Here is a 41,735-nt window from a genome sequence, read left to right as displayed (position 1 = left end):
AATTCATCCGACTTCGCAACCTCTCTCAAAATATAGCCGATCGCCTCACCCGCCGCCTTAATCAAATCGTGATTATCGAGAATCCTCGGATTTTTGCTCAACCCTTCCGTCATCCGATTTGCCAGTTCATCAGCGGCCATAGTCTCAGCGAGACTACCAGCAATCGCTGCTAAAATAGAAATGCCTCCAAGTGCGATCGGGCCACCGATCATCCCCGCTGCTGCTTGAGTTCCCGGATTGGCGATCGCACTTGAAATAAGTTGCCCGACAGCCATCACCGCACTGCATCCAATTACCCTAACTTTAGTATTAGCTAAATCTACTAATGACATAATTTAAATACTTCTCATACTTTGCAATAGTTTAGCGCGATCGGATAATTAGTACAACGTTAATTAATCCGATTAACAAGGGAGACTTTGAATGCTCTTGTCCCCCCCTTCTTAAGGGGGGCTAGGGGGGATCTCCGGGTTTTTAACTGAAGACTGAAACCTCTATATCTCTCGTTTATATCGAAGTCTAGATCCCCCTAAATCCCCCTTAAGAAGGGGGACTTTGAGAATGCTTCCAGTCCACCCTTGTAGGGGCAGTGCCCCCGTCCCCGCCCTCTTGATTTGGACGATCTCCGGGTTCTCTTTCTCCCGCCACCCCACAAGAGCGGATTTGTAAACTTTTTTATCAACCCGATCGCACAGTTGTCATTTGATAGATAATATGAGGTTATTTATTTTTCCCTCCCCACAGTTCACACTATAAACAACTTTACTTTTCTTTACAAACCAGCAACCAAAACACAGCGCGGGAAACAATAATTTCGTTACAGACTTTAAATGCGACGCGCGATCGACTAAAGTAAAAAAAATGGCTTTATCCGTTTATTCATCGCCAAGGAAACAAAGCTCATGGTTCAACGCGGTTCAACAGTCCGGATTCTCCGCAAAGAATCCTTCTGGTATCAAGAAGTGGGCACCGTTGCTACGGTAGACCAAAGCGGCATTAAATACCCAGTAATCGTTCGCTTTAACACCGTCAATTATGCAGGCGTCAACACCAACAACTTCGCCCAAGGCGAATTAGTGGAAGTGGCAGCACCCAAAGCAAAAGCCAAAACAGGGACTCCAGTCGCTTCCGGCGGCAAGCAAACCACGCTCGACGAGAAAACCCGCAAAACCGGCAGCGGAGGAGCCCCCCAGCAGCCGAAAACTTCGACAGACAGCAAACCAGGCGCGGAAGTTCCCGGCAGCGTCGAAGGTTCGCCCAATCAAGGAACAGAACAGCGCTAATTGTGCCAGAACTGCCAGAAGTTGAAACTATTTGCCGGGGTTTGAATCAACTTACCCTCGACCGCGAAATTTTGGGCGGAGACGTGCTCTTACATAGCTCGATCGCCCGCTCAATCTCTGCGATCGATTTTTTGACAAAACTCAAAGGAAAGTCGATCGCATCTTGGTACAGGCGCGGCAAATACCTCCTGGCAGAACTATCGCAATCGAGAGGGGGAGAGGGGGAGAGGGGGAGAGGGGGAGAGTGGGAGAGTGGGGGAGGGACAGAATTCCTAACTCAAACTCCTAGTTCTTCCCTTGTCCCTTCTTCCTTCTCCCTTCTGCCTTCAAAAGCCGGCTGGTTGGGCGTTCACCTGCGGATGACAGGCCAATTGCTATGGGTAAACGGCGACGAACCCCTGCCAAAACACGCGCGAGTGCGGCTATATTTTGAAGGAAACCAAGAATTACGCTTTGTAGACCAACGCACCTTCGGTCAAATGTGGTACGTGCCCGCAGAAACCGAGGTTTCGAGCACAGTTACCGGCCTGAAAGTCCTAGGCCCCGAACCATTTTCCGACGAATTTACAACAGAATATTTGACCCGCAAGCTGCACCGGCGGGCGCGACCCATTAAAACAGCTTTGCTAGACCAGGCACTGGTAGCGGGTTTGGGCAATATTTACGCTGACGAAACTTTGTTTTTGTCGGGAGTGATGCCCACAACTCTGTGTGCGGATTTGACCGCAGAGCAAATAGGGCGTATCCATACAGCTATTATTCAAGTTTTACAGAAGGCGATCGAATCCGGTGGCACCACTTTTAGCAATTTTCTCAACGTCCAAGGTGTCAACGGCAACTACGGCGGCGTCGCTTGGGTGTATAATCGCGCTGGTCAACCCTGCCGCACTTGCTCCACAACCATCGAACGTATAAAATTAGCAGGGCGATCAACTCATTACTGCCCCGCCTGTCAGAAATAGGAAGTAGTCAGTAGTCAGTAGTCAGTAGTCAGTAGTCAACCGTCAACCGTCAACAGAAAGAAGTGCTGTCATGGCAAATCTAGATTAAAATTTGTATACTTTTATAAATTAAGAAGAGCAACTTATGGCAATCAAAAAAGGTAGCATAGTCCGCGCAATTCGCGAAAAATTGGAAAACAGTCTAGAAGCCCAAGCCAGCGATCCGCGCTTTTCCTCCTATATATTTGAAACAAAAGGCGAAGTGATGGATGTTCGCGGCGACTATGCCTTCGTCAAATTTGGCAAAGTACCCACCCCCAATATTTGGCTGCGGGTAGACCAACTCGAAGATTTTAAGTAACTCACCAAAACTAAACATCACTGTTCTTAATGTAGCGAAGGGTGCACACCACGCACCTTTCCCCAATTAAGCTGATTGCTAAAATCTAAAATCTAAAATCTAAAATTTAAAATCCAATGAATTCTCCATCAAACCGCGTATCAATTATTGGTGCAGGCAAAGTCGGCAGTACGTTAGCCCAGCGAATTGCTGAGAAAAATCTGGCAGATGTAGTATTGCTAGATATTGTGGAGGGTTGGCCGCAGGGCGTTGCTTTGGATTTGATGGAAGCTAGGGGAGTGGAACGCCACGATCGCCAAATTGTCGGTACAAACAATTATACAGATACAGCCAACTCAAATATCATTGTCATTGCCGCCGGCATCCCGCGCAAACCCGGTATCAATCGCGAAGATTTAATTAAAATTAATGCTGCAATTGTTACTGAAGCTGCAAAAAGCGCGATCGCCCATTCCCCCGAAGCAATCTTAATCACAGTAACAAATCCCCTAGATATTATGACTTATCTAGCGTGGGAAGCTACGGGTTTACCAAAACACCGAGTCATGGGTATGGCGGGAATTCTCGACTCCGCCCGCTTTCAAACTTTTATTGCTATGGAATTGGGCGTTTCAATCGCCGAAGTCAATGCAACTGTGCTCGGTTCCCACGGCGATTTGATGGTTCCTTTGCCGCGATATTCCACTGTCAACGGTATTCCCATCAATCAACTTATGGATGCTGGGGCGATCGATCGAATCGTACAGCGAACTCGCCACGGCGGCGCAGAAATTGTCACATTGATGAAGACTGGTAGTGCTTATTTTGCACCCGCATCTGCTGCCTGTTTGATGGTAGAATCTATTTTATTAAATCAGTCGCGACTCTTGCCTTGCTGCGTTTATTTGCACGGCGAATACGGCGTGCAAGATATCTTTTTAGGAGTCCCATCTCGCTTGGGATATCAGGGAGTCGAACAAATAGTCGAACTCGAACTCAGCGATACTGAAAGAGCTGCGTTTATCGAATCTGGCAAATTAGTTGCCCAAAATATTGAGGAAGCGAAGGCAATACTGAAAACGGCTTCTTAAGTTTGTAGCAATTCATTGATCATAGCAGCCTGCTCGCCACTTCAATATAATAATTTATATTGTACGACAGTGCGATCGCTCTGTCGGAAGTTTGCTTATCGGATTTCAACCGCGCTTTTATAAAAAATATCATTGTTCATGCTTGTTAGGCTGTATTTGAAACGCAAAAAAATGAACTGCAATGAACCGATTGATAAACATAAAATTTACTCTAAAAAATTTGGTAAAAACGCAAAAACTGACAAAAGCAGTTCAACTTAGTCTGCGCGACAATACCATCAGAGTTTCTCTAGAAATTAAAGCAAAAATCTGCCATCTTTTCTTTACTACTAAACCAAAAGCAGAAGCAGTCGGTTTTGGCCGATCTCTCACTCGTGCTCGCATTGCCCAACAACACCGTGGCACTTTAAAGGTAGAAAGTGAAATGCGAGTTTATACGAAATTTATCATTACTTTGCCCAAACTTTAATCCTCGCGATCGCCCTTTCTATTGATCAAGCTTGAAAGACCTTTAGTTTCGTCAAAAATGTGATACCGTAAATATTGGTATTATCTAAAATTTTTACACTTGTCAAAAATGGCAAAAATCGGGCAAAAAGTCTCCGCGCGTGCGAAGCTAGCTATCCCGAACGCGCTTGCGGGCCCGTTGCGGTATGGAATAGTCCTTGAGTTGAGCCAATTTAACCATAGCCTGCAACTACCTCAACTGTTTGACCGAAAACTAACCTCTGATTCGGTGAATTTTAATCAGTTTAAAAAATCTAATCCCTTGCATAAAAAAATGAGAAGGCAAGGAAAAATATCTCAAATTTTGGCTTACCCCAAAGGCTGTAAAAAATTTAATTTGGGAGAGATAAATCGAGCATTACTTAAAACTCTAGAAAAGGCGATCGCCTAAATTTAAACAAATTTTAATAGAGGCGAACCCAACAGGATATTCGATCGCCAAAACAAGGAAACCATTGATCGAGTTTGCGGTAATAATAAAAATGTGACAATTGCAACCGAAGGCGAGCCAAAAAAATGTCAAAATTAGTCAGAGACGCTCCTCCAGATCGCGCAATGGTACCGGGTTTCTTGTTTCCACTTTCGGAGATTTCCTGACTTAATTACGTTAATAAACCGGGTTTATGTGTACGTTTTGTTAGCATTATTCTCAATTATTGAGAATTAATGAAGTAGCATATTGTGCCACTTTTTCAGTAAATATACGGGAGCTAAGATGGCCGATCGACCTCCTAATCTCGAAAAAATACGGAAATGCAGCGTGAGTAGCTGCTAAGTGCTAGCAGAAGGAGGAGAATATGTTCTTTGCCTTTTTGAGTTACCAGGCTCAACTTGCAGATCGCTATTGAGATGCCATCAACCTCGATACCAAACCGCAAAATAACTAAAAAAACAGCATTATGTTTCATGCATACCTCTATCAAGAAGTAATCAACCTGCAGCAAAAGCTAATTCATCTAGAAAGACAAATGCAGTCTCAAACCTGGTTCAAAAAGCTGCAAGCGCTGATGGGAGTGATTAGCAAAATTCGCGAATCCCTAGACCTAGAAACAATATTCAAAATCACAGCCACCGAAGTCCGGCAACTCCTAAATGCCGATCGAGTCGCCGTCTACCGCTTCATTCCCGAATCCGACTGGAACGACGGCGAAGTAGTCTCCGAAGACGTGCTGCCCCAATACAGCCCATCCCTGGGCGCAAAAGTTCATGACCACTGCTTCGGCGAACAATTTGCCGCCAACTACGCCAAAGGATACGTTCAAGCAGTCAGCGACATCTACACAGCCCGGTTGAGTCCCTGTCACCTCAAAATCCTCAAGCGATTTCAAATCAGAGCAAACTTAGTCGTACCCCTACTGCAAGGGCAACATTTGTGGGGATTGCTTTGCATTCACCAGTGCGGCGAACCCCGCGATTGGCAGGAAGACGAAATCGAATTTGCCAGACAAGTAGGCGACCATTTAGCAGTCGCAATTTCTCAGGCCGAATTGCACTGGCAAACCCAGAGGCAATTAGCAGAAATCAAATCGGCGCAGCAGAAACTCCGCGACAGCGAGCGAAAATATCACCAAATTCTCGATTCGATCGCCGATATGGTATTAGTCAAAGGCCCCAAATCCCAAATCGTCTGGGCAAATCAAGCCTTCCGCGACTATTACGGCATGAGTCAAGAGGAACTGCAAGGGCTCGTAGACGCACCTTTCGCCGAACCTGACCACACTCTCCAGTACATTAAAGATGATGCTTTCGTATTTGAAACCGGACAAACCCTGGATATTGCCGAAGAACCGGTGACGCGCTACGACGGAAAAGTGCGGCTGTGGAGTACAGTCAAAACACCAATCCGCAATCAAGACGGCCAAATCACCATGACTGTCGGTGTCTCCCGCGACATGACGGAACGCAAAGCAGCAGAAGAAGCTGTCAAAGCCAGCGAAACCAAATACCGCAGCCTGGTAGAAACCTCTCAAGACATGATTTGGTCTGTCGATGCGACTGGACGCTACACCTTCGTCAACCCAGCAGTTAAGTATATCTACGGTTACGAACCAGCAGAAATGCTCGATCGGCCGTTCTCCGATTTTGTGACACCAGAACAAGCCCAGAAAGATTTAGCAGTTTTCGCCCGCCTGGTGGCCGGAGAATCAGTTTTCCAGTATGAAACCACCCACATCGCCAAAGACGGCAGCATCAAACATTTGATGTTCAATGCGATCGCCCTGTACGACGAAACCGGAAACTTCCTCGGCACAACAGGTACAGCTACCGACATTACCGATCGCAAACTAGCAGAAGCAGCCTTACAACACGCCAACGCCGAACTAGAACGCAGAGTTGAAGCCCGCACCGCCGAACTGCGCCAGACTTTTAGCGCTCTCACCGCCAGCGAAGCCAAGTTTCGGACGATCGCAGCTACCATCCCCGGAGCCCTGTTCCAATTTTGCAGCAGAGAGGGAGAGTGGAGAGTTGACTATATCAGCGATCGCATCGAAGATATCGCCGGCATCACCGCAGCAGAAATGATGCAAGACATCACCTCCTTCATTTCCCGCGTCCACCCCGAAGACTTGGAAACCTACATCGCTTCCGTCACCGAAGCCGTCGACAATCTCTCTCCCTGGCACTACGAAGGGCGGTTAGTCAAGCCCGACGGTGAGATTCGCTGGTGGCAGAGCGACTCCATCCCCACCCGCAGCGAGAACGGCGAAATCGTATTTTGTGGCGTCACGCTCGACATTACCGATCGCAAAGTTGCCGAAACCGCCATCCGCGACAGCCAGCGGCAACTACAAGAAGCCCAGAGACTCGCCCACGTCGGTAATTGGGAATTCAACCCAGCCACGGAAACCGTCACTTGGTCGGAAGAACTCTTCCGCATCTTTGGGTTCGAACCGGCTGCGGCTGCGCCCAGCGTAGAGCAGCAACTCTCTTGGTGTCATCCAGAAGATTTGGAATTGTGGCAAACGCAAGTACAGCAGAGCATTGAATTCGGCATTCCCTACGATTTTGATCACCGGTTTTATCGTCCCGATGGCACATTACGGTACATCAATGCTTTGGGTCAAGCTGAAACCGATGCCAATGGCAAGGTGGTAAAATTGTTCGGCACGGCGCTCGACATTACCGATCGCAAAGCCGCCGAAGCAGCCCTGCGGCAAGCAGCAACCGAGTTGGAAGACAGAGTGAGCGATCGCACCGCCGAACTTTCCCAAGCAGTCACTCAGTTAGAACAAGAAATTGGCGATCGCAAACAGGCAGAAGCAGCGGTGCAAGTTTCCGAGCAAAACCTGCGAACCATATTTAACAATGTCTACGATGCAATCTTCATTCAAGACTTAGAAGGTAACATTCTTGATGTCAACAATCGAATGTTAGAAATGTATGGAGTTAGTCGGGAACAAGCAATGAAATCATCAATTACGAAGGACTATTCAAGTGACGAAAATCCTATTCAACTAATGAGAGAACTTTGGGAAAAAGTATTGTCAGGCGAAAGCACCCGTATCGAATGGAAAGCTAAACGTCCCAACGATCGTTCCACCTTTGATGCAGAAATTGCTGTGTCAAGAATTCATCTCAACGGCAATCTCAGCGTCATTGCCAACGTGCGAGATATTAGCGATCGCAAAGCGGCGGAAGCAGAACTGAAACACACTCAAAACTTTATGGAATCAGTGCTCAACACCATACCCGTAGCAGTGCTTGCCAAGGAAGCCAAAGAACTGCGATTTGTACTGTGGAACCCAGCAGCCGAAGACTTGCTCGGTTTCAGCGCAGCAGAAGTTACGGGCAAAAATGATTTCGACCTTTTTCCCACAGAACAAGCTCATGTTTTCACCGCCAAAGATCGAGAAGTTCTCCACAACGGGCAAACTGTAGAAATCAGCGAAGAAGAGATTGAAACAGGTCAAGGAGAATTGCGTATATTTCATACTAAAAAAACATCAATACTTGATGCTGACGGCCAACCGCAATATCTATTAGCTGTCACCGAAGACATTACCGATCGCAAGCTAGCAGAAATTGCCTTGAAGCAATCAGCAGCCCAACTCAAGCAGCAAGCAGATAGAGAAAAATTGCTCAACATTCTCACAGCTCAAATCCGCAATTCCCTCGACTTCGACAGCATTGTTACAGTCGCAGTTGAGGAAATTCGCGCTTTCCTGAAGATCGAGCGCTGCAATTTTGCCTGGTACCGCGACGGCGGAGACCAGCCTTGCTGGGAGATAATTAAAGAATCTCGCCTCCCCGAACTTCCCGATTTAACAGGCTGCTATCAACCTTCCGATTTCGGTCTGATTGGACAACAAATCTTGCAGATGGAAATGCTGCGAGTGGATGATGTCGAAACAGTCGCCGATCCTGTGTGGAAACAAACCGTTGGAGCGATGGGCTACCAATCTGTATTAATCATCCCCATGCAGGCGCTTTCCGGGGTAATAAGTGCAGTTAGCTGCTGCAACAGCAGTTCTGTGCGGCCTTGGAGCGACAGCGAAGTTGAATTGTTGCAAGGGATTTCAGTTCAATTGGCGATCGCCCTCAACCAAGCCGATCTTTACACCCAAACTCGCAATAAAGCTCACGAATTAGAGCAAACATTACAGCAATTAACCAACACTCAATCGCAGTTAATTCAAAGCGAAAAAATGTCATCTCTCGGTCAACTCGTCGCAGGAGTTGCCCACGAAATCAACAACCCAGTTAACTTTATTTACGGCAATCTCACCCATGCCAACGACTATACTCAAGACTTGCTTAACTTGCTCGAACTTTACGAAAACCACTATCCTGTTCCTGTTGCAGAGATTCAAAATGAAATAGAAAATATTGAACTAGAATTTCTGAGAGAAGACTTGCCAAAGTTGCTTGTTTCGATGAAAGTCGGTGCCGATCGCATTCAACAAATCGTTGCTTCTCTCCGCACCTTCTCCCGCATGGATGAAGCGGAAATGAAAGCAGTAAATATTCATGACGGCATAGATAGCACTCTGATGATTTTGCAGCATCGCTTCAAAGCTAAACACAATCATCCAGAAATTGAAGTGATTAAAGAATATGCTCAACTACCCTTAGTAGAATGTTATGCCGGACAGTTAAATCAAGTATTTATGAATATCTTGAGCAATGCTTTGGATGCTTTGGAAGAACGGGATCTGCGCCGTTCTGCTGAGGAAATGCGGCAACAGCCCAGCAACATCCGCATCCGCACTGAAATATCGCCAGCCGGCAAGGTAATCATTCGGATTACTGACAACGGGCCGGGAATACCGGAGACTGTCGGCACTCGGCTTTTTGACCCGTTTTTTACCACTAAACCTGTGGGTAAAGGCACTGGGATGGGCTTGTCGATTAGCTATCAAATTGTTACAGACAGACACAACGGGTCGCTCAAATGCACTTCTTCGCCGGGACAGGGTGCAGAATTTGCGATCGAGATTCCGCTGAAAACTAATTGCTAATTGCTAATTGCTAATTGGGAATTGGGAATTGGGAATTGGAAATTGATGATTTTATCCCGATTCCTTCTGCCTTCTTCCTCTTTCCTTCTAGCCGTTAAATCCCGTACACTGTAACGGAATCCGAACTTCCTTTTTCCTTCAAAATCCATCCGTTAAATCCGTTAAATCCCGTACATTGCTCGTTGCCGAACTTCCTTCTGATTGCTCAATATTTCAGTCATCGTTAAACTGTCCAAAGGTTTAGAAAACCAATATCCCTGAGCTAATTCGCAGCCTAGTTCCCGAAGCTGTGCTAACTGTTCGGCTGTCTCAATGCCTTCGGCGATCGCATTTAATCCCAAATTATGAGCCAAAGTTACGATCGCCCCCACAATCTGCAAAGGCTGACCCCCGCCGTCACCGTTTTCGATGGCCCCCAACCGACTCACAAAAGATCGATCGATCTTCAGCGTATCCAGCGGAAAACGGTGCAAGTAACTCAAAGACGAATAGCCTGTACCAAAATCGTCGATCGACAATCGAATATTTCTATCTTTTAATTGGGCGAGCACAATATTGGCCTTCATCACATTTTCCACGATCGCGCTTTCAGTAATCTCCAATTTTAAACAGCTCGGATCGCAGCCAGTTTCTGCTAAAATTTTATCGATTTCCTCGATTAAATTCGGCATACCTAACTGTTTAGGAGAGAGATTGACGCTCATTGTTAATTGCGAAGGGTCAATAATTGGTAACTGGTAATTGGGAATTGGTGATTGATGATTTGTCACAGATAATTGATGATTTGTCACAGATAATTGATGATTTGTCACAGATAATTGATGATTTGTCACAGATAATTTTTTCCCTCTTCCCTCTTCCCTCTTCCCTCTTCCCTCTTCCCTCTTCCCTCTTCCTTCTTCCTTCTTCCTTCTTCCTTCTTCCATCAACATTTCTTGCCAAATCCGCAATTGCTGACAAGCTTCCCGCAACACCCAGGCTCCCAGAGGCACGATCAAACCGGTTTCTTCAGCTACAGGAATAAAACTAGAAGGCGGCACTAGACCCCGAACCGGGTGCTGCCAGCGCACCAAAGCCTCAAAACCCTCGATCGCGCCGCTGGCGATCGAAATAATCGGTTGGTAGTGCACAATAAAGTGCGAACATTGATCCTTGCTCTCTCCTAATTCCTGCTTGCCCAAAATAGCCATACGCAAGTCATTTTCTAACTGCAACAGCGACATAGTTTGGTCGTGCATCGCCAAATTAAACACCTCGTGGCGGGCCTTGCCCAAGGCTTTAGCGCGGTACATAGCAATGTCAGCATCGCGCAGGAATTCTTCCGGGTGAGTGTACAGATTCAATGCGTCGCTGTGGGCTGCTGCGACTTCGCCTTGACTGAAAACAATGCCAATGCTAGCGGTGGTAAATACTTCGTGCCCTTCGATATGAAACGGTAAAGTCAATTCAGTTTGTATTCTGTTAGCTGCTTCGGTGGCGTCGCTGAGACTCTGAATGTGGTCTAGCAGGATGGTGAATTCGTCTCCCCCCAGCCGGGCGACGGTATCAGAAGCCCGCACGCAGGTTAGCAGCCGATCCGCGAGGGCGACTAGCAGTTTGTCTCCTAGAATGTGTCCTAAAGAATCATTAACTACTTTGAAGCGGTCTAAATCTAGGAAAAGTAAACCAAATTTATAATCGGGGGACTGATTGGATCGGCGGATGGCTTGTCCTAGCCTGTCGATGAACAAAACGCGGTTCGGCAAACCCGTCAGCGCGTCGTGAAAAGCGCCGTGCAGCAGTTGCCGTTCTACTCGCTTGCGCTCGGTGACATCTCTGATAATAATTTGGGCGGCGGCTGAGCCTTGATAAGTAGCAGGGATGCCGGCAACTTCAACGTCGATTATTTGTCCGTCAAGCCGCATTAGTTTTTCTTCGGCAAGCTCGATCGGCTGATTTTCTTCCTCGACTTGCGTCATGCGCTCTCTGGCTTTTTCGACATAGTTTGGATGAACGAAATTCAATACCGGAAAGCCGATGAGCTCTGCCGGAGAGCTAGCGCCCAGGAGTTTAGCGCCGGCGGCATTGATGTAGGCAATTTTCCCTTGAATGTAAACGGCGATCGCTTCGGGAGATAGTTCTACTAAACGGCGATAGCGTTCTTCACTCTCTTTGAGAGATACTATCAACTCGCATCGCTCTTTTTCAGCCTGCTGGCGTTCGATTTCCATTTGGTGAACCGCCAGAATTTTACCGATGCTTTGAGCCATCAATTCTATGATTTCTATTTCTTGGTACTCAAATTGTTTTTTCTTGATTTCTCGCGAACTAAAACTTAATATACCGTAAGTTTTATTGTTAACAAATATCGGCGTTCCAATGTAAGATTCTGAGTGACATTGTTTATAAGCTGGATGTTCGCGCATCTCTATTTCTGCTCCCACATGAGAATAGAAAATAGTTTTATTGGATTTAATTACTGCAGCGCAGTAAGTATCGCTGAGGTTCAATTCTAGCCCTCGCACGAAGTATCCTATATCGGATTTTGCTGCCCGCACAATAAAAACTTCATCCTGAACTTCAGCCATGATTCCAATAGAAAGTCCAAAGATTAAACAGCCTGCTGTTAAATAATCTTCAACCAGCTCTTGAAAATTTTGATAATGATAAGTGGTAATCCGGTGCAGGTGTTTGAGATTAGCGGTGAAAGCTGCTAAAGCTTGAGAATTTAAAAATAATTCTGCTTCCGCTCGCTGGCGGTCGGTAATGTCTGTTTGCACTCCAATAAAGTGGGTTAAGTGTCGCCGCGAGTTGTGCACCGGAGCGATCGACAGTTCGTGCCAAAAAGGCGTGCCGTCTTTCCGAAAGTTACGCAGGATAACTTGGCATTCTCTGCCTTCTTCAATTGCCCTTCGCAATAGTTTAGCAGAGGCGGTGTCCGTGTCGTTGCCCTGCAAAAATCGGCAATTTTTCCCCATTAATTCGTCTCTGCGATAACCCGTAATCCGCTCAAAACTGGGATTGACATAAATAATCGGATTATCTGTAACCGTCGCGTCGGTGATGGCAATGCCGTTGCTGCAACTTTCGATCGCCCGTTCCATCATTTGCAAGCGCTCTTGCGATCGAATCCGCTCGATCGCCGCAGCTAACACGTTGGCGATCGCTTCTACAAAATAAACGTCATCTTGGCTGAAAACCCGCCTTTGGCTGGTGTGAACCCCCAAAATGCCCCAAGCCTGCGTCGCAGAAGTGTCCGCTGGTTCTGCTTGTCCCAAGAAACTCTCCAGTCCCCGATTGCCGGGAACGATGACAGTGACGCCGCTCACAGCCCGGTGGTTGTGCAGCAGCGGCAACTCGCTAAAACGGGTTTCCACCCGCAAATCTTCGACAATCGTGGCTTTGCCAACTAGCAACGTGTAACCAGCTTGCGATCGGGCAGAAGCCGCAACAGTGGCTTTGCCGACAAGGCCCGGCTGCCAGCCAACCCCCGCTCGCAACAAAAAAGCATGGCCCGAGGGCAACAGTTCCAACAACTGACAATAATCAACATCCAAGGTTTGAGCAATTAACACCGCAGCTTTGTCCATCAGTGCAGACAAATCTGTTTCCGCCAATGCCTGCTGCCCCAAGTAAGCGACGGCCGCTTGCTGGCGGGCGCGCAAATGGATTGAGGCGAGCAATTCCTGCTCCTTGGCGGCTGCTCGCTTGCGATCGCTAATGTCACAGAACACCGACAGCACGGATTTTTCCGACAGCAATGTCAAATACCGCATCGATACACTTGCCCAAAACAGCGTGCCGTCAGCTTTTTTGAGGCGAACTTCTATCTCGCGGACTTGTCCGTTGCGGGCGAGCACATCCAGCAGTTCGTGGCGCTGTGCGGGGTTGCTGTATAGTGTGGAGGCTTTTTTGCCGTCGATTTCAAATTCTTTGAACCCGAAAACCTGATGGCATAAATCGTTACTATAAAGAATTGTGCCCTCAACCAAACTGCTGATGATCGTAGGCATCGGCATCGAATTGGCGATCGTCAGCAATAATTCTTGAGTTCCTTGCAGCTCTTGGTACAAGTCTGCCTTGGCAGCCGAACCCTGACAATCTTCACAGTTTTCAGGGATAAAACTTTCCATTTTTTAATATATCCATTTCTGCGTAAAAAATTAAGCTTGTATTCAGTTGACAGTTGACAGTTGACAGTTGACAGTGGATAGTTGACAGTTGACAGTTGACAGTTGACAGTTGACAGTTGACAGTTGAAAGTTGACAGCCTTACCCCTCGCTTAGAGAAGGGTTGAGGGCTACCTCTACCTAAAAGGAAGAGGATAGTCGTAATGAATAATCTTCTTTTAATTTCTAGCTAAAAGGGAGAAGCTTTCAACCAATTCTTTCTGGTAGCTAACGATTTGAGATGATCCGGGGCGATCGACAGTACCCCCGCCACATTAATTTTAACCAGAATAATGTAATTCAACGCCCGAAAAATTCTCGGCTGGAGTTTAAGTGTCGCTCCAGATACAGATAAAATCTGTCTTTAGTATGAAAATCTACTGTTTTTAAAGTTGCGTTAAGTTTTTATAAGATCGGGTGCTTTGCCAAAAGTGCAGCGCCAGCTCCTAATCTAAAGAGTAAAGTCACTTGCTGGCAAACCATCGAATAATATCCGAAGAGAGAAGAGAAATGCTTGAATCTTACCGCCGTAACGCTGCCGAACGTGCCGCACAGGGAATTCCACCGCTGCCGCTAGATGCCCAGCAAACCTCAGAACTCTGCGAATTGCTCAAAAATCCGCCGCCTGGGGAAGAAGAAGCCTTGGTAGAATTATTGCGCGATCGCGTCCCCCCAGGCGTAGACAGCGCCGCCTACGTCAAAGCAGGTTTTCTGACCGGCATTGCCAAAGGCGAAATCCACAGCCCCCTAATTGCTCCCAAATGGGCAGTTTACCTGTTGGGGACAATGATGGGCGGTTACAACGTCCAATCTTTAATCGATTTACTCAATCCCACTGCCGAAATCGCGATTCCCGCCACCGCAGCCCGCGCATTGAGCAAAACGCTGTTAGTATTTGACGCTTTTCACGACATTCTCGCCCTGTCGGATACCAATCCCTACGCCAAGCAAGTCATAGATTCTTGGGCGGATGCCGAGTGGTTTACCGGCCGGCCCCAACTAGCCGAAGCCATTACCGTTACAGTCTTCAAAGTACCCGGAGAAACCAATACCGACGACTTGTCTCCGGCACCTCAAGCTACCACGCGGCCGGACATTCCCTTGCACGCTTTAGCGATGCTGGAAAGTAAGATGCCCCAAGCGCTGGAAACCATTGCCCAATTGAAGCAAAAAGGCCATCCCGTAGCCTACGTCGGCGATGTTGTCGGCACCGGTTCCTCGCGGAAATCGGCGATTAACTCCGTACTGTGGCACATTGGTAACGATATTCCGTTTGTGCCAAACAAGCGCAGCGGCGGATATATTTTGGGAAGTGCGATCGCCCCGATTTTCTTCAATACCGCTGAAGATTCCGGCGCATTGCCGATCGAATGCGATGTCAGCAAAATGGAAACCGGAATGGTAATCACCATCCATCCCTACAAAGGAGAAATCACCAACGAAGCCGGAGAAATCATCTCCACCTTCACCCTCAAACCCGACACAATTATAGACGAAGTTCGCGCCGGCGGTCGCATTCCCCTATTAATCGGACGCACCTTAACCGACAAAACCCGCGAAGCTTTAGGAGTAGGAATTAGCCCAATTTTCACCCGTCCAACAATTCCCGCCGACACAGGTAAAGGCTTCACCTTAGCCCAAAAAATGGTAGGGAAAGCCTGCGGTTTAACAGGCGTGCGTCCCGGTACATCTTGCGAACCGTTAATGACCACAGTCGGTTCCCAAGACACCACAGGCCCGATGACTCGCGACGAATTAAAAGAACTTGCTTGTTTGGGATTTAGCGCCGATTTGGTAATTCAAAGTTTCTGCCACACCGCCGCCTATCCGAAACCTGTTGATGTCAAAACTCACCACGAATTGCCCGATTTCATGGCACAGCGGGCGGGAATAGCTTTGCGTCCTGGAGACGGCATTATTCACTCCTGGCTAAACCGGATGTTATTGCCAGATACAGTAGGAACCGGCGGCGATTCTCACACACGTTTTCCTTTAGGAATTTCCTTTCCTGCGGGTTCGGGATTGGTGGCATTTGCTGCCGCCTTGGGCGTGATGCCTTTGGATATGCCGGAATCTGTTTTAGTGCGCTTCAAGGGTGAATTGCAGCCGGGAGTAACCCTGCGGGATGTTGTGAATGCAATTCCCTACGTAGCAATTCAAAAAGGTTTGCTGACAGTCTCGAAACAGAATAAGAAAAACGTCTTTTCGGGGCGGATTATGGAAATTGAAGGTTTGCCCGATTTGAAGGTCGAGCAGGCGTTTGAATTGACTGATGCCTCTGCCGAGCGTTCCTGCGCCGGATGCACGATTAAATTGAGCGTGGAGACTGTTTCTGAGTACATTCGCTCCAACGTCGCGCTGCTGAAAAACATGGTAGCGCGGGGCTATGAAGATGCGCGGACGATGATGCGCCGGGTGGCGAAGATGGAGGAATGGCTGGCTAATCCGGTGCTGCTAGAAGCTGATGCTGATGCGGAGTATGTTGAAATCATCGAGATCGATCTGAACGAGATTGTTGAACCTATTGTGGCTGCACCGAATGACCCGGATAATGTGAAGCTGTTGAGTGAGGTTGCGGGCGATCGGGTTGACGAAGTATTTGTCGGTTCCTGCATGACAAATATCGGCCACTACCGCGCCACTGCGAAGGTGTTGGAAGGTGCAGGGGAAGTTAAAACTCGCCTATGGATTTGTCCGCCAACTCGGATGGACGAACAACAACTAAAAGAAGAAGGTTATTACAGCATTTTTGGAGCGGCTGGAGCGCGCACGGAAATGCCGGGATGCAGTCTTTGTATGGGCAATCAAGCGCGGGTAAAAGATGCCACAACGGTTTTTTCAACTTCTACTCGCAACTTCAACAACCGGATGGGCAAAGATGCACAAGTTTATCTCGGTTCGGCGGAATTAGCTGCTGTTTGTTCGCTGTTGGGTCGAATTCCCACAGTTGAAGAATACCAGGAAATTGTGGCGAAGAGAATCGATCCTTTTGCTGGCGATTTGTATCGATATTTAAATTTCGATCAAATTGCTGGTTTTGAGGATGAAGGGCGAGTGATTGCTGTGGAAGATATGCCGCGCATTGAGGATATTTTGGGGATTCCTGAAGGTGTGTTGAGCAAGTAAATAAAAGGCGGGCAATTGCCCGCCTTTTGTTTATATAGCAATCCTTGCAGGAGTCAGAAATTTTTTACCCCACCCCCAGGGAGCATCTCATATTTGTAAAAACACTTCTTTTGACTCCTTGTTTCTGACTCTTTCCTCAAGCCGAACTGTCTCCTGTCTCCTGTCTCCTGCCTCCTGTCTCCAATTTCTAGCTTGGCTGCTTTCCGACAGAGATGCTGCCCTTTTGTTTATAATGAGTAATATCGTTTCCGGTTGCATCGGAATAATCAAATCGAGTCAACAGTTAACACTCAACCATTCAGTTTTTCAACCCGCCAGTCAACAGTCAACAGTCAACAGTCAACAGTCAACAGTCAACAGTCAACAATTCCGGAGGAGTGCAACCGGAATTGATATAATATCAGCTCCCGTCCATCGATCGTAATTCCTGTAGATACTATATTGAACTCTCAAGGGCTAGCTCACGAATAATTCGAGCATCCATTCAATTTCAAGATCGACTAAGCTACATCTTTGAGAGCCGATCGCGAATTGTTCGGAGATTTTTTGACAACGCTCATGCTGCCGTCGGTTTCCAGCACGACTGCTTCGATTTCTTCGATCGACGCGCTGCCCGTCCCCCGAATCGCCGCCCGAATTTCCGGTTCACTCACGCGCTGCTGCCGCATCGCCACAGGCAGAAATTGGCCTTGGCTGAGCAACATAGTAGGTTCGGCTTTGATGAGATTTTTAACCCAATTTAGTCGCACGGCAAGCCACGTGACGATGAATTGCAGCCCGATGAGCAAGCCGAGGGCGAAAACGCCCTCGACGAACGAAACGTCTTTTGACATGATGATAGTCGCCAGCGTCGAACCGAGCGCGATGGTAACGATGAAATCGAAGGCATTCCACTTCGACAGAGTTCGCTTGCCGGAGACTAGCAGAAAAAAAATCAGCACGACATAAGCGGAAACGCCGATCGTCAAAATCCGAATCAATTCAAACCAATTGTCAAAAAACATATTTTTATTTCGCCGTTATGATTTTGGACACTTTGCTGCTGCGCCAGTCCTAGATGCTTCGTCTGCTTGATGTCGCGGATTCTGTTAGTTTCCATTGTCAGTGTAGCAGAAGGGTCGAATGAAGTGCGGTGCGAGTTAATGCGTGCGGGTAAGGTGGCGGGAATCCGAAAGCTTGACTTGCTGAAAATTCTGATTCAATATATTCCAATCTCAACGGAAACGATGCTCAAAGCTGCCGAGTTGTGGGTGCACTCAAGAAGGGCGAGAAGATCTACAGCATACCCCAAGGAACTTGATGGAGAGGTGATTTTGGCGGCGCAAGCAATTTCGGTAGCAAATGAAGGGCATGAGGTGATAATTCGCCACAAAAAATGTGGCACATTTGTCTCAATTTATTGATGCTCGTTAATGGCAGCTAATTGAGTAACGTTTAAATCGATCGCACTTACAGACTTGCCCGCTCCCTGATATACTTTCAACTATAGATATTTTTACATACACCGTTAGCGAGATCGACAGCATGGTGGAAACAGCGGACACAATCGAAAAAACGGACGATCGCACGCAAACCCGGTTTTGGGGTAAAGTTACAGTCATAGATGCGGGCGATCGTTACAAGATCAATCGCATCGAAGTCAAGCCGGGACACCACATCAGGACGCAAATGCACTATCACCGCAGCGAGCACTGGGTTGTCGTCTCCGGTACCGCTAAAGTGATCTGCGATGACAAAGAGACGATTCTCATGCAGAAACAGTCAACCTACGTTCCCATGAATACTGCTCACCGCGTGGAAAACCCAGGCGTGATTCCTCTGGTGATGATTGAAATCCAAAATGGCGAGTACCTCGGCGATGATGACATTATCCGTTTCGCCCAAGATGCTGACGAAGAAGATTGATCCGACATCAAAATATGAAACAATCGCAGACGCCGGGGAAAAGCTTCGCACACCGAACAATGACCTACGCAGCGATCGGAAACAAGATAAATCCTACCATTAAAACTGTAGGGGCAATTCTGAAATTGCCCCTACCTTATTATATTAACTTTGTTCAGCACCAGCATTTGATATAGCAATTGGCGATCGTCCTACGGCAAAGAAGCGTTTTTCAAATCTACATTTGCCATATTGGCATTCTTTAAATTAGCACCTGTCAAGTCCGAACCGTTCAAATTTGCACCGTTCAAATTTGCATTGGTCAAATTTGCATCGCGCAAGTTGACTCCCTGTACGTCTATTCCCGACAAACTGCCACCTCTGAGGCTGACATTCGCTAAATTCGCTACAGACTGGCGAGCATTTCTCAGGTTTGCACCCGCCAAATTGGCGCTTTCTAAATTAGCGCCGATTAAATTAGCGCTGGTGAGGTTGGTATTTTTCAAAGTGGCAATCACTAAACCCGCCAGACTCAGATTAGCGCGGCTCAAATCAGCACCCTCCAAATTGGCGCCGTGCATTTTAGCCCCAATTAAACTCGCACCTTGCAATTTAGCTTGTTTCAGATTGGCTTCATTCAGTTTGGCTTCGTCCAAATTTGCACCGTTCAAATTTGCACCGCTCAAATTCGCACCGCTCAAATCTGCCCCGCTCAGATTCATACCAGCAAGTTGCGCTCCTGTCAAGTCACATTGGTTACATTTTTTAGTTTCTAATAATTGCTTGACTTGTGATACGTTTTCTGCCTTTACTGCGGAGGCACAACCCATCACAATTAGCAGCCCTGTTGTTAAAATCCCAAGTTTCATATACCCACCCTCAGCAATATCTCTCTTTTAATAATATCCCACATCATTAAAGAGGTTAGGGTGATCAGTCTCTTTGATAAACTGTGACAATCATCACCCTATTGTGCACAAAATATGCAATAATTATTGACGTTTCAACTCCAGGAAATTCTCGTAAAGAATTATTGCTTTTTCAGGAACCAAAAAGGAAAAGATTGCGTCGGTTCGAGACGGACCCCGGTGATGCTGTTCTGAGCAAATGTATAGTCCTTATCCTGCCAAAGAGGGATGAAAGGTACATCTTGACCCAGTATGTCTTGAATTTCGGCAAACAGGGCTTTGCGGGTTTGGGGGTTTGCTTCTTTTCGTTGCTTGTCGATCAATTGATTTACCCGATCGTTATAATAAAACGAACCCTGGCCTTGACTGGCACCCTTTTCACAGCCCCCAGCCGCCGAACCCGTGGCACAATCCAAAAACGGCTGAATGTAATTGTCGGCATCGAAAAAGTCGGCGTACCAATCCACTAAAACCGCAGGATAAATACCCTTCTCTATGTTTTGAAACAAAGTCGGAGATTCAACGCTGTTAATTTCCACCTGCATTATCCCGTCCATTTTGAGTTTAGCTTGCGCCTCGATCGTACTCGCCACTAAAGCTCGTTTTGTGGAAGCTGAAGGATACCAAAGTTGCAGAACAAAAGGATTTGCGGCCGAGTATCCCGCTTTCGTCAAAAGTTCCTTAGCCTTGGCACTGTTGCCATCGCCGTACAGTTCTTTAAAAACAGGTTTTTGAACGTCGAAGGTTGTAGGAATCAGACTGTAAAGCGGTTGTGCTTGTCCACGCAGTACGCGATCATTAATCAGGGGGCGATCCATCGCTGCTGCGATCGCCTGTCTCACTTCTAACTTGTCCAACGGTTTAGACTTAGTATTCAGCGTCATGTAACTAACCGTACTGCTTTCTCCCGCGATTTCCTGCCATTTACCTTGTTTTGCTCCCTCGTCCAAGCTTTGAACTTGGTCTGCATCCAGAGACAAATAAGCCACATCAACTGCCGCAGTCCGAAAACTATTGAACAAATTTGAGGAACTAGAAAGCAGCAAAAGGTCAATTCCTTGATTAACTGGTTTTTCGCCCCAATACTTGTCAAACACATCAAACTTGAGAGAATCGCTGCCGTACTTCGCCAACTTGTAGCGTCCGGTTCCCACAAACGTATCGGGTTTAAATTTACCCTCCCCAATCTCGTAAGCTTTTGGAGAAACTGCACAACTACCAGCAAATGTCAGCAGAGAAGGAAAAGCAGCAAAAGGCTTTTTGAGTTGAAAAGTTAATTCGTATTCGCCCGTCGCTTTCACAGATTCTACGGCATCGCTCAACAAGAAAGACGGACGGCCGCCATTTTTGATAAACCGCTGCAAGGAAAACTCCATTGCTGCGGCGTTAAACGGTGTGTCGTCGTGAAAAATAACTCCTTGACGCAAGGGGATTGTATATGTCAATCCGTCTTGGCTAACTTTAGGCATTGCTGTCGCTAAATGGGGGACTAACTCAGTAGTTCCCGACTTGTAAGTATAGAGAGTGTCGCCCAAATTTTGCAGCAATTGCCCTGATATAATTTCGTAAGCGTCCGCAGGGTCGATCGTCCGCAATTTCAAGGTTGTACCAATAGTAATGCGGTTATTAGCATTTTCGCCGCTCACAGTCACCGATCGACGTGATCCCTGTCCGCAACTTGCCGTTAACAAGCAGCACATAAAGAACAGAGCTATCGCTTTAATCACTGAAGGTTTTATAAATATTCTAGGCTGCTGCTTGTTAATTCCCATCGTCTTTTTTTGACACTCCAAATTATTGATTATATTATCAGGACTTACGCACTATTAGACTAGAAACCGGATTTATTGATAGATTCTCCTGTAATACAAATATCGCTGCCTAACCATAGCAACTTAAAAGCTTGGTGATGTTCGAGCGGTTTGAGATCCTTCGGCTCAATTTTTATAGCTTACTGGGTCATGAGTATTCTTGCTAAGAAGTGCGGCGATCGTCTTAATTAATTTATCCGGTTCGATCGGCTTTGCCAGATGTCGGTTAAATCCAGCTTGCAAAGCTTGCTGTTGATTAAACTCGCCGGCATAGGCAGTCAGGGCGATCGCCGGAATCAGCCCACCCCGTTCGGGCGGCAGAGCTCGCACTTGCTGCAACAGCATATAGCCATCCATCCCCGGCATTCCAATGTCGCTCAACAGGACATCTGGCTGGAAATTAGTCAGCGCTGTCACGGCTTCTTGAGGGACAGCAACAGTCACTACCTCTGCACCTGCATCTTCTAGCAAAAAGGAAATCAACTCTCGCATATCCGGCTCATCATCTACAACCACTATCCGCATCCCGGATAACGGTTCATCCGCAGTCGATCGTTCGGAAAGTCCTGCAAGAGAGTTTTCTTGTCCCTTTACCTTCCCTGATAGAGGCAGTCTTACGGTAAAGGTTGCCCCTAACCCTTCACCCTGGCTATCTGCCCCAACGGTGCCACCGTGCAGTTCGACTAGATGCCGCACGATCGCCAGCCCCAATCCCAAGCCACCAAAGTTGCGGGTTGTAGCGCCATCTTTTTGCCGGAAGTAGTCAAACACGTAGGGTAAAAACTCCTGTGCGATGCCAATCCCTGTATCCGCCACCGTAATTTGAGCGTGATTACCAACACGAGTCAAATTCACCTCAACGCGCCCCCCGGCTGAAGTGAATTTCACCGCATTGGAAACAAGATTCCAGACAATCTGCTGCAAACGGCCCGAATCCCCCAAAATTTGTCCGATCTGAGGATCTAACCCAGTCCGAATATCAATGGATTTGGCAACTGCAGCCAAATTGACAGTTTCGATCGCCGATTCCACAGTTAAAGCTAAATCGACTGGACGAATATTAAGACTGAGCTTGCCTTGGAGAATTTTCGAGACATCAAGTAAATCTTCAATCAATTCAGTTTGCAGCTTGGCATTGCGTTCGATCGTCGCTAACGCCTGTGCAGTTTTGGCCGCATCCAGCTTGCCAGTTTGCAAAAGTTGTGACCACCCCAAAATAGGATTGAGGGGCGATCGCAATTCATGGGATAGTACCGCTAAAAACTCATCCTTGATCCGATTTGCCTGTCTTAGCTGTTCCGCTTGCTGCTGGAGTGAATCGTTCAGGTTGGCCCGTTCCAGAGCGATCGCGATTTGGTCACAGGTTGATCGCAGCAGATCGATTTCTGCAGGCGTAAAGTGCGTCCGAGTGGTACTGGCAAATGAGAGCGTTCCTAATAACCGCCCTTGAGCGATTAACGGTTGACCCGCGTAAGCCGTGATGCCCATTTCACAGACGGCTTTAGCATTCGGATGAGTGGAAAGTTCGGCTTGATTCAAGACAACTTGCTGCTGCGTTTGGGCAACCAGTCCACAGAGATATTCACCTAATTCGATCCAGGCGATCGCCTGCGCCCTTTCTTCAGAGATGCCATCATAGTTTCTCAAATGCAGCATCGGGTGGTTGTCTTTTTCTTCCACCATGAAGTTGTAGTAACAGTGCAGATCGAGTTGCAGTGAAAGTTTGCTGAATAGCTTGTGGATCAACGCGAGAGGCTGTTCTGTCTTCAGGAGATCGCTGGTAGTTTCATACAGCAATTGCAGTCGCTCACTGGCTTGCCGTTGTACAGTCTTGTCCTGCATGATTTTGACAAATCCCTGCGGACAATCCGCTTCATTAAGCAGGGGCATCATCAATCCACTCGCCCAAAAGCGATTCCCATCTTTGCGGACGTGCCAGCGTTCGTCTTCTGCCCGTCCTTGCAGTAGAGCCGTTTGCCTCTGATACTCGGCTTGTCCTTGTTCGTTATCTTCGGGTGTGAAGATCATCCGACTGGGGCAACCAATTGCTTCTGTCTCGGTATAGCCCAACAGCCGTTCTGCCCCTGAGTTCCAACTGGCAATGATGCCGTTAAGGTCGAGGGTGAAGATGGCATAATCTTTGGCGCTTTCAAAGATCAGACGGAGGCGGGATTCACTCTCGCGCAGAGCTTCCTCAGCTTGTTTGTGGTCTTCAATATCAACACAGGAGCCGATGTAGCCCAAGAACTCACCTTCCAATCCGTAGCGAGGAACAGCTTCATCCATAATCCAACGGTATATGCCATCACAGCGTTTCAAGCGATAGTCCATCTTGAACGGTTGACGGGCATCAAAGGCAGTCACATAGGTGTCTAAACATTGATCGAAGTCGTCGGGGTGGACTCCTTCTGCCCAACCATTGCCCCTTTCTTGCTCGATCGTCCGTCCCGTAAAGTTTAGCCACGGGAGGTTGAAGTAATAACAGAGTTTATCGGTGCCCGACATCCAAATCAGCACAGGGGCGGCATCTGCCATCAGCCGGAACCGTGCCTCACTTTCCCGCAGTGTGGCTTCGGCTTGTTTGCGATCGGTGATATCGTTGACCAGCGCTACAAACCCTTCAACTTTTCCCTGGCTATTGAAGCGGGGAACATAGGTCGCATTGATATAACGGGTTCCACCATCTTTGTAGGGAATTTGGTTTTCAAAGGTCACTTCCTGTCCTGCCAAGACTTGCTCAACATAAGGACGAATCCCTTCATAGCCAGTTTCGCCTAAAACCTCTTGAAGGTGCTTGCCATAGATTTGCGCTGCCGGATGTCCAAACCATTCTTCATATGATCGATTGTTGAAGCGGTAGCGTTGGTCTGAGTCTACAAAGGAGATCAAGGCAGGCACGGCATTGGTAACTAAACGAAGTTCTGCTTCTCGTTGTTGCAATACCTCCTCGGCCTGTTTTCGATCGGTGACATTTCGGAAATAAATGGTAATCCCGTTCGCAGCAGGGTAGGTGCGAACGTCATACCACCGATCGTGATCGGGATAAAACGCCGTGACTGATAAAGCCACGCGCTCGTTGGCCACGCGCCGATAAACCCGCTCAAACTCGCTGCCATCGAATCCTGGAAATTCTTCCCACAAACTCTTCCCAATCAGATCGCCCGAAGTGCGGTCTAGCAGAAGTTCCGCTGACCGATTCAGGTAAGTGAAACGCCAATTCTCATCCAGGGAAAAGAATCCATCATCAATGCTTTCCAGAATGTTCCGACTCTGCTCTTCGCTTTGACGCAACGCTTCTTCGGCTTGTTTGCGATCGCTGATGTCGATGAATACGCCCCGCGTCGAAATTATGATGCCATCAGCGTTATAGGCGCAATCGCCCTTTGCCAAAATCCAACGAACGGTGCCATCTGCCCACAGCGTCCGATACTCAATTTCAGTATGCGGTTGGTTCGCTTTTAGCTCACTGAGGGCGGTGTGAAGCAATGGGCGATCGTCGTGATGCACGGCTTCTAAAAACACCTGTATCGACATTGCTGTATTGACGGGTAAACCAAACATCGCTTTGGCTATGTCCGTCAAACTCAGCGTGTCTGTTTCCATATCCCAATACCACAAACCCAAATTGCCGCCTTCGGAAGCCAATCGGAGTTGTTCTTGGCTCTCACGCAACGCCTGGAATGATCGATCGCGCTCGAAGACGATGCTGGCAACTTGGGTGCCGAACTCCGCGAGTTTATGTTCCCAATCAGTCGGCATCCGCGCCTCCCTAAAGCACAGCATCAGCGACCCCAGAGCTAGATTGTCATGCCTGATCACAGGCTGAGAATGACACGCTAGAATGCCATGAGCCACGCATAAATTTCGCCATTCTTGCGACCAGCGATCGTCGTTGGCAATGTCGGCGCAGGTCACGGGCTGACCGCTATACACTGCTTCGCCGCAGGTTCCAATGCACAAATCGTTAATCGGAGCACCTTGGAGTCCTTCACCAAAAGACGGTGGAAAGTCTGGAGTAATGGATCTGTTAAACGTCAGCCGCTGAGCATCCGCTAGCAGGAAGCCCGCGCGGGTACCCGGATTCAGCCTGGATACTGAGTCACACACCGCTGTAAGACAGTCGTCGAGTGGCTGTCCGAATGGGATCGACTCCAGCAGTCGTTTCTGCTCGATTAGGAGGAGTTCCGCCTGTTTGCGATCGGTAATGTCAGCAATCAAAACGGTCAGTCCACTGGGCGAAGGGTAAATTCGATAGTCGTGCCAACCATTCCAAGGGGAGTACAGATAATCAAACTGGAGCGGCGTTTGTTCGCGGATTGCCCGATGAAACTGCACGTAAGCATCGGTGTCAACGGTAGGGGGAAATAACTCCCAAACTTTCTGACCCAGAATCGCTGACCGCGACATTCCAACCATCTCACAGTAGCGATCGTTGGCATAGGTGTAGCGCCAATCGCGATCGAGGATGTAAAACCCATCGTTGATGCTAGAAAGTACCGTTTCTAGCTGTTCTTTTGCCTCAATCGCCGCAGTTTCTGCTACTTGGCCCCGAAGCTGGGCATTTTGTTCTAGGAACCTTGCCTGCTGTAAATTTTGCAAGGCTGCTTTCGCGTTTTTTAGAGCAGTGCGCCAGGATAGACTGAGTGAAGCGCTCAATCCTGCCGCGATCGAAAACATACCCAGCCGAACAATTGTCTCTACATTAAATATCTGTAAGGAATAGAACGGCTCAATAAAAAAATAGTTGATTGCCAGCGTGGATAAAATTGTTGCCAGCAACCCAGCCCCGAAACTGCCATACCAGGAACTCACCATCACCGCGATGAAAAACAGGGGCGTCGTGGTTGGATAGATCCACGGTAAAAGCGATCGGGTTAGCGCCAGTGCTAGAGCCACGGAGACGGTCGCCACACCATAGGGAAGTAGTCTAACTCTGAAAATGCTGTTGATTCCCTCTAAACTCACCCTTTGTACTCCTTATCCGAAAAATATCTTGCTCGCAGCGCCTGACTGCATTCGCGAAGCGTTGCATCTGGCAAATTACCTAACTCATCTTTCCCAACGATTAATCGGGGGAAAGGTCATCCCTAATTCATCCGCCAACTTTTTTTGAGACAGGTTCAGCGCTGGCCACCGTTCTCGCACCAAATTACCGATCGCTGGTTTTTGAGTCCTCAGCCGTTCTATTTTGAGAACCCTCAGAAGTAACAGGTATAAAGCTGTTTATATTTTACACCTTTGACAGATTCCAGAGGTCAGTCGTCTCTCTCAAGATATATAGCAATCCTTGCAGGAGTCGTAAATTTTTCACCCCACCCCAACCATCCCCGAACCCGCTCTGAGAAAGTAAGAAATTCACAAATGATGCGAGGATTGCTATATGGAGTCAATCTTAAATCTAAAATAGACTAAGTTGCTCTTTAAATTCCTTTGAGGAGCGATCGCCAATCCCGACAGCGTTTCAAGTAAATGCGAGCTACATGATCGCTGGGATTAGTTCGCAAACACTCTTCAAATAATTTTCCAGCTTCTCGGAAGTCCTTGTGATCGCACAGTAACATAGCTTCATTATATACAGACAAATTTGCTAGCTTTGCCGACAAAATTTCCGGCGGATCTGCATCAAATACCTCATAGACTACCACATATTGAGATTTTCCTTTTACCTGTACTTTATCCACAATCCTAATAGCATAATCGTTCGGAGTTCGCAACCGTTCCAAAGTCTGCTGAGAAATTAACAGAGGTACGCCGTAATCTTTGGTCAATCCTTCAATGCGAGATGCTAGATTAACAGCATCGCTAATCACAGTGCTGTCCATGCGGCTTTTACCCCCGACTGTCCCCAGCATCAAAGAACCCGAATTGATGCCAATGCCAATTTGAATCGGGACGTAGCCGACACCTTGACGGTATTCGTTGTAAGTTCTGAGGATATTTAGCATTGCAATACCCGCTTTCACTGCATCATCTGCAAAGTCACTAAACAAAGCCATAATTGCATCGCCGATGTATTTGTCAATAAACCCGTTATTGCTAGTAATGGCAGGCTCCATCCGCGAAAGGTAAGCATTTATAAATTTAAAATTTTCTTGGGGAGTCATAGTTTCTGAAAGCGTCGTGAAATCGCGAATATCCGAAAATAGCACCGACATTTCCTGCTGCACTTGGTCGCCTAAATTGACATCTATAATACTTTCATATCCCAACAAATTTAGAAATTGGTGAGGCACAAATCTACCGTAGGCATCAGTTAACTCTGATTCGGCATCCAGGGATTTTTCTAAATTTTGATTAAGGTCAAATAGTTTCTTAATAAATAAATGGCGATCGGCTTCAGCTTCTTTGCGTTCCGTGACATCTTGAAAAACTGCGATCGCAAAAGCAACTTTGCCACTCTCGTCAAAAATTGGCGTTCCCCAAATCTCAAGGGGAACTTTCTTGTGGGATTGATGAATTTCCAGATCATCAGCCGTCGCGTTTTCGCCCCTCAAAGCTCGGACGATAGGCAAATTCTCGAAAGGGTAAATAGTCTCATTTCCCGCCATATAAATTTGATAAGTTTCTGACAAATCCTCAACTAAATTTAACGGCAAAACTCCTTGACCTAGTAATTGCTGTCCGGCGTGATTTACGTAGTAAGGTCGGCCTTGAGAATCCAGCACGAGCACACCTATAGGAATCGCTTCGAGAAATTGAGCTAGCTTGATTTCGCCTTCGCGCACGGCCTCGAATGCGCGAGATCGTAACTCAGTTTCAACCGTATCGGAATGTTCAGCAGTAGTTTCCAGCAAGATTTCCAGATCCGCTTTTTCCTCCTTCAAGTCTTCCACTTGCTGGCGCAATCTTTCTATCTCTAAAAGTAGCTGTTCTCTAGATGGTTGTTCTTGCAGCATAACTCTAGAATTTGCGCCTCGACTAACAAAAAATTGATTAACCGCTCGCACCCTAAAACTAATTGTGTTTCTATAGAAATTCCAACTGTAAAGCCGGCATCAGGCGCTGGAAATTCTTAAAAGATTTACCTTGCCAAGCTATGGTTTGAGAGCCTTGCACCGCCATTTGCACCCTGGCTGTTTTGCGGACCTCGATAATAAACTTTGATAGCATATTGATGCCAGAACTGTTCAAAAATTCTAACTGCTGCATATTGAGAGTAATTTTCGTCTGTTCCAAGTCGGCAACCTTCGTCAGCAACTCCGCTATCGGCGTGTACTCTGCAGGCCCGCTCAGCCTTAGATATCCAATAAAACTCACGGTTGCCGTTGCTGGATCGTAACAGATCTGGTAATCTTGTGTATTAATTTCCATAGCCACCAAAAAAAGTCCCTCAGATATTATCGATCGCCCGCGTTGCTTATACTGTTAATTGCACCATAGTTGTCACCGCAATTACTTCCGGGTCTTTGTGCACGGTCTGAAATTTCCAGCCAAGTTTGGCGGTATAATCGGTGAGCATGGTCAACAAACCCAATCCAGAATTGATACAGCTTTCGTCAGCAGCATTTTTTTCCAGGCGCTGAAGGTAAAGTTCGCTGGGTTCCGAGGTCAGCAACTGCTGAATATAAGCCTGAAACTTGTCCACAGCTTGCGGAGAGATGCTGTTAGCAACTGAGAAAATCACACCGTCGCTCTCTAACAGCAGTTTAATGTCGATCGGGTACTCCGAGGTTTCATCATTAAATTTCATCGCATTCTCTAATAACTCGTTAGCAATATAGCTAACAGCACTTTTGATTTCAGCTTGTCTGTTAATTGTCGAGGGGGCGTCTTCCTGGCCCGGAAAAAAAGTCATCAGGTAGTCAGCCAGAAAATCCGCCGACAAACCGTTGTTCCGCCACCGCTGCTTGAGAGGAACCGAACTCGGAGAAAATCCAATTATCAAGTATTCTTGGCTAGCGGGCTGCTCGATAAAATCGCCGAAAATCTGAGTCATATCGATGTGAGAGCTAAAGTTTGAGATGAGGGGCATCACTGAATATATTTTAAACTTTAGAAGGGATATCCAAATAGTTATTTTTGTTTGAGTACCAGCAACGTGATGTCGTCAAAAACTTTTTGTTCGCCGATGTGCCATCGCACGTCCTTAATTACAGCGTCCCTGATTTCGGCAGGCGAACGCTGCCAATTAATCTCTATTACCTCAATTAACCTCTCTAAACCATACAGCAGTTTCTCCATATTTTTAGCTTCTGTAATCCCGTCAGTGTACAGCACTACCACATCTCCTGAATACAACTGCACAATTTTCTCCGCAACAAATTCAGCAATATCTGCATCCAGCCCGATCGGGAAACCCAAATCGATCGTATCAAACCGCTCGACAGAACCGTTACACCGCACAACAATCATTTCTTCATGCTGGCCACTCAACTTCAGCATCCCCTCCTCATAGTCTAGCAAAGCAAGGGTGGCGTTTTTATCGGATTTCATGCGCTGCACATTATCGTAAATCACACTGTTAATAGCTGTGAAAAATCTCACTGGATCTGGTTCGTTGTAGGCGAGCAAAGTTCGGACTGCCGTTTGAAGCATAATCATTAAAACGCCGCTCTCCAATCCGTGTCCCGTCACATCCCCAATCCCGATTTTCACTCTACCTTCGTGCTGGAGTACGTCGTAATAGTCCCCGCCTACTTCATCAGCAGCTTCCATAAATCCCGCAATATCTAAGCCGATAACTTCATTTAGTTCTCGGTCTTTCGGCAGCAGCATCTGCTGAATCTTGCGAGTAACGTCTAGTTCGGCACTCATCCGCATATTTTCGGCTTTCAGGCGATCGTTGAGAACAGTAATTTTTTGATTTGCACCAACTAAGGCATCGGCAATTTTGTTGAACGAACCCACAACTTGCCCGAGTTCATCTCTGTTATCCAAAATGATTTTGTGGTCTAGATTGCCGCTTGCCATCTTTTTTGACGCTTCGTCAAGCACAAATACAGTTTGCATCACTGACCTGTAAAAAGATACAAATAAATAAAGCACTATTGCTAATATTATTAACACAAAAATATAAATTACATTTTGTTTTGTCACAAAATTATCAATACGTTTTTGCAGCAAAAAGTCTAATTCAGTGAGACTTTCGTCCCACAGTTCAAAACTCGAATCTAGAACTCGATAGCTCCCATCAAGATAGGCATCATATTCCACCAAGGCTGTGGGATTAATCAGTTTATCTAGTTGCGTAGTTAGCTGCTCTACTACCGAGTTAAAGTTGGTCAAACGCTCGCTTAATTTCTTTCGCAGATTCCCGTGAGGATTATTACTAAATCCTACCTCCATATTGATTGTTAAATCTTGATTAAGTTCTCTCAATTTGTCGGCTAAAGTAATCTGTTTCGCTCTTTCTTCAGGTGTGGCATCGGAACGGGCGCTACTTTTTTGAGAAACCAGCCTAATCTCTGACAAGATTTTTTGCATTTCTGGGATCTTCAGCAAACTAGCATCCATCAAATAATAGGTATCTAGATCTGGGTCTAATATTAGATTGGAAGTATCGCCGACGTGAGCGCTCAATTTATTAATATCTGCTGCTAATTTTTTATATACAACATCGTAGGTTTCTATACTCCACTGGCTGCGGCGAAGTTTAAAATTTTGCCAGTTTTGATATAAATTATTAAATTTGTCGCTGCTAACTAAAGTTTTTCCTAGTCGGCGGTCTGTATTTGCCAGAGATTGAAAGTTTGCCTCTATCTTAGCTTCTAAATTTCTCCTGGCATCGAGATTGGTTAAATTGCGATTTAAAGCCTGATAATTTAACAGTTGAAGCTTCGGTATGTATTCCCTCAACTGTCGCAGCGGGCGCAGATATTCATTACCGTAGATTTCTTTTTGGGCAAAATCAACCCTGCTGTTAATTTCGGAAATCAACAGGTACATCACCAAGGTTAACGGTATTGCAAATAGAAAACCAATTAAGGTAAATTTTTGAGGATAGCTCAGCCGATTCATTAAATGGATTCCCAAGGATTTTCTGTTCATAATCGATAGATTTCAACAATATTGTACTAAAAAACTAGCGATCGCTACTAAAGTAGTTTAGGGGACGATCGCTCGCTCTAGAAAACCACAAGGCTAATATAATTAATCAGCGATAGCTGATTTAATTTCTAATGCGTTTTTGTCCTGTTGCAACTAATTTTGAGGCATCCCTGTGATATCCTTGGCTCAGCTCGCCTCCCACAGTCTAAAACACGTTTAGCAGTTTTGGAACGCCGAATAGTAATTTGTACTGAGGTTCGGGGGCAAGATTAGAGGCTTTTAAGAATATTTACTTAAGCATAAATTTTTCTTAATACCCTGAGACAAAAAGTAAAAATTAAGTAATAACTGGGTAGTGCAAGTTTCCTGAAACACAAGTGCCCGCAGCGAGTAGAAATACTTGGGCCGCACCAGCAACCAGCAGTCAAGTCGGTTCTGCACAAAGGAACCAATAGCACCAGCAATAGTGTCTAAATAAGTATCTGCAGTTGAGTGTTCAGGAGCGATCGCGCATTGTGTAAAGTGAGGCAGAGGGCGTATGATGAAAAGAATCTCCAAAAATAAATTTCAAAAGAATAAAAACCGAGACCAAAAGCAGCCCAATCCTGTAATCTTGGCTTTGGTGCTGACAGGAATTCTGGTATGGGAAATGTATCCGGCGCTAAGACACACCGCAGCAGCTAACGCGGGCGCTCTCAAATCTTCCCTTGCCCAGTTGGAAAGGCAACAGCAGCAAACCGCGCAGCAATTTTCCTCAGCCGCGGTGTCCCAAAAAATCAGCTATTCGGTATTGGCACTTAATACTCTAATTTCCGAACCGGGCAATTTGGCCGAGACGACGCGCCAAAATCCCCCGAACAAATTGCCCGCAACCGTAGCAGCAGCAGTTCGCCAAAACTTGTCGCGCCAAACTGGCATTGCTGCTAACAAGTTGAAAGTAACTGAATCGAGCGGACAAAGTTGGCCGAATACTTGTTTAGGACTCTCGAAAGCGGATGAAATTTGCGGTCAAATGATTGTCGAAGGTTGGCGGGTTGTAGTTTCTGATGGTAGGCAAACTTGGGTTTACCGTACTAATGCTAGGGGAAATATCTTGCGTTTGGAAAAGAAGTTAGTTAGGTAAATGTACCCCTGTGAAATGAAAAATAAATTTGCTTTTGGAACAGGCAAGGTGCCTGTTCCACAAAGAGTGAATTTTCTTGTGGGAAGTTTCTTGTAGGTGGGCTTCTGGGAACAGGCAAGATGCCTGTTCCACAAAGAGTGAGTTTTTTTGTGGGTGGTTTCTTGTGGGGTGAGCTTCTGGGAACAGGCAAGATGCCTGTTCCACAAAGAGTGAGTTTTTTTGTGGGTGGTTTCTTGTGGGATGAGCTTCTGGAAACAGGCAAGATGCCTGTTCCACAAAGAGTGAGTTTTTTTGTGGGTGGTTTCTTGTGGGGAGTAGGGGTTGGGCTTCTAGCCCGCCCCTTGCTTTAATTTGGGAGTTGGTTTCTTTCGATGATGCCGCCACCCAACAGCACATCGCCGTCATACCAAACAGCCGCTTGTCCGGGGGTAATGCTCAACTGCGGTTCGTCAAAAATCAACTTAACTCTTGTACCGCCGACTTTTTCCTCTGCTTGGGATGGTTCCACAGGAATAATTGTAGCGGGGACGGGGTGCGATCGATATCGAATCTGTACCTGAGCCCGAATCGGAGCCATCGGCGCAGCCACAGAAACCCAATTCACTTTCTGGACTGTACATTCAGATTCTACTGCCAACTGTCGATCGCCCACAATTACCCGATTGCCAGCAGCATCAAGTTCAATCACGTACAGCGGTTCCGGTGCAGCAATCCCGAGTCCCTTCCGTTGGCCGATGGTGTAGTGGTGCACGCCGTCATGTTGTCCGAGCACCCGCCCTGACTTGTCCACAATATCACCCTTTTGCGGCGCAATGTACTTATCCAGAAAAGCCCGCATCGAACCGTTACTTTCCACCAAGCACAAATCCTGACTTTCCGGCTTATCAGCAGTTGTCAATCCAAATTCCGCCGCAATTCTGCGAGTTTCTGTCTTGGTAATTTCCCCCAAAGGAAACTCCGTACCCGCCAACAAATCCTGTGTTAAATCATACAGGAAATAAGACTGATCTTTCGCAGGGTCGATCGCCCGCAGCAACTGATAGCGACCTGTAGCAGCATCGTAAGCAATCCGAGCGTAGTGCCCTGTAGCGATTTTTTCAATTCCGAGTTCTTCGCGAGCATACTTGAGCATCGGCCCGAACTTCACAGTTTTATTGCACTGCGAACAAGGCAGAGGTGTAACTCCTGCACTGTAACCCTCCACCAAATAATCGACAATACTTGCCTGAAAGACCTCGCGGCTGTCAACAATGTGGTGGGGCACGCCCAAATCTTCGCAAATTTTAGCTGCATCGACCATTCCCTCAGAGCAGCACTGACCTTTGCCCTTCATCAACCACAGCGTTAAACCCACCACTTCATATCCCTGATGGTGTAAAATTGCGGCTGCTGCGGAACTATCGACCCCGCCGGAGAGGCCTACAACAATCTTGTTCATGGTTGGAGAGAAATTGCTATTTTACTGTTACTTTGTTCGATCGAGCTAATTTATTATACCACAAGTATACTACAACTTGCCACTGCTGCTGTTAGCTGAAATTTTAGCACTAATATGACTATTCAAAAATTTGTTGTCACCGCCGACCAAATGCGGCAAATAGAAACGAGAATTTTTGCTGCTGGAATGCCAGTCGCAGCTTTAATGGAAAAAGTCGCGGGACTGATTGCTAGACGCATTCAGGAGCTTTTGAAAGCGGAAGGAAGTTCGGCAACCGATTGTATAACCGATGTAACGGATAGAAGGAAGAGGGGAGAATGGAAAAAGATTGACAATTCTCAATTGCCAGTTATCGGCGTATTGGTTGGGCCGGGACACAACGGCGGCGATGCTTTGGTTGTTGCCCGCGAATTGCACTTTCAAGGGTTCCAAGTAGTTATTTACTGCCCGTTTTCTAAACTCAAAGAACTCACTAAAAATCACGCTGATTATGCGCGTTCTTTAAATATTCCATTTGTTGACAAAATTGAACCGCTGAAAAAGTGCACTTTGCTCGTAGATGGTTTATTTGGGTTTGGATTAGAACGAGAAATTAATAACGCTACGGCCGCAGCTATTGACGAAATTAATAATTTAAATATCCCCATTTTAAGTATAGACATTCCCTCGGGAATTCATACAGATAGCGGAGCAGTTTTGGGAACGGCAATCCGGGCCAAACATACATTATGTTTGGGTTTGTGGAAAATGGCATTTCTGCAAGACAAAGCGTTAGAATATATCGGCAGCTCAGAATTAATTGATTTTGATATTCCCGCAGCAGATATTGCAGCAATCTTGGGCGAAACGCCAGCAATACAACGCATAACAAAAGCATCGGCAACTCAGCATTTGCCGTTACCCCGATCGCCAATTTCGCACAAATACACCAACGGTCACTTACTAATTATTGCAGGTTCCCGCCGCTACAGCGGAGCCGCAATTTTGGCAGCATTGGGAGCAAGAGCAAGCGGCATCGGAATGCTGTCAATTGCTGTTCCTGAGTCGATTAAACCGATTTTGAGCAGTCAGTTGCCAGAGGCATTAGTTATAGGATGTCCCGAAACCCAAAGCGGTGCAATTAGCGAGTTACCAGTAGCAATTGATTTGAGTTCTTATGATGCGATCGCGGCCGGGCCAGGTCTGACATTGGAAGCCGCAATAGCTGTAGAATCTGTACTGGAGAGCGATCGACCTCTGGTTTTAGATGCTGATGGTTTAAATATCCTCGCTCAACTCGGCACAGTCCCGATTTTGTCCGAACGCTCAGCACTGACAATTATCACGCCTCACCCGGGCGAATTCAAGCGTTTATTTCCCGAATTAGCCGATCAAACGGGCGAGGATCGAATTGCCGCAACTCAAGCTGCAGCTCAGCTTTGCGGTGCAGCGGTATTGCTCAAAGGAGCGAGAGTTTGCATAAGTTGGAAGGAGGATGGCGATTCCCTACGGGATAGCTACGCTTCACGTACCATCACCTACCTCAATCCCGAAAGCACCCCAGCCCTCGCCAGAGGCGGCAGCGGCGACGTTCTCACCGGCTTGTTAGGGGGACTGTTAGCAAGTGCGATCGCCCGCAAATCCCCCCCCCAATCAGTTGCAGCAACAGCAGCTTGGTGGCACGCTCAAGCCGGAATCATGGCTGCCAAAGAACGGACGGAATTAGGAGTAGATGCCTTTACTTTGACACAGTATTTAATTCCCACATTGCGAGAATTTTCTTAGTAAACAATCAACATGAGTTGATAGAGTGCGTACCCCGCATCTTTGTATTGGGTAGGTGTCCACCGCGCACCTTACCCCTTGGTTTGTATTGACAACTAAAGTCATCATAAAAATATTACAACTTGCATTCCTTACGACAAACCAACGGGTAACTCAAACCAGTGACACTCACATGAGTGACACTCGAAAAAGTGACTGTGCATCCACAAATTCCACCAGTTATACCTGAAATATCACAGACCAAAACTTAAATATTGAGAGGAACCACATTATGTACACCGAAGAAAGAAGCTTGAACAATGAAACTATGGCTCTCGTCGCCGATACTATTGCTCAATCAACTCTGGCATTTGCTGAAACCGCTGCAATAAACAAACCCACTTTACAAATCGGTTCAACAGGTCAAGCTGTCAAGGAACTACAACAGCTTCTTTATCATTGGGCATATTATTTCGGGCCGATGGACGGTATTTTCGGCGTCCAAGTTCAAAACGCCGTCAAAGGCTATCAACACCGCGTCTTTTTACAAGAAGATGGGATTGTCGGCCCTCTCACTTGGGAAGCACTATACTCTGGTGCACCTGTGAATATGCCGATCGTCATGAAGGGCAGTTCTGGTAATGCTGTTAAAATTGTTCAGAATGTCTTGAAAATCAATGGATACTATTTCGGCTTTATTGACGGATTATTCGGGCCGATGACAGATGTAGCAGTGCGACAATTGCAAATTAGCATGGCTTTACCGCAAGATGGAATTGTCGGCTACAGAACTTGGCACGCCCTCAGCAAGTTACCGCACTAATGACTGGTTGGATTAATATCTATTTCGGTTGTACGAGCGAAATGATTGTTGACTGTTGACTGTTGACGGGCGGGTCGAAAAACTGAATGGTTGAGTGTTGACTGTTGACTCGATTTTATTATTTTGATACAACCAGAAACGATATCACTTTGAGTGATGGCAAAAAATCGGTAGCTCAATTAGGGATTTAGGCTTTGCCTAAGTCCCTAATTCTCGTTAAGGGGAAGACAGCGCGCGGGAAGGGCGATTCCCTGCGGGATAGCTTCGCTTCACGCAAATTCTGTTACCGTTCCCGGCGATGAAAAATATTCTCGACTTTTGCGTGTTTATTTGTTAGTATATCGTAGGAAATTGGGAGTCACTATCCGGTTTATTTCCCTTCTGATTTAGTTTTAAATAGTTGCACTCAGAAAATTACTAGGCCGATACTTACCTAACAAGACTTACGCATGGGGGGCTTATTCCCGGTTTCTACGAAAAATTCCAGATTGAGTAAGGAGAAATCTAGGAATCAACCGGGTTTTTAAGCCAAGCGCACGCAAGTCACGAACTAGCCTTTAATGAACTTTTCTAATTTGTGAGCCATCTTCTCGACAATTCCCTCTGAAGTATATGCGGTCGATGATTCAGCTTCAATACGCTTAACCACATCCTCTGAAAGATTCAGCAACTGCACTAATTTTTGATAAGCTGCGGCTTCTTCAGCGTTAATTTTTGGTTCATCGGGAGTGCGAGAACTAGAAGAAATCACTTCATAGCCGAGTTGCAGGACTAATTCCCTTTCATCTTGAGTTTCTAGTTGACCGATCAACTCATCAAGGGGAATATTTTGCATGATGTAATCCCGCAGTTCTTGTTGCATTTGTTGTCCGTCGGTATCTGGGGCAAACAAACGACAAAAGCGATCGAGCATTAAATTAACTTCTTCTGTGGCGAGTTCGCCGTCAGCCCAGGCCATAGAAGCAACAATTCTCAGCAGATTCATCTGGCGGGGCGTAATTGATGGAGGAGGTGGGGTTTGCATAATCAAAGTTGGTAAATGGGAATTGGGAATTGGTAAATGGGAATTGGGAATTGGGAATTGAGCTTGATTCCTTTTGGTCTTTTCTTTCCCCTTCCCTTTCCCCTTCATTTATGTCACAGTTTCGATAGAGGAACTCCCAGCCATCCAGTAAAGTTTTGTTTCTGAATAGCGGTGGGCTGTTCCACGGGCACGATCAAGTAGCGGCCAGGGCGGGGCGGCGCGAGAGTCACGCGACAAGTCCGCAGTTCGTCTTGATGAAAAACCGTCACCTCTATTGTGTCCCCCGGCTGATAATCTTTAAGCCTCTCACCCGCTTGTTCTGAATTGACCCGAAAACCTTCGATCGCCAGCAACTCGTCCCCAGCGTCAATTCCCGCCAATTGTGCCGGAGAGCCTATTTCGACAAATTTAACCATTTCCCGCGCGTTTTCGGCTCCCAACGTCCAACCGATGCGAGGTGTTTGGTCAATTTCATCTACCCAAATTTGCAGCCCGAAAGGTTCCAGATACTTGTTGTAAGGCAACTCTTCTGTGCCGTCAATATAGCGCGCGAAAAAGTCGCTCAAATCGATGCCGGCGACCGACTCGATCGCACTTTGCAACTCTTCGGGAGTAAAGCCTATTTCTGCGGGCAGCGAATGAGAATTTAACTCTCCGTTTGATGTCAAATGCGCCGACTTGCCGTCTGTTTCCGACTTCAGGTCAAAATCGCCATTTTCAGTCGAATTAGCATTCCCAAACTGCTGCCACATCAAACGCATCACATCGTCGAGCGATCGCTCATTGCCATGTCTAGCTCGAATCAACAAATCGAGCAAAAACGAAACAACTTCCCCTTTCAAATAATAGGAAATCTGCGAATTATCGCTGTTAGCATCCCGGCGATAAAGTTTAATCCAAGCATCCCAGCTCGACTCGCTCGCAGGCTGTACATTCCGCCCCGGAGTCGTCTGCAAGCGAGTGATTTCCTTAGCCAAATTTTGGAAATAACCTTTGACGCCGTAGATACCAGCTCGAAAAGGAATCACCAAATCGTAATAACTGGTAGTGCCTTCAGAGAACCATAAAGAAGGAGTGTAGTTCTCTTGTTCGTAGTCAAATACTTCGAGAGCTTTCGGTCGAATGCGCTTGACATTCCACAGGTGAAAAAACTCGTGAGCTACCAACTGAATAAAGCGTTCATACTTTTCCTTAGCCCGAAAACTAAAACGCGGATAGTTGAGAGTGCAGCTCTCCTTGTGTTCCAAACCACCAAAACCAGAGCCAGACAAATGCAGGAAAAACACATAGCGTTCGTAAGGCAAACCGCCGAACATTTTTGCCTCGACTTCGATAACTTTTTGGATGTCTCGAATCGCCCGATCGGGTTCTAAATTGCCTTTTCCCCAAACAACTAGCTGGTGGGGTTTTCCCATCACTTCAAACTCGTACACTTCGTGATAGCCAATCTCAAAAGGACTGTCTACGAGAGTGTCAAAATCCGCAGCAGCGAAAGTAAGATTTTGGCCAGAAACAGGCGGCAAAGTAGTAACAGTGCGCCATTGGGGCTGAGGCGGCACAACGGTAACGGTGTAGCAGTGGCGCTCAAAACCGGGCAAGAAAAAGCACAAAGCCGCTGGATTGAAATAACCGTGAGTCGAGTCTAAATGATTGGTTCGCACTGTCAGTTCGTTGGCAAAAATGCGGTAGCGAACCGTGATATCTGAAACCGAATTTGTATCGATTTGCCAGTGATTTTTGCTTTTCTTGCGCCAAGGTAAAGCTCGATCGCCCGATAGCGATCGAAAATCTTGCAGGTGGCGGGCGTACTCTCGAACCAAGTAAGAACCGGGAGTCCAGACAGGCATTTTTAAATCCAGAACCGGCTCCAACCAACCTTGCACGCGCAAAGTCACTTCAAACAGGTGGGATTCAGGATTGGGCATTGCCACCGAATATTGAATTGTCGGTGGTGTTAGTTGCCGATTCAGGTTGCCGGCAGCGGACGAGGTATCCTCATAAGTGACATCAATCATTGACTTGCCAAATTCATCAAGTGCTTGAGGTTGATCAAATGGATAGTTTGGCGGTCGGGATCGATTTTGAGCCAGCCTTTACTATCGAGTTTTTCCATAATTTTGCTGGTTTCATCTAGGGTGATATCTGTGACATCCGCTAAGTCTTCATAGGGGATATTGAAGATATCTTTGCCCTCAGCAGTTTTCTGACCGTAGTTTTCTGCCAGCTCAACTAAAGTATTTGCTAGTTTAACCGCTGGCTGGCGGTTTCGGAGTTGAGAGCGGAGATTGGTTTGGCGGAGCCGCCGCACCATCAGTTGCAGCATCCGGTGGTGCAATTGCGGGTCTTTAAACAGGGTTTGGATAAATCGCTGAGCCGTGACGCTGAGCAGCCGCACGGGCGATAGAGCAAGTACGTCATTCGATCGAGGGGATTCGTCAAGAATGGCCATTTCGCCGAAGAATGCACCCCGTCCTAAAATAGCCATTGATACAGCTCGATCGTTTGACAAGCGGCGGACTTTTACCCAGCCAGACACGACAAAGTAAATCGCGTTGCCCCAAGAATCCTCCATCACCACAGCTCGGCCCGGGGGATACTCATGCTTGACGGCATTTGATAGCAGCCCTCCCAAGGTTTCTGGGTTAGCACCCTTAAATAGAGGGAATAGCTCACTGAAAGCTTCTGTCTTCATGCAAACTCGCGGAGGTGGGAAATATGATTAGGCGACACCCAACAGCTAGGGAACGATCGATGTTTGGGAACACAAACAATCCGTTGCTCCTTTAATTGATGATAAGGGTGCAGAGGCCCGGTTCACGTAAAATTGACAGATTCTTTAATCGTAAACGGGTTTACAAGCCTGCCACTGCCTGTTGAACTTTGCCCAACAGAGGTTCTATGTATTCCGGCCAGCCGATCGCGATTGACTGGGTGTGCGCCAGAGTCTCCGGTTCGATCGCATCTGCCGTCCACCTCAGCGGTTGACCTTGCAAATCGCAACAAACTAATCCGGCTGCTTTTGCTAGAGCCAGAGGGCCGGCGGTATCCCACACTTTAACTCTGCCGTTGAGATACAGGTACAAACCGGCTCGACCGAAGATGACTTCCATCACTTTTAAACCAAAGCTGCCCAGCGAGTAAAATTCGGCTCCGGGGATGCTTTGGGCGATCGCCCGGGCGTAGTTTTTCTGGTCTTTGTCTCCGAGAATAATTTTACAATTTTCCGCTGTCGGGGCAGGGGGTTTGCACAGCGCGATCGGCTGTGGCGCTTGGTCTCCCACAGTTTGGAACAATCCCCAATCTTTGCCGCCAAAATACATTTGCTCAAAAGCGGGGGCGTAGAGCCAGCCGGCCACCGGTTCGTCCTCAAGCAGCAGCCCCACCATCGAAGCGTAGTGCAGTTTTCCCCGAATAAATTCTTCAGTCCCGTCGAGGGGATCGATGCACCAGAGACGCTGGTAATTAGCCCCGTAAGCTGCTCTGGAGGCGGCATTTTCCTCGGTGATCGTGCCGTCTTCAGGAAACAAAGCGCTAAATGCTGCCGATAGTTGTCCGTCTAAGTAGCGATCGATACTCGTCACGTAGTCGTTGGGCCCTTTCTCGGAAACTTCAAAAGGTTGGGCTGCTAGCTTGTAAGCTTCTTGACCGCACTCGCGTAGGGTGTAGCGAATTTTTTGATCTTGCTCTGGAGAAATATACATGAGGTTAAACATAAATTTTTTAGCTAACTTCAGCATAAAAGCTTAAGTCATTGGAATCGATCGGCGCGTTTCACTGTTTCTGACTCACTCGTACAGGATTTGCGCGCAGGTGCCGAGAAACCGGGTTTCTTAACCATCTGGGCTGTTGCTATACAAGCGCCAGACAAGATTCGTGGAACTCAAAAAAATTTTAGACACTAAGCAGATACTAAGCTGTCCCGTATCTAAATTGGGTAGTGCCCTGAAGGAAAGGGTCAAGATAATAAAACCGAATTCAAAGAAAAGTAGGCATTTGGAGTTTTCAGTTGACAGTTGACAGATGACAGTTGACAGTTGACAGTTGACAGATGAGTGCGACCTCTACCTAGAAGGAAGAGGATTGGAGTAATGAATAGTT

27 protein-coding genes and 1 pseudogene are annotated in these 41,735 nt (G+C 46.9%); 13 read left to right on the top strand and 15 right to left on the bottom strand.

The window, feature by feature from the left end:
- Window positions 1–332: pseudogene (locus QUA58_RS23520) on the bottom strand (ATP-binding protein); the annotation flags it as partial.
- Between the two features lie 570 nt (window positions 333–902).
- Between QUA58_RS23520 and QUA58_RS23515 the strand changes: the two are divergent.
- From QUA58_RS23515 to QUA58_RS23490, 6 genes are all read left to right on the top strand, one after another.
- A complete protein-coding gene (locus tag QUA58_RS23515) occupies window positions 903–1,283 on the top strand; it encodes a photosystem I reaction center subunit IV (RefSeq protein ID WP_333396267.1) in 381 nt (126 codons plus the stop codon).
- A gap of 2 nt (window positions 1,284–1,285) precedes the next feature.
- Window positions 1,286–2,245 (top strand): DNA-formamidopyrimidine glycosylase, encoded by a 960-nt coding sequence (locus QUA58_RS23510; protein WP_333396264.1) that lies wholly within the window; start codon window positions 1,286–1,288, stop codon window positions 2,243–2,245.
- 124 nt (window positions 2,246–2,369) lie between these two features.
- On the top strand, window positions 2,370–2,585 hold the full coding sequence (locus QUA58_RS23505) for an NAD(P)H-quinone oxidoreductase subunit O (protein WP_333247957.1): 216 nt from the start codon (window positions 2,370–2,372) through the stop codon (window positions 2,583–2,585).
- Window positions 2,586–2,701: 116 nt separating this feature from the next.
- Window positions 2,702–3,655, top strand: coding sequence for a malate dehydrogenase (gene mdh, locus QUA58_RS23500; RefSeq protein ID WP_333247955.1), 954 nt, complete (start codon window positions 2,702–2,704; stop codon window positions 3,653–3,655).
- Between the two features lie 181 nt (window positions 3,656–3,836).
- Entirely contained in the window at window positions 3,837–4,124 is a 288-nt protein-coding gene (locus QUA58_RS23495; protein ID WP_333309474.1) for an ATP-binding protein, read from the top strand.
- Between the two features lie 937 nt (window positions 4,125–5,061).
- Window positions 5,062–9,621, top strand: a complete 4,560-nt coding sequence (locus QUA58_RS23490; protein ID WP_333396262.1) for a PAS domain S-box protein — start codon at window positions 5,062–5,064, stop codon at window positions 9,619–9,621.
- 161 nt (window positions 9,622–9,782) lie between these two features.
- On the opposite strand, the gene QUA58_RS23485 is transcribed toward QUA58_RS23490, so the two are convergent.
- Window positions 9,783–13,733 carry an EAL domain-containing protein gene (locus tag QUA58_RS23485; RefSeq protein ID WP_333396260.1) on the bottom strand — a complete coding sequence of 1,317 codons (3,951 nt, stop codon included), beginning with the start codon at window positions 13,731–13,733 and terminating at the stop codon, window positions 9,783–9,785.
- 547 nt (window positions 13,734–14,280) lie between these two features.
- Here QUA58_RS23485 and acnB point away from each other — a divergent pair.
- Window positions 14,281–16,896, top strand: a complete 2,616-nt coding sequence (acnB, locus tag QUA58_RS23480; protein WP_333247945.1) for a bifunctional aconitate hydratase 2/2-methylisocitrate dehydratase — start codon at window positions 14,281–14,283, stop codon at window positions 16,894–16,896.
- A 500-nt stretch (window positions 16,897–17,396) separates the two neighbouring features.
- Here the strand turns inward: acnB and QUA58_RS23475 are convergent, their stop codons facing one another.
- Window positions 17,397–17,900 (bottom strand): YetF domain-containing protein, encoded by a 504-nt coding sequence (locus QUA58_RS23475; RefSeq protein ID WP_333256997.1) that lies wholly within the window; start codon window positions 17,898–17,900, stop codon window positions 17,397–17,399.
- Between the two features lie 69 nt (window positions 17,901–17,969).
- Here QUA58_RS23475 and QUA58_RS23470 point away from each other — a divergent pair, with 69 nt between their 5' ends.
- Both QUA58_RS23470 and QUA58_RS23465 read left to right on the top strand, forming a co-directional pair.
- Entirely contained in the window at window positions 17,970–18,299 is a 330-nt protein-coding gene (locus tag QUA58_RS23470) for a hypothetical protein (protein ID WP_333256999.1), read from the top strand.
- Between the two features lie 121 nt (window positions 18,300–18,420).
- Window positions 18,421–18,801, top strand: a complete 381-nt coding sequence (locus tag QUA58_RS23465; protein WP_442922204.1) for a cupin domain-containing protein — start codon at window positions 18,421–18,423, stop codon at window positions 18,799–18,801.
- 191 nt (window positions 18,802–18,992) lie between these two features.
- Here the strand turns inward: QUA58_RS23465 and QUA58_RS23460 are convergent, their stop codons facing one another.
- From QUA58_RS23460 to QUA58_RS23430, 7 genes are all read right to left on the bottom strand, one after another.
- The gene (locus QUA58_RS23460; RefSeq protein ID WP_333257001.1) at window positions 18,993–19,649 is read right to left on the bottom strand and encodes a pentapeptide repeat-containing protein; all 657 of its coding nucleotides are present in this window, start codon (window positions 19,647–19,649) and stop codon (window positions 18,993–18,995) included.
- 161 nt (window positions 19,650–19,810) lie between these two features.
- Window positions 19,811–21,460, bottom strand: coding sequence for an ABC transporter substrate-binding protein (locus QUA58_RS23455; protein WP_333257004.1), 1,650 nt, complete (start codon window positions 21,458–21,460; stop codon window positions 19,811–19,813).
- A 165-nt stretch (window positions 21,461–21,625) separates the two neighbouring features.
- Window positions 21,626–26,464, bottom strand: a complete 4,839-nt coding sequence (locus tag QUA58_RS23450) for a PAS domain S-box protein (RefSeq protein ID WP_333396257.1) — start codon at window positions 26,462–26,464, stop codon at window positions 21,626–21,628.
- A gap of 455 nt (window positions 26,465–26,919) precedes the next feature.
- Window positions 26,920–28,395: an adenylate/guanylate cyclase domain-containing protein gene (locus QUA58_RS23445; RefSeq protein WP_333257009.1), complete on the bottom strand. Its 1,476-nt coding sequence runs from the start codon at window positions 28,393–28,395 to the stop codon at window positions 26,920–26,922.
- Window positions 28,396–28,465: 70 nt separating this feature from the next.
- On the bottom strand, window positions 28,466–28,810 hold the full coding sequence (locus QUA58_RS23440) for a slr1659 superfamily regulator (protein WP_333257010.1): 345 nt from the start codon (window positions 28,808–28,810) through the stop codon (window positions 28,466–28,468).
- Window positions 28,811–28,856: 46 nt separating this feature from the next.
- A complete protein-coding gene (locus tag QUA58_RS23435) occupies window positions 28,857–29,435 on the bottom strand; it encodes a DUF6272 family protein (protein ID WP_333257013.1) in 579 nt (192 codons plus the stop codon).
- A 77-nt stretch (window positions 29,436–29,512) separates the two neighbouring features.
- Complete coding sequence (locus QUA58_RS23430; RefSeq protein ID WP_333396254.1) at window positions 29,513–31,486, bottom strand: PP2C family protein-serine/threonine phosphatase; 1,974 nt, start codon at window positions 31,484–31,486, stop codon at window positions 29,513–29,515.
- A gap of 538 nt (window positions 31,487–32,024) precedes the next feature.
- Here QUA58_RS23430 and QUA58_RS23425 point away from each other — a divergent pair.
- Window positions 32,025–32,609: a hypothetical protein gene (locus QUA58_RS23425; RefSeq protein WP_333396253.1), complete on the top strand. Its 585-nt coding sequence runs from the start codon at window positions 32,025–32,027 to the stop codon at window positions 32,607–32,609.
- A 119-nt stretch (window positions 32,610–32,728) separates the two neighbouring features.
- Window positions 32,729–32,959 carry a hypothetical protein gene (locus QUA58_RS23420; RefSeq protein WP_333396250.1) on the top strand — a complete coding sequence of 77 codons (231 nt, stop codon included), beginning with the start codon at window positions 32,729–32,731 and terminating at the stop codon, window positions 32,957–32,959.
- Here the strand turns inward: QUA58_RS23420 and mnmA are convergent.
- The gene (gene mnmA / locus QUA58_RS23415; RefSeq protein ID WP_333257091.1) at window positions 32,956–34,047 is read right to left on the bottom strand and encodes a tRNA 2-thiouridine(34) synthase MnmA; all 1,092 of its coding nucleotides are present in this window, start codon (window positions 34,045–34,047) and stop codon (window positions 32,956–32,958) included. The two genes, QUA58_RS23420 and mnmA, sit on opposite strands and share 4 nt — an antisense overlap.
- A 114-nt stretch (window positions 34,048–34,161) precedes the next feature.
- Between mnmA and QUA58_RS23410 the strand changes: the two genes are divergently transcribed.
- Together QUA58_RS23410 and QUA58_RS23405 are read left to right on the top strand one after the other, a co-directional pair.
- Window positions 34,162–35,811, top strand: a complete 1,650-nt coding sequence (locus QUA58_RS23410; RefSeq protein ID WP_333396248.1) for an NAD(P)H-hydrate dehydratase — start codon at window positions 34,162–34,164, stop codon at window positions 35,809–35,811.
- 271 nt (window positions 35,812–36,082) lie between these two features.
- Window positions 36,083–36,613 (top strand): peptidoglycan-binding protein, encoded by a 531-nt coding sequence (locus tag QUA58_RS23405; protein ID WP_333257095.1) that lies wholly within the window; start codon window positions 36,083–36,085, stop codon window positions 36,611–36,613.
- A 550-nt stretch (window positions 36,614–37,163) separates the two neighbouring features.
- Here QUA58_RS23405 and QUA58_RS23400 read toward each other — a convergent pair.
- The 4 genes from QUA58_RS23400 to QUA58_RS23385 all read right to left on the bottom strand — a co-directional run bounded on the left by QUA58_RS23400 (window position 37,164) and on the right by QUA58_RS23385 (window position 41,350).
- Window positions 37,164–37,637, bottom strand: coding sequence for a TerB family tellurite resistance protein (locus tag QUA58_RS23400; RefSeq protein WP_333257098.1), 474 nt, complete (start codon window positions 37,635–37,637; stop codon window positions 37,164–37,166).
- 113 nt (window positions 37,638–37,750) lie between these two features.
- Window positions 37,751–39,652, bottom strand: a complete 1,902-nt coding sequence (locus QUA58_RS23395; RefSeq protein ID WP_333257101.1) for a M61 family metallopeptidase — start codon at window positions 39,650–39,652, stop codon at window positions 37,751–37,753.
- Window positions 39,649–40,329: a Crp/Fnr family transcriptional regulator gene (locus QUA58_RS23390; RefSeq protein ID WP_333257103.1), complete on the bottom strand. Its 681-nt coding sequence runs from the start codon at window positions 40,327–40,329 to the stop codon at window positions 39,649–39,651. Before QUA58_RS23390 ends, QUA58_RS23395 begins: the two co-directional genes overlap by 4 nt.
- 160 nt (window positions 40,330–40,489) lie before the next feature.
- Window positions 40,490–41,350, bottom strand: a complete 861-nt coding sequence (locus QUA58_RS23385) for an inositol monophosphatase family protein (protein WP_333396247.1) — start codon at window positions 41,348–41,350, stop codon at window positions 40,490–40,492.
- Window positions 41,351–41,735: the final 385 nt, after the last annotated feature.

It is taken from the genome of Microcoleus sp. N9_A1 (assembly GCF_036701795.1).
In the GTDB taxonomy this organism is placed as follows: Bacteria; Cyanobacteriota; Cyanobacteriia; order Cyanobacteriales; family Microcoleaceae; genus Microcoleus.
Note: the sequence above shows the minus strand (reverse complement) of the source record. Positions and strands in the feature narration are given on the sequence as shown.

What these genes read in the sequence shown, in the direction of transcription:
- QUA58_RS23465 (WP_442922204.1), top strand. Translation starts at nt 18,421, where the DNA reads ATGGTGGAAACAGCGGACACAATCGAAAAAACGGACGATCGCACGCAA.
- QUA58_RS23505 (WP_333247957.1), top strand. Translation starts at nt 2,370, where the DNA reads ATGGCAATCAAAAAAGGTAGCATAGTCCGCGCAATTCGCGAAAAATTG.
- QUA58_RS23455 (WP_333257004.1), bottom strand. Translation starts at nt 21,460, where the DNA reads ATGGGAATTAACAAGCAGCAGCCTAGAATATTTATAAAACCTTCAGTG.
- QUA58_RS23440 (WP_333257010.1), bottom strand. Translation starts at nt 28,810, where the DNA reads ATGGAAATTAATACACAAGATTACCAGATCTGTTACGATCCAGCAACG.
- QUA58_RS23425 (WP_333396253.1), top strand. Translation starts at nt 32,025, where the DNA reads ATGATGAAAAGAATCTCCAAAAATAAATTTCAAAAGAATAAAAACCGA.
- QUA58_RS23430 (WP_333396254.1), bottom strand. Translation starts at nt 31,486, where the DNA reads ATGAACAGAAAATCCTTGGGAATCCATTTAATGAATCGGCTGAGCTAT.
- QUA58_RS23400 (WP_333257098.1), bottom strand. Translation starts at nt 37,637, where the DNA reads ATGCAAACCCCACCTCCTCCATCAATTACGCCCCGCCAGATGAATCTG.
- QUA58_RS23435 (WP_333257013.1), bottom strand. Translation starts at nt 29,435, where the DNA reads ATGACTCAGATTTTCGGCGATTTTATCGAGCAGCCCGCTAGCCAAGAA.
- acnB (WP_333247945.1), top strand. Translation starts at nt 14,281, where the DNA reads ATGCTTGAATCTTACCGCCGTAACGCTGCCGAACGTGCCGCACAGGGA.
- mdh (WP_333247955.1), top strand. Translation starts at nt 2,702, where the DNA reads ATGAATTCTCCATCAAACCGCGTATCAATTATTGGTGCAGGCAAAGTC.
- QUA58_RS23490 (WP_333396262.1), top strand. Translation starts at nt 5,062, where the DNA reads ATGTTTCATGCATACCTCTATCAAGAAGTAATCAACCTGCAGCAAAAG.
- mnmA (WP_333257091.1), bottom strand. Translation starts at nt 34,047, where the DNA reads ATGAACAAGATTGTTGTAGGCCTCTCCGGCGGGGTCGATAGTTCCGCA.
- QUA58_RS23410 (WP_333396248.1), top strand. Translation starts at nt 34,162, where the DNA reads ATGACTATTCAAAAATTTGTTGTCACCGCCGACCAAATGCGGCAAATA.
- QUA58_RS23405 (WP_333257095.1), top strand. Translation starts at nt 36,083, where the DNA reads ATGTACACCGAAGAAAGAAGCTTGAACAATGAAACTATGGCTCTCGTC.
- QUA58_RS23395 (WP_333257101.1), bottom strand. Translation starts at nt 39,652, where the DNA reads ATGATTGATGTCACTTATGAGGATACCTCGTCCGCTGCCGGCAACCTG.
- QUA58_RS23460 (WP_333257001.1), bottom strand. Translation starts at nt 19,649, where the DNA reads ATGAAACTTGGGATTTTAACAACAGGGCTGCTAATTGTGATGGGTTGT.
- QUA58_RS23470 (WP_333256999.1), top strand. Translation starts at nt 17,970, where the DNA reads ATGTCGCGGATTCTGTTAGTTTCCATTGTCAGTGTAGCAGAAGGGTCG.
- QUA58_RS23385 (WP_333396247.1), bottom strand. Translation starts at nt 41,350, where the DNA reads ATGTTTAACCTCATGTATATTTCTCCAGAGCAAGATCAAAAAATTCGC.
- QUA58_RS23475 (WP_333256997.1), bottom strand. Translation starts at nt 17,900, where the DNA reads ATGTTTTTTGACAATTGGTTTGAATTGATTCGGATTTTGACGATCGGC.
- QUA58_RS23445 (WP_333257009.1), bottom strand. Translation starts at nt 28,395, where the DNA reads ATGCTGCAAGAACAACCATCTAGAGAACAGCTACTTTTAGAGATAGAA.
- QUA58_RS23420 (WP_333396250.1), top strand. Translation starts at nt 32,729, where the DNA reads ATGCCTGTTCCACAAAGAGTGAGTTTTTTTGTGGGTGGTTTCTTGTGG.
- QUA58_RS23390 (WP_333257103.1), bottom strand. Translation starts at nt 40,329, where the DNA reads ATGAAGACAGAAGCTTTCAGTGAGCTATTCCCTCTATTTAAGGGTGCT.
- QUA58_RS23495 (WP_333309474.1), top strand. Translation starts at nt 3,837, where the DNA reads ATGAACCGATTGATAAACATAAAATTTACTCTAAAAAATTTGGTAAAA.
- QUA58_RS23485 (WP_333396260.1), bottom strand. Translation starts at nt 13,733, where the DNA reads ATGGAAAGTTTTATCCCTGAAAACTGTGAAGATTGTCAGGGTTCGGCT.
- QUA58_RS23515 (WP_333396267.1), top strand. Translation starts at nt 903, where the DNA reads ATGGTTCAACGCGGTTCAACAGTCCGGATTCTCCGCAAAGAATCCTTC.